This is a genomic window from Pyxidicoccus fallax (genome assembly GCF_012933655.1).
GTDB classification, from domain to species: Bacteria; Myxococcota; Myxococcia; order Myxococcales; family Myxococcaceae; genus Myxococcus; species Myxococcus fallax.
Genome location: NZ_JABBJJ010000047.1, coordinates 1 through 51,762 on the forward strand (window position 1 = coordinate 1; position 51,762 = coordinate 51,762).

The following is a 51,762-nucleotide window of genomic DNA, read 5'->3' on the forward strand; positions in this document are numbered from 1 at the left end:
CCAGCTCCCTCTCGAAGTCCCCCAGGCGATTCGGCGGATGTCGCCCTCGGCCTCCTGGCGCACCTGCTGGGCGCAGCCCGCCTTGCTGTCATGGCGCCGGAAGCAGCTGCCCACCGACATCCTCCCCTCCCTCGCCTGTGCCTCGGCGCGCACATACCCATGGCCGCGCACGGACCGCTTCGCCGCCGACTCGCGCAGCGTCATCTCGTACAGGTCCTCCGAGGACCCTATCCCCTCCCAGCCCCCCGGCGCCGTCTTGCTGGAGGAATCATTCCTCCACGACGGCCCGTCTCGGGCGCCCCCCCTTGCTGGAGGAATCATTCCTCCACGACGGCGCGCCTCGGATGCGGCCTCGCCGGAGGAATCATTCCTCCACGACGACCCGCCTCGGGCGCCCCCTTGCTGGAGGAATCATTCCTCCACGACGGCCCGCCTCGGATGCGGCCTCGCTGGAGGAATCATTCCTCCACGACGACCCGCCTCGGATGCGGCCGCGCCGGAGGAATCCTTCCTCCACGACGGCCCTCCCTCCGGAGAGGGCTGACCTGCCAGGAAGGATGCGTCTCGCGCCAGGGAATGCCCTCTGGCAGCTCATCCGGTTGCGTGTCCTTCGGTCCATCCCTGGGGCCGAGGCGGGGGCTGACACGCGCGCGGACTCGGGAGTCACGCGGTGCCGCGGGACGACGCCTTGACCGCCATGGAGGCTGCGATGGGGCAGCTGGCACCACGCTCACGATGAGGGAGGGCGCCTCCGAGGACAGGAAGCTTCCCGCCTCGAACGAATCCGAGGCGCGGAAGATGCGCCCTGGAAACAGAAGGGGCGGCGCTGGAATGGCGAAGGGAGCCGCAGGCAATCCTCGCCGGCCTTACCGGACTTCCCTGAAGCAGGTTGGCGCCGGTACGCGGCTGGCGCGGGCTCACCCGGAGCTGGCGGCGGGAGAGTCACCGAACGGGGTTTGCTGGCCCTGGGACTCTGGTGGTGTCTCCTCCCGCAGGAAGCCGAGCCGCTCGTTGGACTTGCGCACCTGCTCGGGGTCGATCTCGAAGCCGAGATAGGAGCACCCGAGCTTGCGCGCGGCGATGCCCGTGGTGCCGGAGCCGGAGAAGGGGTCGAGCACGACGACGTCCGGCCCGGCCAGCCCGTAGGCGTCGATGCACCGGGACGGGAGCTCCTCGGGGAAGCGGGAGAAGTGCGTCGCGCCTCCGAGCCTCCCGCCGCCGAACTCCCAGACGCTCTTCACGGGAGGCAGGGTCCGGAACGCGTGGTCCTCCTGCTTCGCGAGCAGGTAGATGCTCTCGTGCCCGCGGTGGGGCCGGCGGCACCGTCCCTCCGGCATCGGATTGCGCTTCTTCCAGATGACCTCGCCGCGGAAGAGGTACCCGGCATCACAGAGGTCGAGCACCAGCCGATACGGGAGCGCGAGCAGGTTCCCATAGGAGAGCCACGGCGTCCCCTTGTCGAGGAACGCCTTCCGCTGCGCGCGGGGCTTCGTGTACGCGGAGTTCTCCGCCTTCAGCCCGCTCCTGCTCGGACCGAGCGTGCTGTAGCCGCGGTCATCCTGACGCCAATTGACGGGCGTGTTGTAGGCGTCGCCGATGTTGAGCCACAGCAGGCCCTGGGGCTTCAGCTTGTCGAGCAGGACGGTGAAGACGCGCGTCAGCGCGCGGAGGTACTCACGCGGGTCCGCCTCGACGCCCGTCCCCAGCGAGGTGCGCTGCCCCCAGTACGGAGGGCTGGTGACAATCACGTCGATGCTGCTGGCCGGCAGGTCCGCCGCGAGCTGAAGGCAGTCACCCTCGGCCACGTGATTCAAAGCGTAGGGACCAATCGTCCGGGTCATTGAGGAATTCTCCAGTGCCCCCGTCATCCCGTCCAGCGCCTCCCATTTGTGGAAAGTTTCAGTGACTGAACCCTCCGCAACCGCGCGGCGCGGGACGCGATAACCCAGCCTGCAACACGCTTTCCCATTTTCCCCCCGAAATGGAGTTGTCGTGCGATTGAGCAACTGGCTGTGGCCGCGCCGTCTGGCGCTGCTTCTCGTTCCCGGTGTCCTCGCCGCGTGTGGCGTCCCCGAGTCCTCCGACGGTGATTCCCCCCACACCGTCACGGAGCAGCAGCAGGGCGCGCTGGCCTCGGATGTGACGGTGTCCTTCCAGCAGGGTGTGTCTCCGAGTGCGAGCTATGCGGGTGTCACCGACACCTGGCTCCAGGAGAACCTGCCGTCCACCAACGTGGGCGCGGACGCCCTGCTGCGCATGGACCTCGACTACCCGGCGGGCAGCGGGCAGGCGGCCAACGCCCTGCTGCGCTTCGACCTGCGCGAGATTCCCGCGGGCGCGACGGTGCGCTCGGTGCAGCTCACCTTCCACGTGACGAACCGGACGGGCGGAGAGGGTTACTTCCTCTATACCGCCGGCCGTGCGTGGAACGAGGCCGAGGCCACCTGGGCCCGGGCGAGCGCGGCCAGCACGTGGAGCGCTCCCGGCGCGCGCGGCGCGACGGACCGGGGCTCGACGGTGCTGGGCACGCTGCTTCCCACCGTCACGGGCACCCATACGGTGACGCTCGGCGCGCAGGGCCTCGCCGCCGTCCAGCAGTGGGTGAACAACCCCACGAGCAACCACGGCTTCGTGCTGGACGCCCTCACGAACATGGACGGACTGGACCTTGCGTCCTCCGAGGCCGCCACGCTCGCGCAGCGGCCGCGGCTGACCGTCACGTACACGCCCGTCTTCGTCCACCCGGGCCTGCACGTCTCCCAGGCGCAGCTCGACTTCGTGAAGGCGAAGATCGCCGTGGGCGCGGAGCCGTGGGCCAGCCAGTTCGCCAACAAGCTGGTGAAGAGCAGCCACGCGAACACGGCCTGGGTCCCCAGGCCCGTGGAGACCATGCAGTGCGGTAACGCCGGCAGCACGGTGGACATCGGCTGCTACGACTCCCGGCAGGACGCGCTGAAGGCCTACACGCTCGCGCTGCTCTGGTACCACACGCGGGAGCAGCGCTACGCGGACGCGGCCATCCGGATTCTCGACGCGTACGCGGACACGCTGCAGACCATCCTCTACGTCGGCTCCGACAACAACACGCACAACGGTCCGCTCCAGGCGGCGTGGCTCGCGGAGCTGTTCCCCCGCTCGGCGGAAATCCTCCGCTACAGCGGCTCGGGCTGGCCCCGGGAGCGCGCCATCAAGTTCGGCGAGATGCTCAAGCGGGCGGTGCTGCCCCGCATCATCAACGGCTGGGCGGGCGGCGGCTCCAACTGGAACAACTCCATGACGAACGGCGTGATGAACATCGCCATCTACACGGATGACCGGGCGCTCTTCGAGAGGGCGCTCGGCATGTGGCGCGTGCACGTGAAGGAGACCGTCTACCTGACGACCGACGGCGCGGTGCCCATTCCCGCTCCGGACCAGCGCAACGCGGATGGGAGCTGGAAGTCCGGGGTGCTCCTGTCGACCTGGCGCGGGCAGACCGAGTTCGGCACCACGCGCGTGAATGGCATCAGCCTGGAGGCGTGCCGCGACTTCGGCCATGCGACGATGTCCATCGCCTCCCTGTCCCAGGCGGCGGAGACGGCGCTCATCCAGGGCGTGGACCTCTACTCCGGCCAGGAGGCGCGGCTCATCGCGGGCGCCGAGTTCATGGCGCGGTACATCGTGCCGCATGCCCCGGCCAACGGTGACGCGACCACCATCCCCGTCGAGTCGTGGCTATGCGCGCGTAGGAGCGAGTTCGTGAAGAAGAACGGCGTGCCGGTGCCGAACAACACCCTGGAGGTGCAGATCCTCCCGACGTGGGAAATCCTCTACAACCACTTCGTGACGCGGAAGGGCCGCTCCATGCCCTCGACGGCCGCGCTCCTCCCTCGCGTGCGCGGGGTCCGGCCGGCGACGGACCTGCAGATGTCGTGGGAGACGCTCACCCACGCGGGCGTGGGCTCGGTGGGACTGGAGCCGTAGAGCGGCGTGAGCCCCGGAGGGTCGTGTACCCTCCGGGGCGCGGTATCTGTCCCTGGTGAACGGAATGACTCTTTCTCGCGTGTGGATGTGTGTCGTGATGCTCGCGGCAGGCGGCTGTCGCTCCGAGGGAGGAGAGGGAAAGCGTCCCGAGCCCGCCCTGCCACCGGCCGAGGCCGCCGCGAAGGCGCCGCCCTCCGAGCTGCATGGCGTTGGCGGGGTCGAGGGCGAGCGGGCCGCGTATGACGAATCCCGCCAGCCCGCGAAGGTCATCGCCGCGCTCGGGCTCGCGCCGGGACAGCGGGTGGCGGATGTCGGGGCGGGGCTCGGGTACTTCATTCCGCGTCTGTCGGACGCGGTCGGCCCGGCGGGACAGGTGGTCGCGACCGACATCAATGACGAAGCCCTCGCGCGGCTCCGCGCGCGGATGGCCGAGCGGAAGAACGTCGTGGTGCGGAAGGTGGGGCCGGACGAGCCGGGCCTCGAACCCGGTGCGTACGACCTCATCCTCCTCTCCGAGGTGGACCACTTCCTCTCGGACCGCGTGGCCTACCTGACGAAGCTGCGCTCCGCCCTCACCCCGAATGGCCGCATCGCGGTGACGCACCTGCGGGCGCTCCGTCCGCCGCTGGTCGCCGCCGCCGAGGACGCCGGCTACTCCGTCGTGTCCGAGTACGAAGGACTGCCGAATCACTACCTGCTCTTGCTGCAACCCTCGTCCAGCCGCTGACCTTCGGGCTCGCGGCCCTCAGGCGGGCAGCTTCTTCAGGAAGGCCAGCAGCGCCGCGTTGACCTCCGCGGCGCGCTCCTGCTGGACCCAGTGTCCCGCGCCGGGGATGACCCGCACCTCCTCCAGGTTGGGCACCAGCGGCTTCATTGCGTCCACCGGCGCCATCGCTCTGGCCGGGTCCTTCTCTCCGATGAGGAAGAGCGCGGGCTGCTCGATTCGGGCCGTCGCCAGCTCGGGAAGCTCTTCCCAGTCCCGGTCCATGTTGCGGTAGCGGTTGAGCCCGCCCCGGAATCCACTGCCCTGGAGCTCCTTCACGAAGTACGCGACGTCCTCTTCCGTCAGCCAGTCCGGGAGCGTGCCCGGTGTTTCGAGGCCGGTGAGGAACCCGTCGCCCTTCTTCCGGGCCCTGATGACTTCGGCTGTCGTATCGAACCCGGGAACGCCGGCGAGAGTCGTGCGCACCGTCCTGGAGACGTCCGCTTCGAGCTCCGCCTCCGCGACGCCCGGTTCCTGGAAGTACAGGATGTAGAACCAGTGGTCGCCGAACATCCGCGCGAAGAGCTGCGTCGGCGGCATGGGCGGGCGGCCGAGATGCGGGACACTCATGCCCACGACGGCGCGGAAACGGTCCGGGTGGAGCGCGGCGCAGTTCCACGCCATCGCCGCTCCCCAGTCGTGGCCGACCACGACGGCCGTCTTCTCCCCGAGCGCATCGAGCAGGCCGGTCCAGTCGGCCAGGAGGTTCTTCATGCTGTACGCCTCGACGGGCCATGGCTTGTCGCTGCGGCCGTAGCCACGAACGTCCGGCGCGACCGCGTGGTAGCCGGCCTCCGCGAGCGCCCGGAGCTGATGGCGCCACGAGTACCAGGACTCCGGCCAGCCATGGAGGAGCAGCACGAGGGGGCCCTGGCCGGCCTCGGCGATGTGGAGGTGGATGCCGTTCGTCTGGACGGTGCGGTGCGTGATGTCAGCCATGGGGATGGGAGCCTTTCTTCGTGGAGCGAGCGTGGCTGCGTTGAACCTGCTTCCCGAGGTCCGCCACCGAGAGGCCCCGAAGCTGCTTCATGAAGAGCGCCTCGGCCTCGCCAAGCGCCTTGCCGAGGGCGCCATTCACGGCCTGCTCGACGAGACAGCCGGGACTCTCATGCCGGGGGCCGATGCTGAACACGGCGGGCGTTCCCAGGGCTTCGTACACATCCGCGAGCGTCACGGCGTCGAGCTTGCGCGCGAGCGACCACCCGCCGCCGTGGCCCTTCTCCGAACGCATGATGCCGGCCTTGCGCAGCCCGGCCATGGTCCGTCGCACCACCACGGGATTCGCCTCCATCAACCGCCCGATGGCTTCCGACGTCACCACGGGCCCCAGCTCCTCCATGTGGAGGAGCACGTGCAGTGCCACGGAGAGCCGGCTGTCGCGTCTCATGCCACTTTATATGTTACGTGAATGGCCGGACGTCAACGTGAAGTCGCGGGCGTGGGGCGGTTCGGCGCCTGACCGGAAGCTCCGCGCTCGGGAGTGGCGTGGGTGGAACGAGGATGTGCGTACTATCGGAGTCGTGCGCCGGTCCCGGACCGGGCGAAGACCTTGGAGGCACCATGAGCGAGTGGTCACACATCCCCATCCTGGAGGGCCGCCACGTGCGGCTGGAGCCCTTGCGCGTCGAGCACGTGGAGGCCCTGAGCCTCGCCGTCACCGACGGGAAGCTGTGGGACTGCTGGTACACCAGCGTGCCGCGCCCGGAGGGCATGGCGGGCTACGTGGAGACGGCGCTCGCCATGAAGGAGCGCGGTCAGGCGCTCCCCTTCGTCGTGCGCGACGCGGGCGGAGAGGTGGTCGGCAGCACGCGCCTGTACCAGCTCGACCCCCAGACGCCCCGCCTGAGCATCGGCTACACCTGGTATGCGAAGCGCGTGCAGCGCACGGGGCTGAACACCGAGGCCAAGCTGCTGCTGCTCACCCACGCCTTCGAGAAGCTGAAGTGCGCGGCGGTGGGTTTCGAGACGAGCTGGTTCAACCACGCCTCGCGCACGGCCATTGCCCGGCTTGGCGCCAAACAGGACGGCGTCCTCCGCAACCACCTGCGCCACTCGGACGGCAGCCTGCGGGACACCGTGGTGTTCTCCATCCTGGAGGCGGAGTGGCCGGCCGTGAGGCGGCACCTGCGCGCGAAGCTGGAGGTTGGCTAGCCCCTTCAGGAAGGTCGGGTAGGGCCCTGACGTGTCTGCCTCGGGGAGGGAGGGCTGCAACCGCGTGGTGCACGATGCGGCGGATGTCGCCCTCCACCCACTGGCGCACCTGCTGGGCGAAGCCCGCCTTGCTGCCGTATTGCCGGTAGAAGCTGCCCACCGACATTCCCCCCGCCCTCGCCAGCTCCTCGGCGCGCACGTGGCCGTAGCCGCGCTGGGCCAGCACCACCGCCGACTCGCGCAGCGTCATCTCGTCCGGATTCTCCGAGTGCCAGAAAATCATCGTCCCCCTCTCCCCTCTCCCTGCCCCCTGGGCCGACCTGCCGCTGGAGGAATCATTCCTCCACGACGACTCTTCTACCGGAGGGGGCTGACATGCCAGGGAGGATGGGTCCGCGTACGGTGAGGACCTGGCAGGTCCTCTCGAAGGGCACCAGCCTCCATGCTCACGACGGGCGAGGAAGCCTCCGGCGCAAGAGCCCATCCGTGGCCTGGGCTGCTCACGGACACTCGATGGGCCGGTGGGCTTCGCTTTCGGCCACCGGAATCCGCACCTCCACCTCCGGCGCCCTTTCGGGAGTTTCCGCGGGGACGACAGGGTGGGCTTCACGTCCGTGTTCTTCTTCGTACGGTTCACTCCGACGCATCCGGGGCGAGGAAGTGCGCCTTGCGGAGAGAACGGGGCGCTGGGATGGCGAAGATAGGGGGCGCACACGCCCCTCGAAGCAGTCTGGCACCGTCGGCTTGACTGTTATTAGTGCATGGTAATAACAACGCCCCATGGATGCGGATGAGGGGCTCGTGGCCCTTGGCTTCACCGAGGTGGAGGCGCGGGTCTACTGCGAGCTGCTCAAGGGGGCGGTGCCCGCCACCGGGTACCGGCTCGCGCAGGCGCTGGGGAAGGCGCCGCCGAGCATCTACCAGGCGCTCGCCTCGCTGGAGCACAAGGGGGCGGTGCTGGTGGAGGAAGGCGAGCCTCGCTCGTTCCGGGCGGTGCCTCCGGAGGAGGTGCTCACCGCGCTCCAGCGGGGGTTCGAGCAGCGCAAGCGCTCGGCCGCGGACGCGCTGCGCAAGCTCCACGCGCCCGCCCAGGATGACCGCATCTACCACCTGAAGAGCGCCGCCCAGGTGATGGAGCGCGCGCGGACGATGGTCTCCGGCGCGAAGGAGCTGGTGCTCTTCGACCTCTTCCCTCCTCCGCTCACGTCCCTTGCTCCCGTGCTCACGGAGGCCAGTGCCCGGGACGTCGCCGTCGCGGGAATCGTCTACGCGGAGCCTCCGCGGGTGCCCTTCACATGCGTGCGCTCGCAGGACGCGGACTTCGTGCGGGAGCGGTGGCCGGGCGCGCAGCTCACGCTCGTCGTCGATGCGCGCGAGTTCCTGGTGGCGCTGCTCACTCCGGACGGCACCGGCGTCAAGCAGGCCATCTGGAGCGACAGCGTCTATCTGTCCTGCCTGCAGCACAGCGGGCTGTCCGCGGAGATTCGGCTGCACGCGCCACAGGCGGCGCGCACGCGGATGGGGCGCGCCTTCTCCCTCATCGGCGCGAGCCCGCCGGGGCTGCGCCAGCTCGTGGGAACGCCCTCCTCTTCCAAGCGCGGAGACACCGAATGAGGGGGCCCATCCCGAGGCTGCCAGGCCTGTCCCTCGTGCTCGCTCCCACATGCAAGCCAGGCGCGGAGACACCGAATGAGCGTCTTCATCCCGATGCCGCCGAGCCCGTCGCTCGTGCTCGCTCCCACGTCCAGGCGCGGAGACACCAAATGAGGCTGCTCACCCGGATTGTGTTGGGACCGCCCTTCATGCTCGCTCGCACGTTTACCCGCGGAGACACCGAATGAGATTGCTCACCTCGATTGTGCTGGGACTCGCCCTCGTGCTCGCTCCCGCCTCCGCCCGCGCGGACGCGCTGAAGCCGCTCATCGAGCGTCACCTCGCGTGGCGCGGCGGAGATGCCTATGCGCGCCTGGAGAGCGCCCACGCCCGGGGCACGACGGCGACGGGCGGGCTTCGGGGTACGTGGGAGTCGTGGCGCCACCGGGACGGGCGTCTCCGCGTTGACACCGACCTCGGCGTGCTGAAGAGCGCGCTGGCTGTCGTCCCCCAGGGGAGCTGGAAGCTCAACGCGAGCGGCCAGGTCGAGGACGCCGCGCCCACCGACGTGCGGGATGCGCGGCACCGGGTGGCGCTCGACTTCGGCACGGCGCTGCGCGGGCGTGACGGAGCGAAGCTCGCGCTCCTGCCCGACGAGGCGCGCGACGGCCGCACCTGGAAGGTGGTGCGCGTCACCTTCGGCGACGAGGACCTCTATGACCTGTTCCTCGACGGCACCGAGGGCGCCCTGCATGGCCTCCGCATCCGCGAGGACAACGAGACGCGCTTCGTGCGGCTGGGCGACTGGCGGCGGGTACAGGACGTGCGCATGCCCTTCCTGGAGGAGGTGCTCACCGACAACCCGGACAGCGACGAGCGCACGGTGGTGGAGACGCTGGAGCTGAACGTGCCGCTGCCTCCCTCGCTCTTCGCTCGGCCCGAGGTGGCGCGCCGGGCCAGCTTCGCGGAGGGCCGGAAGAGCACCGGCTTCATCCCCTTCGAGTTCTTCAACGAGAACCGCGTCTTCATCCCGGCCCGGGTGAATGGCCGGGAGACGCAGGTGCTGCTGGACAGCGGGGCCGAGATGACCGTGGTCGACCCCGCCTACGCCCGTGAGCTGGGGCTGAAGGCCGAGGGGCAGCTGGCGGCGGTGGGCAGCGGTGGGCAGGCGCAGGCGCAGCTCGCCGGCGGAGTGGACATCACCATCGGCCACCTGAAGCTGAGCGGGCTGACGGTCGCCATCATCGACCTGGCCGAGGTGGCGAAGCGCATCGGCCATCCGCTGCCGGTCATCCTGGGCAAGGAGGCCTTCAATCAGCTCGTCGTGGACGTGGACTTCCCCAACAGGAAGGTCGCCTTCCACGAGGCCTCGGCCTTCAAGGCCCCGCCGGGCGCGGTGCGCCTCCCGGTGGTGGAGTCGGCGGGCGGGCAGCGCACCGTGCAGCTCTCCATCGAGGGGCGGCCGCCCATCCCGGTGCTCTTCGACGTGGGCAATGGCGGGGCGCTGTCGCTCTTCCCCTCGTACTGGCAGAAGGCGGGGCTGCTGGAGAAGCGGCGCAGCTCCAAGACGCTGTCCGGCGCGGTGGGCGGGCTGAAGGAGCGCGACGTGGCGACGCTCAAGCGCATCCAGCTGGCGGGCTTCACGCTGCGGGACGTGCCCACCGTGTTCGACGAGGTGGGCAACTCCGTCTCCGCCTCGGACCGCATCCTCGGCAACCTCGGCCTCGCGGTGCTCGGCCGCTTCCGGATGGTGACGGACTATGCGAACGACACGCTGCTGCTGGTGCCGGATGCGCGCGCCCTGCGCCAGCCCTTCCGCAAGGACCGCTCCGGGCTCATCACCTTCTCCGGCGAGGGACGGCTCGAGGTGAAGCTCGTGGCGCCCGGGAGCCCGGCGGCCACCGCGGGCTGGCGGGTGGGCGAGGAAATCGTCGCCATCGACGGCCAGAAGATTGGCCCGGACTACGAGGGCACCGAACTCGCGCGCTGGCGTTCCCGGCCCGCCGGGCAGACGGTGGTGCTCACAATGAAGGACGGCAGCGAGCGCCGGCTCACCTTGCGGGACTATTACTAAGGGTGGGCTTCATTCCACACCCCAGGAGTTCAGTGAAGCAATCCGGGGCCGGCTCCCTCGAGTGGGGGGCAGTGTGGGGCGGGCCCCGACCGGGCACTGGAATGGCCGTGTTTTTGGACGGTCTGTCGTCATTCGGCGAGACTCCCGAGGCGAGGAGCCGTAGTAGTTCAGGGAGCCATGGCCGAGATCCCGCATCCGATTCCCTATCAGGGCAGCAAGCGACGACTGGCCCCCATCATCCTGGAGTACCTGCCCGACGACCTCGAAACGCTCTACGAGCCCTTCTGCGGCTCGGCGGCGGTCAGCCTCGCGGTGGCGCGTGCGAAGAAGGCACGGCGCATCGAGCTCAACGACAGCCTGGAGCCGCTCACGAAGCTCTGGAGCAACATCATCGCGTCGCCCGAGGCGGTCGCCGATGAGTACGAGAAGATCTGGCACGCCCAGCACGACGACCCGAGGGCCTACTTCGACCACGTGCGTGATGACTTCAACCGGGACCGGGACCCCACGAAGCTGTTGTTCCTCCTCGCCCGTTGCGTGAAGAACTCCGTGCGCTTCAACGCCGCCGGAGAGTTCAACCAGTCGCCGGACAAGCGTCGCGTCGGTACCCGCCCGGAGCGGATGCGCCAGAACATCCTCGGCGCGTCCCAGCTCCTCAAGGGGCGTTCGGTGGTCACGTGCGGTGACTACGTGAAGGCACTCGAGCGGGCCACACGCAAAGACGTCGTCTACATGGACCCGCCCTACCAGGGCACCAGTGGTGCTCGCGACCAGCGCTACCACCAGCAACTCGATCGCGAGCGCTTCATCAGCGACCTCGACCGCCATATCCGCCGTGGCGTGAGGGTCATCATCAGCTTCGACGGCCGCAGCGGTGACCGAACGTACGGCCCGGAGCTTCCGTCCAGCCTCGGCCTGACGAAAATCGAGGTTCACGCGGGGCGTTCGTCGCAGGCCACCCTGAATGGCGAGGAGGCGAACACCTTCGAGTCGCTGTACGTGTCTCCCAAGCTCCTACGGGGTGAGCAGCGTCATCGGAACATGCGCTCCATCAAGGAGACATCCCAACAGCAGCTCCCCGGGCTCACGGGATAGGTCCGTGGCTCTAGCCTGATTGCGAGAGCCAGGCCTTGATGGCCGCCGCGATGTCCACGCCTTGCTCCGCGGCGTGCCTGGCAAGCTCGTCGAAACGACGGATTTCCTCTGGACCTTCGAAGACCAGCGAGACCCTCCGCTCCGCCCGGGTCGCGACATGCTGATAGTTCGAAGGGGACGCCCAGAAGCATCCCCGGCAGGTCTCTTCCACGCGTGCCGTCCAGTTGGGACAGTGCTCGCAGGCCCACGACTTCGAGCGCTGACAGGAACGACAGAGCAGCATGTACCCTTCCGTGGAACCAGGCTCGCCTCCGACGCGGAACGGCACGCGATGGTCGACTTGAAGCTCGCTTGCTGGATAGGGGTGAAGACAGGCAGCGCAGCGCTCTCCATCGCGCTCCACCAGCAGACTCCGCACCTTCTTCGGAATCGTGGAACGTCCACCGATTCTTCCGTCGACGATTTGGGATGGATCCCCGAAGGAGTACACCGCCATCGGGCGATGGGTCTTCGGGCTCTTCACCATCGTCGTGACCAGCGGAATTCCCGCGTCACGAACGTCAGCGGCTGCTCGGGCTGCGTGTGCATATCCCTCGGCCGTGAGCTCCTCCATTGTCACGCTCCCGCGAGCAATGATGAGTTCCACGAGCAGGCGGGCGCGTTTCGTCAGATGCTTCGCGCTCTCAAGAATGCGCGGATCAATGGATGTGGGTGACACGACATCGTGTACCCTACAGCGCACGCGAACCGCGGCACAACGGCGACTCCCACCATGAGCATGATTGTCCGCGGCTTCGAGCAGCTCCCCCCGAGAATCCAGGACGTCTTGAGGGTGCGGGGCGTGGGGCCCGGGGAGTTCGTGCTCGGGCTGAAGAGCAGCTACAAGCCCAACGCGACGATTCCCATCCTCTGGTTCATCGTGACGGCCGAGCACCTGCTCCTGTGCAACACACACAAGACGCGGGGGCTGTGGAAGGAGATGTCGGGACAGGAGCTGACGGCCTTCGAGCTGCGGCGCTCGTCGCTCGGCAAGCCCTACTTCGTGCTCCCCGACAGCGAGGGAACCGTGTACCTCACGCTCCCAGATGAGACTCCCCCGGAAGACCTGGATGCCCTGACGCGCGAGTTCGCGCGCCTGCACCAGCGCTGAGGTCCCCCAGGTGACGGGCGGCCCCCGAAGCTGGGAGACTCAGCGCGCTCGGCACGTAGCTGGGCATGGTGGGTGGAGTTCTCGTGGGTCCGTCTCGTCTGTGGTTGCTGGTGCTTCTCGTCACCCTCGCGGGCTGCAAGTCCGAGCAGGAGCGCCATCTCGAAGCGCTGGAAGCCGACTGGCGGCGGACGAGCGGGAATGTTCCCGCCGGGGACGCCGAGCGGGTCGCGCACTTCGAGGCGTTCCTCCAGCGCTTCCCCGCGCAGCACCCGCATGGCAACCCCCACGCGGCGCAGGCGCGGCAACAGCTCGAGGAGGCCCGGACGCAGCTTCGGGAGCGGCTGGCGGCGGAGGAGCAGCGCAGGCGGCTCGCCGAGAGTGTCCGGCCCGTCATCGAGGAGGCCCTCTTCCTCCTGGCCGGGCGAATCGAGGACATCTGGCGCGATACCCACGTGGCGCGGCTGGAGCACGCGGGCGTGCACCTCGTCACCCGCGGCACCTTCATGGAGCGGGCGTGGATGCGGCTCAAGGGCCCGCCGCTCACGGCGCTGCGCAAGACCCTGGGCGCCAGCATCTACGACACCACGAAGAAGCGGTATGACCCGGACGCGCTCGCGAAGTTCCTCGACGTGGCCTGGCTGCCGCCGGACACCCCCCTGCTGGGGACGCTCACGCAGAAGCTCTACCCCGTCTTCCGCCGCCGGCTGCGCTACGAGCTGCTCCTATACACCTCGCTCGCGAAGAACTATGCGCCGCGGCGCGAGGAGCTCGAGAAGGACTTCGGTCTGCTCCAGCTCCTTCAGCGCAACCACCGCCTGGGCGACCCCGTGTCCTACTGGGCGGAGGTGCGGCACCGGGGCGAGAAGGACCGCCGGCTCTTCTACGGGTACCTGTACTACCGCCAGAACGTCGACGGACTGATGGGCATCGCCCCCGGCGAGGTGGACCACCTGGACGTGGGCTTCTGGGTGCGGCGCTTCGAGGATGGCACGGCCCGGATGCTCGGCGACTTCCTGCGCAAGGTGGCCCAGGCCTACGACGCCGCGTGGCTCGCGTCCGTGGATGCCGGGGCCTTCAAGCCCTTCATGGCGGAGAAGGCGTGGATCCACTCCGAGTACAGCCCGTGGCGCGACGCGTCCCAGATCCGGTACCACAAGACCTGGCCCAAGGGTGACGGCATCGAGCACATGCTTGGGGAGGACCCCGAGCCCACGTTCATCACCCACCACAAGCTCGTGCGCTTCGACCCACCGGAGCCGCCCGAGGAGTTCCACGACACCACGACGGGAGACCGGCTGCTGCGCCTTCCGACGGAGCTTCGCTCCATCTTCCAGGGCCCCGAGCCGCGACAGCTCGTGGGATTGATGAAGGACTCCAAGGTCTTCGAGCTGGACCCCACCAGCCTGGAGCAGCGCTCCAAGCTCTCCAACCACTATGAGCTGGAGATAACGGGGGTGTTGGCCATGTCACCCGACGGAGGCTTCCTCGTCGCGGGCGCGCGACGCTGGAACAATGGGGACTCGTCTCCCCGGGTCGTCATCGAGAACATGAGGAACGGGGCGCGCGAGGAGGAGATGTACCAATCCCTGACGGCCACCACGCTGGCGACGAGCGAGAAGGCCGCCATCGTCGCCGGGCAGGCCGGTGACGAGACGGAGGTCCGCTTCCGCATCCAGCCTGAGCGCGAGCGGCTCCTCTTGAAGACGCGAGGCCCGCTCGCGCTCCACCCCACCCTCCCCCTGCTCGTCTCCGGTGAGCAGGCCACCGAGCTGTGGGACCTGGACACGGGCACCCTGGTGCAGACGTTCCGCGAGGAGACGCCCGTGAAGCAGCGGGCCTTCGACGCGTCCGGAAGGTACCTCTCGTCGTTCGGAGCCAAGGCGGTGTACCTGGACACGTTCGACGCGGAGGCACGGAAGCTCGTCGCCGGGAAGAAGCTCGCGGCGGGCACGCCGACCGGGCAGTGGCTGCCCGGAGCGCAGGGGCACCTGTTGGTGCACGACGGGAGCGTGGCCCGGGTCGTGGACGCGGGTTCCGGTGAGACGGTGGGCCGGTCCGTGCGGGCCCTCGGCGTCCTGGGCACCTTCCATGACGGCAAGGCGCTGCTCCGCGGCCTCAACGGCTCGGACGCCTTCGTGTGGTCCTTCGAGTTGCCGCCGCCTCCCGAGGCCGAGGTCGCGGACTCGGAGGAGTGAGGCACGGCCCTCAGTCCGTCCCCTTGCCGCCGGAGACGGACTTGATGAGCACGGCCACGAGGACGATGCCGCCCACCACGGTGCAGACGCCGACCAGGCCGAAGGCCTCGAAGGTCCTGGCGATGAGTTCGATGGTCCGGCCCATGGGCACCTCGCAGGCGGGAGAAGCGCGGGCACATTCTGCCATGGCCCGCCGTGATGGAAGGAAGGGCCCCGCTGGTCGCGTGCGAGGGGAGCCGGTAGTGTCCGCGCCGTGCTGTGAAGGTCAGGAGACACGCCGTGCTGACGCACCGACAGGGCCTGCTGCTCGTCCTCGGAGCCATCCTCGCGCCGGGCTGCATCCCCGACGCCGTCGACGTCACGGGCAAGCGCTGCGGGCCGGAGCAGTCCTGCGGGCCGGGCCTCCAATGCGTGGAGGGCCGCTGTACGTCGGATGACGTGCAGCCACCTCCCACCAACCTCGTTCGCAACCCCGGCTTCGAGAACGGTGTCGAGGGCTGGGAGACGACGGGCGAGCTGTCCACCGAAGCGCCGGGCTTCGCGGGTGCCCTCGCGGCCCGGCTCGTGCCCACGGGGAACGGCGAGCCGGTGACGCTCACACCGCGCTCGCCACCGCTCCTCGACGCCGAGGACAGCTACTACTGCGCCTCGGCCTGGGTGCGTGGAGGCGCCGGTCACACCGCCGTGCTCGAAATCCTCGAAGGGACCGAGGTCTCCAGCTCCGAGGAGCTCCCGCTGGATGGCACCTGGCGGCAGGTGAAGGTCTCCACGCTGTTGTTCGAGAACGAGGTGGGCACCCTGCGCCTCGTCATCCCCGCGGAGGTGGACACTCCCGTGTGGGTGGACGAGGTCGCGCTCTGGCGCTCGGACAGCGTCCTCTGCGAGAACGGCCCGTGAGCCCGCCCCGCACCTCGCCACTCACGGAGAAGACGGACCCCGACAGTCCTCCCCGCGTGCGGCTGTTCGTCATGGAGGGGCCGGACCGGGGGCGGTCCATCCTCTTCGAGGGCGGCACCCTGGTGGTGGGGACGCTGCCGTCCTGCCAGCTCGTGCTCACCGACGACACGGTGTCCCGCCAGCACCTGAGCCTCGAGCTGCTCGGGCCGCGTGCGCGGGTGAGGGACCTCGGCAGCCGCAACGGGACGCGCTACCTGGGTGCCCGGGTGGAGGTGGTGGAGGTGCCCTTGGGCGCCATCGTCTCGCTCGGGAGGACGCAGCTCGCGCTGCTCCCCGCGGATGTCGAGCCCGAGCGGTTCAGCGAGCGGACGGAGCTGGCCGGACTGCTCGGGCGCTCGCTGGCGATGCGGCGGCTGTTCGCCGAAATCGAGCGGGTGGCTCCCGTGGACGTGCCCGTCCTCATCCAGGGAGAGACGGGGTCCGGCAAGGAGGGCATCGCGAGGGCGCTGCATGCGCTGTCCGGGAGGACGGGGGCGCTGCGCGCGTTCGACTGCGGTTCCGTCCCGCCGGGCCTCCTGCCGGGCATGCTGTTCGGCCATGCGCGCGGGGCCTTCACGGGCGCGGTGGCGGACACACCCGGCGCCGTCGAGGCCGCGCACGAGGGGACGCTCTTCCTCGACGAGGTGGCGGAGCTGCCGCTGGAGCTGCAGCCCGCCTTCCTGCGCGTGCTGGAGACGGGGCGCTTCTCCCGGCTCGGCGAGACGCGGGAGCGGCAGGTGCGCTTCCGGCTCGTGGCCGCCACGCACCGGGACCTCGCGGCCGCGATGAAGAAGGGCACCTTCCGGCCCGACCTCTACCACCGGCTGGCGAGCATCGTGCTGCGCGCGCCGCCCCTGCGGGAGCGGCTGGACGACATCCCGCTGCTGGCCGAGCACTTCGCGCGGAGCCTCGGGGCGTCGCTGCCGCTGTCACCCGCGAGCCTCGCCACGCTGAGCGCCTATCACTGGCCCGGCAACGTGCGGGAGCTGCGCAACGCGGTGGAGCGGACGCTGACGCTGGGCGCGGAGGCCGCGCTGCCGGAGCTGGCGCCCCCCGGTGGCGCGAAGGAGGACTTCCACGCGACGCGCGAGCGGGTCCTCCTGGCCTTCGAGCGCAGCTACCTGGAGGCGCTGCTCGCCCGGCACCGCGGCTCCGCCTCGGCGGCGGCGCGGGAGGCCGGGCTCGCGCGCTCCTACTTCTATCGCCTGCTCAAGACGCACGGGCTCGTCCCCGGACGCGGCAAGGGCTGAGCTAGGATGCGTGCGCCATGTGGCTTGCCGTGACACTGCTGGTGGTCCTGGGACAGGTCGCGCCGGCGAATCCCTATCTGGAGCAGGCGCGGACGCGGTACGAGGCGCTGGACTTCGCCCAGACGCTGGAGTTGCTCCAGCTCGCCGAGCAGGTCCCCTCCAACACGCGCGCCCAGCTGCTCGACATCCTGGAGCTGAAGGCCCGCTGCGAGCTGGCGGAGGGCCGGCGCGCGGAGGCGGAGGCGAGCTACACGCGGATGCTCGCGCTGGACCCGCGCGCGGAGCTTCCGTCGGACCTCTCGCCCAAGATTCTGGAGGCCTTCCATGCGGTGAAGGCCCGGCTCTTCCCGGCCGACTATGTAGCCCTCAAGCAGCTCCCCTCGGCGGAGGGGCTGGTGCGGGTGGAGGTGGTGGACCCGTGGCGGCGCGTGGAGGCGGTGGTGCTGCACTCGCGCGGTCCGCGTGATGCGGACTGGCGGCAGCTGCGCGCCGTTCCCGAGGCGGGGCTGTGTGTCTTCCAGCTTCCGGGCGATGGAGCGGGCCCGGTGCGCTGGTATGTCGAGGCCCGGGGCCAGGAGGGCCAGGGCGTGACACGACTGGGGGCCCCGGATGCGCCTCGGGTGTGGGACCGGGGAGGCGTCGTCGCGGAGCCGCTCGTGTCCTCCGCGCCTCCGCCGGGGGCGGTGCCCTCCGAGCCGCCGCGTGTCCGCGGGACGCTGGGCTGGGTGGCGCTGGGAGTGGCGGTCGCCGCGGGCGTGGGGGGCACGTGGCTCCAGGTTCGTTCGAGTGAGTCCCATGACGCCGCGGAGCGCGCGGAGTGGGCGGGGGATGCACGGCGGCACTCCGAGCGGGCGCGCTCGCAGGCCGGATGGGCCAGGGCCCTCTTCGTCGGAGGCGGAGCGGCGGCGCTGGGCGGAGGCTATCTCCTCACATGGTGACGGGCGGGCCCGCGATGCGGGGGCTGCACGTGGGCCCCTACGAGCTGCTCTCGCGCCTCGCGGCGGGAGGCATGGGCGAGGTGTTCATCGCCCGGCGCACGGGCCTGGGGAGCTTCGAGAAGCGCGTCGCGCTCAAGCTGTTGCTGCCGCACCTGTCCGAGGAGCCGGCGCTGGTGGAGCGCTTCCTGGAAGAGGCGCGCATCGCCGCGAGGATGGAGCATCCCCACGTCGTGCAGCTCTTCGACGCGGGCGAGGCGGAGGGGCGCTACTACCTGGCGATGGCGCTCGTGGAGGGCGTGAGCCTGTCGCAGTTGCTCCGCGCGTGCCGTCGCGAGGGCCGGCAGCTTCCGCTCCCCGTGGTGCGGGCGGTGGCGGCGGGACTCTGCGAGGCGCTCGACTACGCGCACCAGCTCCGCGGGCCGGCGGGCGAGGACTTCCGCGTCGTCCACCGGGACGTCAGTCCGTCCAACGTCATGGTGTCCGCGCGGGGGGCCGTGCTGCTCGGGGACTTCGGCATCGCGCGGGTGCTCGCCAATGCGACGACGCGCAGCAGCCGTCCCTGGGGGAAGTACGCGTACATGCCGCCGGAGCAGCTGGACGCGACGGGGCCCGTGGATGCGCGGGCGGATGTCTTCGCGGCGGCCGTGACGCTCTATCAGGCGCTCACCCTGGATTCGCCGTTCCAGCGCGCCACGGACGCGGCCACCATGGAGGCCATCCGCCGCGAGTCGCTGCCGGACGTCACGCGCGTGCGGCCGGACGTCAGCGCGCGCATCCGTGACACGCTCGCGCAGGGGACGGCGCGGGAGCGGGAGTCTCGGCTGCCGTCCGCGCGGGCGTTGCTCGAAGGGTTGATGGATGGGCCGGTGGCGCGCCCGTCCGAGGTGGGCGCGCTCGTCGAGTCGCTGTGTGCCGCCGAGCTGGCGGTGTTCCGTCAGGCTCCGCCCGCGTTCGACACGGGGCCGACGCGGACGGTGCCTCCTGCTCCGGAGTCCGGGGAAGCGGGTGGGCTTCGCCCGCGCTTGCCGGGGCAGGTGCTCCCCTCCCAGGACACCACGAAGGTGGTGGGGCACGGCGACACTCGTCGGGGGACGAAAGGGGCTGTGCTTGCCCTGGCGGGCGGCGTGGCCGTGGTGGCTGTGGCTCTCGGGTTCTGGCAGCGCACCTCACGCGAGGCGGCCGATGCTGCCCTTGCTTCGCCTGGAGTCCAGGCGCGGGAAAACCCTCCTCCGCGGTCCGGTCTCGCCGCTTCGCCTGTCGCACAGGCAGGGGAAGCACCTCCCGAGGAGCCCTCCCCCATCGCGCCGGTACGGGAAGCTTCATCGGCCGCACCCTCCTCCACTCCGTCTCCCTCGAAGACGCAGCCTGCGTCCGGGGACGCTCGCGAGCGGTCCGCGTCGTCTCGCCCTTCCGGAACGCGCGGCCCCACGCGCGCCGAAGCCCCCAGGCCCGTGACGGGCACCGGCTTCCTCACGGTGGACGCGCGTCCCTGGGCGGTCATCTCGGTGGACGGGCGCGAGGTGGACCGGACGCCGCTCGCCCGTTACCCGTTGCCGGCGGGCCCGCACACCATCGTCTTCCACAACCCCGTCCTGGGACGCACCGAGCAGCGCACCGTCCACATCGAGCCGGGAGGGGTCGCCACCCTCCGGGTGGACTTCGAGACGCCGCGCTGAGCGCCGGGCCGGAACTGTCGTGAGCCGGGACAGTTGTCCCCTGGCAGGAGACAGCCCTCCCGCGCGACTCCCGAGTCCTCCGCGCCAAGTCCGCGAAACGAGGCCCCTGTGTCCCGAAAAGGCCTCCGTCCGCCGCCGGGGCACGGGGACTGCACTGTCTCTCCGCGCGCACGCACTGAAGCCGCGTGCCTCACCCCAACGATTCACCCACTCTACGGAGAGACCCTTTCATGAAGACCACGCTCTTTGTGCTGTTCGCCTCGATGTCCCTCGCGATGGCCGTCACCGCCTGTGGCGATGACGCCTGCTCCGCCGAGGAGTCGAAGACGTGCTCGGACAAGCAGGCCACGTGCGTGACCTCCTGCGGCACCGGCGTCGAGGCGAACTACGCCTCCTGCGTCGCGACCTGCAACACGCGGCTCTGTGACTGCCTGGATTCCTGCGGCAGCACCTGCCAGGACTGACCACCGTTCCAAATCATCGGGCGGGCCCTCTCGCGGGACGGGAGGGGGCCCGCCGCCCCTGCCTGGGCTACGCTGGAGATCTGCCCGAGCAGGTCCCATGAACAAGCACGAGAGAAAAGCCCTGCTGCGCGAGCGCCAGGAGGCCGCGGAGAAGGCCTCCGAGATGTCCCGTGAGCGGCGCATCGGAGAGACTCCGAGTTGGCGAGGTGCAGGCCACCTCCGGTTGCAGCTCAGGGAACGGCCGTCCTTCGAGTCGGGCTCCATCTGGGACATCCGAGAAATCGAGGACACCCTGACGCTGTACGTGAGCCGGACGAACCCGGACAAGGCGGGCTATCTCCTACCGGGTTACACCGAACTCGTCGTCGAGCAGAAGGAGCTCGCCTCCCGCGTCGAGCAACTGGAGGGCATCCCCGTGGTGACGCCTCTTCGCTTCCGGGGCCATGCCGGCTTCGACGGAACCTCCTACACGCTCACGCGCTCCGACGGCTTCGACTCCGTCTCGTTCAGCTGGTGGGAAGAGGGTCCCTCGGAGTGGACGCCGCTGACGGAGGCGGTGGCGCGCTTCATCGACTACCTCAAGCAGCAGAAGCCCGTGCAGTGAGCCTGACAACCCTGGCCGCCTGCCTGCCTGGGAAAATCCCGGGAAAATGCCGTGTCGATCTCCCGGAGCGTCGTTCGTCGTCCTCGTGAAGGCAGGGAATACCCCCATGCCGACAACGAGGAGACCTCCATGCAGACCGTCACGAAGGCGCAGCTGTGGACCGGCCGTATCCTGAGCGGCATCGCGGTGCTGTTTCTCACGATGGACGGCGTCATGAAGTTCGTGGCGCCCCCGGAGGTCCTCCAGGGCAGCGAGGCGCTCGGCTATGCCGCGGACCGGCTGCCCATCATGGGCACGCTGGTGCTGACGGGCGTGGCCCTGTACCTCATCCCCCGCACCTCGGTGCTCGGCGCCATCTTCCTCACGGGCTTCCTGGGCGGTGCGGTGGCCACCCATGTGCGCGTCGACAACCCGCTCTTCAGCCACGTGCTCTTCCCCACCTACGTGGCGGCCTTCATCTGGGGCGGGCTGCTGCTGCGTGACGCCCGGCTGCGCGTCTTCCTGCCCTTTGCCAAGGCCCGCTCCACCCCGGTAGAGAGCGAGCGCGGAATCACCACCCCGCACCTGCGGGAAAGGACTGCGCAGTGAGCCTGGCGAAGAAGCTGAATCTCAAGGAGGGAATGAAGGTTCGCGTCATCGGCAAGCCCTCGGGCGTGGACCTCGACGACGTGGTGACGACGACCTCCGCCAAGGCGGAGGCCCTCCTCATCTTCGTGAAGACGCTGGCGGACGTGGACGCGAAGTGCGCCCCCCTCATCGAGGCCGCCAAGGCGGACCGCATCGCCTGGGCCGCCTACCCCAAGGCCGGCCAGCTCGGCACCGACCTCAACCGGGACATCCTCTGGAAGCACCTGCTCCAGCAGGACATCCAGGGCATCCGGCAGATCGCCATCGACGACGTCTGGAGCGCCATGCGCTTCCGCCCGGGGAAGTGAGCGCGCCGTCAGGAGAACTCCCGGCGTAGCGCCGGGTCGAGCGTGGCGCCCGCGAGGAACACCTCCGCGTGACCCGAGAGACCGTGGGCCGCGGCTTCGCGCCGGTGGAAGGTCTCCAGCGTGGGGCCCACGTCCCGAGCCCCTCCGAACTGGAAGCCCAGCTGACTCCGGTAGCAGCCGCACCCGGCCACCTTGCGCGGCAGTACCTCCGTCACGTTCATGGCCAGCGGCCGGAGGTCTCCCGGCAGCACCGGGTCCGGCCGGGCTCCGGGCTGTCGCACCGCGTACGGCGTGTCCCGGTACCACAGGGTGCGCGCGGCCCATCCGTCCATCGAGGCCATCAGCCGGACCACCTGGACATGGTCCACGTGGCCGCCCAGGGCCTGCGGTGCCAGCACCAGCTCCGGCCGCAGCTCGGTCAACAGCGGCATGAGCCGCCGCCTCGCTGTCCCGACAATCGCGTCGTCCTCCTGCGGAGGTGCGAAGAGCTCCGCGGCGCTGCTGTACCCCCGGTGGGGCGCTTCGGGCAGCCCGGCCCAGGCCAGCCAGTCCACCTCCATGTGCACCGCGAAGTCCCGGTCCTCCTGTCGGCGCAGCGCCATGTAGTCCACCTCCGGGCCCAGCCCCTTGTCCGTCTGGCACGCCAGCGCGAAGCCCGTGGGCTCCGGCACCGAGCGCGTGAAGACTGTCACGAGGGCCACCTTCCACCCCCGGGCCTTCAGCCGGGCCAGCGTGCCTCCGCAGGAGAAGGCCACGTCGTCCAGGTGGGGAGACAGGAAGAGCGCGATGCTCATAACAGGTGGGGCGCTTTCCGGAAGCGGCAGGACAGGTCGGCCGTGGCCACGGTGGTGTCCGGGTCGTACACCCGGGTCCACCGCGTGTCGGGCGCGGTGCCCACGAGCTGCTCGTACACGCGCTGAATCTGCCCGCCCACCGTCCGCCACGAGTACCGCTCCCGCACCTCGGCCAGCGCGGTGCGCGCCAGCCGCTCGCGCAGCCCCGGGTCGTCCAGCAGCCGGGCAATGGCCCCGGCCAGCGAATGGGCGTCCTGGGGCGGCACCCGCAGCGCGTTGCGCCCGTCCTCCAGGCAGTCCACCTCGCCCACCGCGCGCGTGGAGACGATGAGCAGCCCCGTGGCCATGGCCTCCAGAATCGTGTGGGAGCAGCCCTCCGCGGACATGGGCGAGACGAGGATGTCGCCGCGCCGGTACACCTCTGGCGCCTCCTCGTACGAGGTGTGGCCGGTGAGCTCGACGACGTCCTCCAGCTCGTACCCGGCCACCCGGGCGCGCACCGCGTCCACGTCCGGACCGATGCCGGAGAGCACCAGCTTCAGCGCGCGTCCCTCCCGTCTCAGCAGCCGCACCGCGTCCAGCAGCTCCAGCACGCCTTTCCGCGCGTCCACGCGCCCGTGGTACAGCAGCACCGGCGGGCGCCCCAGCTGCCCCAGCCTCGACTCGTCGCGTGGATGGAAGCGGCGCGTGTCGGTGGCGCCGGGCACCACGGTGAAGCGCTCCAGCGGCGTGCCGTGGTGGCCCCGCACCTCCTCCGCGAAGGAGCGGCTGCCAATCAGCAGCGCCCCCGCGTGGCCGAGCACCGCCAGCATGGCCTGCTTGTGGGTGCCGCAGCACGTGCCCACCGGGTGCCCGTCTCCTCCCTGGAGGGACACCACGTTGGGCAGCCCCAGCCGCCGGCTCGCCTCCAGGGCCGCCAGTCCGCACGGGTAGCCGTACTGCGCATGGATGAGCGAGAAGGGCTCGCGGCGGTGCTCCCGCTCCACCGTGGCGACGAGGTCCTCGATGTCCTGCTCGAAGCTGGCGGGCAGGCCGTCGTTGACGCGCTGCTCGCCCAGCGACTCGCGGCCCACCACCGTGGCGCGGGAGATGCCCGGCGGCAGGCCGCCTCCGTACACGGCGGCGCCGGCCCTGTCGTTGCGGTACTGGCTGACCATCGTCACGTCGTGGCCGCGGTCCGCCAGCTCCCGCACCAGGTTGTACGCGTAGACGCTCATCCCGGACACGGCCGGGAAGTCGCGCCGGGAGATGAAGCAGATGCGCAGCGTGTTGGCGCTCATGCCGCCACTCCCGTGCCCGAGGGCAGGCGGGCCCGCAGCCACTCCAGCGCCGCGGGCACCAGCGTGTGCGCGCGGTGCGAGTCACGCGGAAGCTCGACACAGACGAGCCCGCCGTGGCGAATCTCCCCCAGCGCCTGGAGCACCGAGGGCACATCCAGCTCGCCCTCTCCGAAGGGCAGGTGCTCGTGCACGCCGCGCTTCATGTCCTCCAGCGCCACGGTGCCCAGCGACGGGGCGAACTCGCGGACCGCGTCCGCGGGCGCCCGCTCCTGCGTCACCATCAGGTGCCCCACGTCCAGCGCCAGTCGGATGGGAGCCGCGCCCCGCTTCGCCACCTCCTCCTGGAGCCGGCACCAGTCATCCACCGTCTCCACGCGCATGCCCGGCTCCGGCTCCACCGCGAGCACCACCCCGCGCGCGGCCGCGTAGTCCGACAGCCGCGCCACGCCGTCCACCAGCCAGCACCACGCGGCTTCCGCGTCCACTCCGGGCCGGGGCACGCCGGCCCAGAAGGACACCGCCTCGCCCCGGCAGATGGCGCAGATGTCCACGGCCCGCCGCAGGAAGTCGAGCCGCCGCAGGCGGCCCTCCGGCTCCGGGCTGATGAGCGTGGGCTCGTACTCGGCCCGGGACTCCAGCAGGAAGCGCGCGCCCGTCTTCACGACGAGCCCCAGCTCGAGCCGCTCCAACAGCCCCGCGAGCTCCCCCGCGCGGCGCGGCAGGTGGGGCGCGAAGGGGTCGAAGTGGTGAGCGTCCAGCGTGAGGGCCACGCCGTCGTAGCCGCTGTCGGCGATGAGCCGCAGCGCGTCCATGAAGCGGTGGTGGGCCACCCCGTTGGTGTTGTACGCGAAGCGCAGCGTCATGACAGACCTCCCCCGAAGCGGCGGCCGTGCAGCACCTGCTGGACGCTGTGCCGTCCCGGCTCGCGATAGAGCGGATACAGGCGCCCCACCCTCCTGGCGGCCAGGGGCGCGTCGAACCAGGCCGGCCCGCCCAGGCGCGCCTTGGCTTCCTGCGTGAGGCGCACCGGCAGGGCTCCGGCGGGCGGTGTGCCCAGCCCGGCCAGCGGCTCTCCCATCGACATCAGCCGCGCGACGTTCCGCTCGCCGATGCGGTCATGGGTCATCGTCTCCACCTCCAGCCCGGGGACGATGGCCTTCACGACATGGATGGAGTGGTCCGCCGGGGACAGGTCGGCGACGAGGACGTCGAAGCCGGCCGCGTGCAGCCAGGCCACCACCTGCTGGCAGCGGGTGGCGGGCTCCTCGGCGACCTGCGCGCGCGGCAGCTCAGAGAGGCGCACCTTGCGGCGGCACTGCACGGTGACGGCCGTCAGCGCGCGCAGCGCCTCCGCGGACATGCTGGCCCACTCGGCCATGCCGCGCAGGGCGCGCTCCTCTTCGCGCTCCGGGTGCACGTGGGGCAGGAAGCGCTCCAGGTAGCCCGGGGGCGCGACACGGGCCACCTCGTCCAGGGGGCCGTGCATGAAGGCCTTGCGAGCCCGGGAGCCCGCGTACTCCAGCAGGGCCTTGCGCAGGGCGCGGTCGCGGTCCGGGTCCGCCGCCTCGCCGCAGGCCGTCACCATCAGCGACTGGCGGCCCACGTCCGGGTCGTTGGCCACCACGTACAGGTTCACCAGGCCGAACTCGGTGGAGGCCAGCTTGGGGATGATGTCGATGCCCAGGCGGCGGTACTGCGCCAGCAGCGTCTTGAGGGTGAGCGACAGCTCCGCGCCCTCCAGGTCCAGCACCACGCCCTGGTCCATGGCGCGGAAGCGCACGCTGTTGCCGTCGCGCTGGAGCAGCTCCAGCAGCGCATGCGCCAGGGCCTGCGGCCGGCTCAGCCCCGCCCCCTGCCCGTTGGTGATGGGGAGGATGAGCGGCGAGCGGCCCTGTAGCTGGCCGGGATGGATGGCGACGTACTCCTCGGGCATCAGCACCCGCTCGCCCGTGGAGAGCCGCTCCACTTCCACCCAGGTGAGCGGCAGGTCCGGGTGGTAGGGGCTGCCCGCCGGCAGGCACAGCGTGAGCGGGTCCACCACGCCGGACGGACCCCGGCCGCGCACCAGCGCGCGGTAGCTGCCGTGGACGCGCGGCAGGGTGCGCAGGTTCGTCTCGGCGAAAACCTCCTCGGCCAGCCCGCCGATGGCGCTCACCATGGCTTCATCCTCGGTGGCGCCGTAGCCGTGGGAGGTCATCCACGGGCCGTCCTTCATGCGCAGGCTGGAGGCGACGATGGGGATGCCTACCCGGTCGATGGCATCGTCCCGGAACAGCAGCAGCTCTCCGGGGGGCATGGCCCGGGCATAGGCCTCTCGTGCTGTGCTCAAGCTCATGACAGCTCCTCCATGGGGACGGGACGGGTATGGGGCATGCCCGCGAGCAGCCGGTCGAACAGCGCCAGCGCGTGGGCGCGCGTGACGCCCCGGGCGAACTCGAAGGGGGGAAGACGTTCTCGAAAGCCGCGGTTGCCGCAGGCGTAGCGCGTCAGCGGCATGACGGAGCCTCCCGGGAGCGCGAATCACAGGCCCTGCTCAGCAAGGTGAGCAGGCGCACGTCCCGCTCCGGCGCGAAGGGCTGGGGGCGGCCCTCCAGCACGCAGGCGGAGAAGACCTCGGCTTGATGGAGGAAGGGGCTGCGCTCCTCCTGCTCGGAGAGAGGCACCGCCGTCATCGCGCCGGTGGCCGCGTCCGTGAGCGTCAGCGTGCCCCCGGGCGTCTGACCCATCGTCCTGTAGGCCATCGCGCGGGCCCGCGTGCCGATGAGCTCCAGCGTGCGCCGCGGGTACGTGTCCGGGCAGTTGTAGGCCACCTGGAGCACGCCCAGCGCCCCGCTCCGGAACTTCCCCATCAGGATGGCGCCGTCATCCACGGGGTAGTCGTGCACGCGCCGCTGCATCAGCGCGGTGAGCGAGGTCCACTCGTCGTCCAGCAGGACCTCCAGCAGGTCGAGCCCGTGAGGCGCCAGGTTGATCATCGCGCCGCCGCCCGCCTGACGCGGGTCGATGCGCCAGTTGCGCGGCGCCCCCTCGCGCGGCAGCCAGCAGGCGTAGTGGATGCGCGCCTGGGTGACGATGCCGAGCGCTCCTTCCCGCACGAGCGTGCGCAGCTTCCGGTGGGCGGCGTGGTGGCGCTGGTCGAAAGCGGTGGCGTAGTGGACGCCCGCGCGCCGGCAGGCCTCCACCATGCGGGCGCCCTCCTCGGGGTGGATGGCCATGGGCATCTCGCACAGCACGTGCTTGCCCGCGGCGGCGCACGCCACCGTCACCGGCGCGTGCAGGTGGTTGGGCGTGGCCACGTAGATGGCCTCCACCTCCGGGTGGGCCAGCAAGTCCTCCAGGCGCGTGAAGCGGGCCACGCCGTCACCGGGCGCGCGCGCGAGCGCCTCCGCGTCCGAGTCGCACAGCGCCACCAGCCGCGCGTTGCCCGCCTCCAGCAGCGCCGGCAGCACGTAGTCGCGCGCCACCCCGCCACAACCCACGAGGCCCCAGCCGAGTCGCCGCCGGGAGCCTTCCAACACTCGCATCATGGGTGCACCTCTTCCCGCAGGAGGTTCCGCCCCCGCCGGAGCGGGGGCTGCGTCCAGTCCTCATCCGCGCGGCGCCACGGCGGCGCTCAGGCGGCGTGGCACCTTCGCGTCGATGCCGCCCAGCCGCACCGCCACCAGCGCGAGCGCCGTCTCTCGCAGCGCCAGGGCCTCGGGCTCGACACCCGCGATGAGCGCCGCCCAGGCCCGTCGGAAGCCGTGTGCCGCCAGTCCGTCCGGCGGGTCGGGCGTGCGCACCCGCTCGAGGTCCATCCGCTCGCCCAGCAGCGGGCGCAGCCCGGACAGCCCGCTCGGGACTCCTTCCACCCCTCGCGTCGTCATGGCTCAGCCCCGGAACAGCTCGTTGCCGGCGACGGGCCGCACACCTCCGGCGCCCAGCCATCCCATCAGGCGGCGGTGCTGCTCCGGCAGCGAGTGCTCGGTGAGCAGCTCCATCCCCGCGATGGCGGTGGTCGCCACCGCGCCCCCCACGCCCACGATTGCAATGCCTACGCGATCGGTCCCCGTCATGGCCACGCCCGTCCTTCTGTCCTGGCACTGCGTTCGCGGGCGCGCGGCCCATACGGGCTCGAATCACGCCTGCCGTGTGGGTGTCTCGTGCGCGGATGCCTCGGCTCGGTGGCCTCTGCGCGCCCGGGCAATGAATCGTCACGGAGAGAAGTGCCATCAAGCCCGCGAGGCAGGAATGCCACCTCGGGGCAGCGTGGTGTCCGGGACCCGGTGCCGCGGCGTGTGCGGAATGACCCGTCGAATCACTCTCTCTGAGAATCACTCTCTCTGAGAAAGCTGTTCAGAGCCGCCGTGTCTTCCAGCGGCCACGCCGGAAGAACGCGGCGCTCAGCGTCCCGAGCACGCAGTCGCCGATGGCGATGAAGGCGCCCGCCACGCCGAGCCCCCAGCGGCACGCAGAGGACATATGCCAGGGGCACTTGCAGCATCCACGAGCAGACGAGGTTGAGGAGCGTGGGCGTGGTGGTGTCCCCGACGCCATTGAAGGCGTGCGGAAGGACGGTCCCAAAGGCGTAGAAGAGCATGCTGCAGTTGACGATTCGCAGGCAGCGCGCGCCGCGCAGGGGGTCAGTCGTTCTCCAGCGTGGCCCCGAGGGCGAGCGCTCGCTGCTCGACTGCCTCGCGCAGCCCGGTTCGCAGCTGGTGCGCCACCACGAGGCTCGCCGGCTGGAGCTTCGCGACGTGGTCGAGACCGCGCAGGACGTCGGCCTGCACGAGCTCCTCGTAGCGCTCGTGTATCTCCGTGGTGAAGACGCGGACCGAGAGCCTGCCCGCCGGGTCGCGCATGAAGCGGAAGCCGCTGCTCCAGTCCATGACGTGGTGGCGGACCATGCGGAGGGTGAGGTCGGGGACCTTCAGCGTGGGCACGAGCGCCAGGAGGGCCAGGGCCTCTTCCGCATGGGCGGGGTCATAGTCGGGAACGTCCACCCGGAGATGGAACCGCTCCAGGCGCGCGACGAGGGGGGACTCCAGCAGCTCTCGTGCATGCTGGAAGAAGCACGGCAGATCGAGCTCGCGGAGCTTCGGAAAAGCCGTCTTCGACCGGGCGAGCTGGAGCCTGTTCGCGCTCGTACCGCGCTCGACGAGCACCTCGAGTCGGGGCAGTCGGGCGAGCTCCTCCCAGCCGACGTTGCTGTGGGTGAGCGAGCGCAGTGACTTCATGACGGGATGCGTGGTGATGTCGTAATCGCCACCGCCTTCCAGGTGCTCGACCGTCGCCCAGAGTGGATGGCCGGCGACCTTCTCGATGGCGCTCTCCAGCGCGCGCGAGTTGCCCTGCTTCAGCGCCGCGCGCGAGAGGAAGCCTCGCGAGAAGACGCAGTCCGGCTTCAGCACCGCCTCCAGCGGGCCGAGCAGCTCCTTGCGCGCCGTCTTCAGAAGCTGTCGCTCCCGTTTGACCTCGGCCGGCGTGAGCGGGCGCCGGGTCGCCTCGAGCTGGAGCGTGATGAGCTCTCCTCGCGGGTGGCCCGCCTCCAGCAGCACGTCCGCGAGCACGGCGCGCGCCTCGTCATCCTCCGGCGTCTCGAGCACCCGCGCGAGGAGCGCCTCCGCGTCTTCCGCCCGCGCGGGCTTCTCGGCCTCGGACTGCGCGCGCAGCGCCTCGTCCACCGCGGCGAGCGCGTCCTGGTGCTCGGCGGACAGCTCCACGTCGATGGCGGCGTCGAGCTGGGACCGGATGCGGTCCACGTGCCCGGCGAGGAAGGCCTCGTAGGGAATGTCGGCGTCGTAGCCGCCGCGCGCCTTCACGAGCGTCTGGGCGGCCCGGGTGTCCCGGATGCGGCGGGCCAGTGGCGCCAGCCGGGTCCAGAACGGACGGGCGCCCGTGCTGGTGAAGGGCGGGTCCGCATAGCGGTCCGCGACCCAGCGGTCGATGCGGGGGTCCTCCGGCCATGCCTCCAGCGCCTCCAGCCGCGCGCGGGCCTTGACCGAGCCCTTGTCGGTGAGCGTGTCCAGCAGGGCCGACAGCACCGTGGGGTCTGGCGTCTTCGCGACGTCCTCCCACGCGCCGGGCAGCGGCCCGCCTCCCGCCAGCCGCGCGCCCACCGCGACCACACGGTCCGCCAGCTCGCGATTCGGGGCCGCGCGCCATGCCTCCAGCAGCGCGGTGAGCACGTGGGGCCACTCGCCGAGGGCCACGGCCTCGGCCAGGGACGGAGACTTCGACGTCTTGCCTCGAGGTGTCCGAGCGGAGGAGGTCATCCCCGCATCATGCCCGGGCCGTCCCGCCGGCGGCCAGGGAGCGCGCGAGCTCCCGCACGAGCTGGAGGGCCACGTCGGGCGCCGGCAGTCCCGCCTCGCGAGCGACGTGCTCCGGCAGCCGGCTCTCCGCGCTCTCCCGCTCCAGCGCGAGCCACGCCTCACGCTGGGCCTCCTCCACGCGCGCCCGCGCCTCGGGGGCGAGGCGGTCCAGCGCCCACGCGTGGATGGCCCATGACAGCTCCGCGTGCCGCAGCTCGTCCGGGGCGATGGTGGCCAGCGCCTCCCGCACGGCGACATCCCCCGCGCGGCGCGCCTGCCACCCAGCGAGCAGCGCGCCGAACGTCTCGCGCACGCAGCCCTCCACGGCGTTCTCCAGGGCGAGCGCCTCCAGCGAACGCGCGGTGAAGGGCGCCACCGACACCTCGGGCATCGGCGCTCCGTGGCGCGCGGCCAGGGACTGCATGGCCCGTGCGTGGCGCACCTCCTCCCGCGCCGCACGCCGTGCCGCCCGCACCAGCCGGTGGGGGGCGCCGTGCGCGGCCAGCTCCTCCGCGAGCCGCTCGAAGGCCGGCACGGACGCGGCCTCCAGGTGCGCCATCTTCGCGAAGAGCGCGCCCAGCATGGGCACCTGCCCCGCCACCGCGCCATCGCTGCACAGGCCCTCGGGGCGCCGTCCCTCGCAGAGGTAGCTCACCTCGCACTTCACCTGGTCGGCGGTGACGCCCCCATCGGACCGCACCAGCGAGCACGGGGCCGAGCCCCCCACCGTGGCACACAACTCCTCGCAGGAGGCCCCCGCCGGGGGCGTGCCTCCGTCACTCGAGCGGAGGTCCGCGATGACGAAGGTTTCCTGGTGGGTGTTCTTTCCATCGCACCCCGTGTAATCGCACCCGGCGCCCAGGGTGGTGACGGGCGCGAGGAGCAACAAACGGGAGAGCGTTCGGCGGAGCTGGCGGCGGCGGGACATGGTGACACCCCTCGACATCGAACCTGCCGGCCCCCAGGCGCGGACGAGCCTGCCACACCGCCGCCCGCGGCGTCACCCGTCAGTCCGGGAGTGTGTAGTCGAACTCGTACGAGTGCTTCCCGCCCGCGATGATGATGCGCATCGAGCCGGCGAGCCCCTCCAACTGCCCGGTGGCGGAGTCCGGGACGACGGTGAGGGCGAGCTGCTGCGCGCCCCGCGTCATCGTGCCCGAGTGCTGCAGGGCGAAGGTGCCGGAGCGGCCCCCCAGCGTCCCGGTGACGCGCTCCATGGCCACGTACCCCGCCGAGCCCTCGACGGGCGTCCGCACGGCGAGCATCTGCCCCAGGCTCGTTCCGTCCAGGTCTCCGTGGAAGCGCTTGTCGAGGCTCATCCGCCCGATGCCGCTGTCGGCAGCGCCCGGGTCCGGGGGCATGGGAGTCAGCTTGACGTCGAAAGGTCCGCTCGCTCGCTTCGTCATGGTCGCCGCTCGATACGCCCGGAGCCCGGGGTGGGGATTGGAAAAACGCGACACCTTCTCTACACGGGCCAGGGCGTGGAGCGCGCGCCCGCCATCCAGTTGTCGTGGCGCCCGTCCCAGTACTGGTAGGTGAGCTTCGACGGGTCGATGCCGTCCAGGGTGTTGATGTTGACGGAGGCGAAGGCGCCCCCGAGCTGCGGGACGTCACCCGCGCCGTAGCACTGGACGCCGCAGCGCTTGCAGAAGCTGCGGTAGTTGGGGCTGTCTCCCACCGCGTAGCGGCCGAGGTGCTCCTCGCCGGACACGAGGCGGAAGGCGCTCGGCTTGATGGTGAGACCCGCGCCCCCCATCTTGGTGCAGATGGTGCAGTTGCAGCGGTTCATCGGGCCGGTGAGGTCGAGCTCGGCCTCGAAGCGCACGGCGCCGCAGTGGCAGCTCCCCGCGTAGGTCTTCACGTTGCTGGGGCTCGGGGTCTGCTGGGTGTTCTCGCTCATGTCGGGTTCTCCGGAGTCGGTTTCGGTGGTTGAGACTCCGGGAGTTCTAGGCCTCGGTCGTGACAGCCTTATGTCAGGTTTGGTTGACCCCACCTGATACATGCGACTGTTCGACATAGAACATTGGGCGTGATACGAAGGGCGGACCACCTGCTCCGAGGGGGGGTGGGTGAATGAACCGACCTGCCGCAGCACTTCCGCGCCTCACCACCCCCGTCCTGGCCCAGGTTCTGGAACGCCGTGTGATGGGCCTGGTGATTGGAGCCGCGGCCCTCGTCCACCTGGTGCTGATGCGCTTCGACCTGCCCGCGTGGCCGTGCGTCGTGCGGAGCGCGGTGGGGATTCCGTGTCCGGGCTGTGGGCTGTCTCGGGCCCTCACGGCGCTGCTGCACGGTCAGTGGCGGGACGCGCTGCACCTCCACGCCTTCGCGCCGGTCATCCTGGGAGGGCTGGTGCTCATCTCGGGGATGGCGCTGCTGCCGGAGGCGGCGCGCCGCCGGGGCATCGAGGCGGTGGCCCGCTTCGAGCGGCGCACGGGGCTGACGGCCCTGCTGCTGGTGACCCTGGTGGGCTACTGGCTCACGCGATTGCTCTTCTTCCGTACCGCCTTCATCGACTCAACCCGCTGAACCCAACGTCAACACCCAGGAGAAACCACAATGGCAATGATCATCGGCCTGCTCAGCGTGCTCATCAGTCTGGCCAGCCTCATCTTCTTCATCATGGTGCTCATCAAGCTGTTCCAGGCGAAGGGCCCGCTGCACGGCATCCTGGGCATCTTCTGTGGCATCTACACGTTCATCTGGGGCTGGATGAACGTGGACGCGAACGACAACCGGCAGATCATGCTGGCGTGGACCGGCTGTATCGTCGGCAGCATCGTGCTCAACATCCTGGGCGCCGTCGCTGGCGGGTAGTTCCGACGCCGAATCCGGAGCCGCCTCGGTGTTCCGAGGCGGCCCGTGTCGCTGTGCCGCGGGCTCACGCACGGATGATGCGCGGCGACAGTTCATCGGCGTGGAGCGCGGAGAGCAGCGAGGGAAAGTCCCCCGCCAGGAAGTAGAGCCCGCGCTCTCCCTCCCGCGCATAGCCATCCCAGTAGAAGAGCATCCCCGCCTGTTCTCCGGTGACCGCCAGGCAGATGAGGTCAGCCCCCTCGGTCGTCGCGATGGGGAGGAGATGCGGCGAGAGGCGCTCCCTGAACACCTCGAGGTTCCAATCGAGGCGGCAGGACTCGATGGGGTCATTCAGCCCGAAGAACAAGTGGATCCGACAAGGCGAGGCTCCCGCGGGCCCCTCGAACTTCAGCAGGTCGCGCTCGGGGCGGCCGCCGTTCGTCGCGAGCAGGAACTCCCGGTAGGTCCGTGGAAGAACCAGCGCGTACTTCCGCTCGAAGGACCTGAGGGTTTCGTCGGTCAGTGGGGGGCCTCCTTCTGAGGTCCGCAGCAGGGTGGCCATCACTCACCTCCCGAGAAGCCGCCAGTGTGACCCGTCCTGGCATGAATGTGCGTGGGAACCAGTTGCATGGTCGCTCGATCCTGATGGTGGTGCCACGTCATCCCCTTGGGAGTCTCTCGCAAGCCCGCGGCCCTGTTCGCGGCGGCGAAGTCGCCTGCCCTTGAACCCGTGTAGGCAATCTGGACCTCGACCCTGACGACTCCGGCAGCTCTGAAGTCCGGGTAGCCCTCGGCGTCGAACGGAATCCCGGTCACCGGATGCTTCTTCCCCGCGAGGTGGACGTTTCGGATGGGCGTGCTCGCGAGGGAGCCACCCTCCCCAGGCTTCGAATGCACGGGGCTCGTCCTGGGCGGCTTCGCTTCCGCCATCCAGGCCTGGGCCCTGGCGGCATTGCCTCGGGCCTCGTACAGGGCCAGAGCGCCCGCTTCGCCTCCCTCGGACACGAGGATGGCTGCTTCTCGGCTGGCCTGGATGTACCGGGCCAGCTGACGCATGCCTTCCCCGCCCAGCCGCTCTCCCAGCCGCTCCGCCACCTCCGTCAGCCTGTCGAGCCTCAACTCGGGTAGTCGCAGTTGCCGTGCCCAGGTGCGGCTGGCGCTCGTGCCTGCCGTGCTGCCCGAGGCGTAACGCACGGCCTTGCTGCCGGCGTACAACACCACCAGCGTGGCCGCTGCCGACAGCTCGCGGGTGGCCTGTTCGTATTCCCCCTGGGAGAGCGAGTACACGCCGCGACAGGTGCCAGCCACCAGGTTGTAGAAGCCCAGGGGAACACCAAAGGTCAGCGCGTCGAAGCCCCCCTGAGTCACGCTCCCGGGCGAGAAGGCCACTGCCATCTCTTCTCGCGCCAGCACATCGAGGGCTCGTTGATAGGGAGGTGGAAGTTGGCCTCTCTGCGCATCGAACTTCAGGGCAACGGCCCCTCTGCGTAGCTCACTCGTCGCGAGGGCTTCCTCCGCGGCACCCCTCAGGCCTCGGATGACGTCGCTCGCACGCTCACCCCGGTCGACGTAACGCGCGAGGTCCACGCCTCTCCGCTGGAGCACTTCGCGCGCTGCACCCATCCGCCCCAGCGTCTGATGCAGGCGTTTGTCCCCGGCCAGCAGCACCAGGACCTCATGCAGGTCGTCGGTGAACGCCGCGTGGATGATGAAGAGAGCAAACACCTCTGCCCGAGCAAGGCCGTACTCCTGGGTGGCCGAGACAAGGAAGGCGGCGCGCTTGCGGTTGAGGGCATTGCTTCCGGATCTCAGCGGGCCCAGTGCGCCGAGTCGGACGGCGGACCAGTCGTCCAATCCGTCCACCAGTCGGGCCATGTCCACCCGGGACTGCAGTTCGATGAACTCCGCGGGGGATGCACATTCCAGGAAAGGGGCGAGCACCTCGTGGCTGGATTCCACATCAGGCCAACCCGGAGGAACCGCTCGGCCCCCGCACATGGGTGGGCCACTCTCGGCGGGCAGTGCTCCCAGGAATACCGAGCCATGCCACGAGGAAGGCCCTCCTCGTGTCACCGATTCGGAGCCAGCACAGGCGGTGAGGGCGAGTACCAGGACCGCGCCCAAGCTCCTGAAGAACATCGGAAGCACGACGTCTCCTCCTGCCCGAGAGTCAGCCGCGCTACGTGGCGGGCCGTGATTCACCGCTGCTTCTGGAGGACGACCTGCCGCGCCCGTGACACCTGTTCGAGCGCCGTCCCCGACGTGCCCACGGCCTGTGTGCAGCCCTCGCGAAGCTTCGAGTCCCACGTGGTCTCGAACAGGTTCCAGGTGAAGAGGTCCCCCTTCAGCACGGGATGCAGCACCCGCTGCAGGACGATGTACTGACGTACCTCCGCGCCGACCACGGACGTCGTCACCCACTCCCGGTCCACCTGGACCTCGGCGATGTCCGCCTCGGTCACCATCTCTCCCACGGCGAGGTCCCTTACGGCCACCATCACGGTGACCTTCGCCTGACGCGCGGGCTCTCCCGCTCCAGCCCCCGGCATGGTGGGCAGCAACAACGCCAGCATCAGCAGTACGTGTCGACGCATGTCAGCGGCCCTCCCGGGAGCCCGCGAAGAAGGCCTCGGCCCGCTGCCTCGGCACGTCCGCGCACCGTCGGGTCGCGGCCTGGCTGACCTGCACCAGGCAGGCGCCCAGGGAGCGGGGCTGGCTCGGGTCATCGAGGAACTGCCAGCGGAGCGCATCTCCCGCTTGCATCTGAACCACGGCCAGGGCCCCCACCACCTGCTCCAGCGCTCCCGCCGGCACCAGGCTTCGCGTCACCAGCGCCCGGGGCATCCGCCGCACCTCCAGCACGTCCTTCGTCAGCCGGCTCCCCTCCCCCACGTCTCGCGCCAGCACCACCACGGCGGCCTTTCCATCCGCGTCGAACTGGAAGGAAGGCACCGGTGACGGCGCGGATGCGCCCGCGTCCTCCGGTGGCGTGAAGCCGCGCAGGGCCTCCTCCCTGGCGAGCGCGTAGGCCTCGCTGTAGGCGGCGCGCACGCTGGCGACGCAGGCCTGGATGCGTTCAGGCGCGGCCCGGTCGGCGAAGGCCACCCAGCCCAGGAGGTCCCCCTTCCGTAGCAACTGGCTCACGGGCCGGCCCAGCACGGCCTTGCGCTCGGAGGGCGGGACGAACGATTCCAGGACGAACTGCTCCGGATAGGAAACCTCCGCGAGGTCTTCCTCCCGAAGCACCTCGCCCACGGCCACGTCCCGCTGGAGGACCAGCGCGGGCTTCGGCTCCCAGCCATATCGCGCGTCCCGCACCTTCTTCGGGAGAAAGAGCGCCATCGCGCCACCCACCACCAGGGCGCTCAGCAGCAGCCCCAGCAGGGTTCCAGGAATGAAGGGCCTCATCGCGAGCCCCCGCTCAGCAGCCGCTCACGAATCTCCTCCACGGTGCGTTCCGGCTTCGGGGCGTTCGGCAGCAGGTCGAACGCGCGCTGGCACTCCTCGGTGATGGCGCGCATCTCGAGCCTGGCCCCCTGCTCGCCCTCGGCCAGGAAGCTCCAGCGCAACGGCTCGCCGGCCTTCACGGGGACGACGAGCTGCTGGTTCATGGCCCGGCCCGCGTCATCCGGGCGAATCAGGGACGGAGTGAGCAGTGCGGCCGGAATGGAGCGCCGCGCGATGTCCTCGAACGTCACCACCTCACGGGCGAGCAGCTCGCGGTCGGCGACCGCGACGGGAACGAGCTCCCAGTCCCGGCGCGCCTCCCGCTCCGCGTTCTTCACGATGAAGTAGGACACCACGCCGCCCACCAGACCGAAGAAGGGCAGGCCCATCACCACTCCGAAGAAGATACCCCCGAAGAACGGGAGCCTCCCCGCGGATTTCGGCGGAGCCCCGCCTTTCGAATCGACGTGCATGGCTTCACGGTAGTCCACCGCGAATGCCAGACACCATCCACGCCCAGGCCGGCTACGAAGAGGACGTCCGCGAGACATCCTCCCCGGGAGCCGGCTCCACCGTCCTCGGGTCGAGCACCACCGTGAGCACCGGCCGTGCATTCGTCAGGAGCGGCGCGAAGAGGGACGGCTGTCCCGGGTCGTCGAACACCGTCGCGAAGTCCTCCGGCTTCAGCGCGCGCACCAGCCGGGCCGCGAAGGTGTCCTTCAGCAGCCGCACGTAGTACTCGACGTCGTAGTCGCGCGCGTCACTGCCAGGCACGCCCTCGGCGTCGTCCTCCGGGTCGGGCAGCAGGCCCGCGCGCCCGCCCACCGCTCGGTAGACTCGCACGCGCTCACCCAGCGCCCAGTCCTTCCGCCCGCCGGCCAGCATCGCCTCGTATGGCAGCTCGCGCCGCCGCTCGCGGATGGCTAGGTACTGCGACGGCGTCTTGGTCAACCGGACCCGCGACGACACGTCGAAGGTGGGCACCTGCCGCCTGCGCAGCGCCATCACCGTCGACACATACGCGTCGCGCACGCCCGGGATGTCCCCCGCCAGCAGGCACGTCAGCGCCCGGCGCAGGAAGTCCTCGCCGAAGGGCTCCGCCCGGCTGGAGCGGAACGCCACCCCGCGCAGGATGAGCGGCCCCTGGTAGGGCAGCAGCGCGTAGTTCTTCGGCTCGTGCGACAGCATCGCCGCATAGCGCCCGTCGAACTCCAGCTTCACGCGTGGGGGCAGCAGCGCGGCGACCTCGGAGACGACGCGCCGCTCGTCCAGCTCGCGCCAGTCCTCCGGCACCGCGAAGTACACGCCGTCCGTGTCCGCCTCCAGCAGGGTGACGCCCCGCCGCGCCAGCTCGCGGCACAGGAGCGCCAGCACCTCGCGCCCCCGCCGCGTCACCTCGTTGGCCGCGTGCACGTCCGAGAAGCGCGTGAGCCCCACCGCCCCCAGGTAGCCATAGGCGGAGTTGACGACAATCTTCATCGCCGCGGAGAGCGCCTCGTGCGTGTGCCGCTCGGGCGAGCCCGCGGGCGCGGCCTTCGCCTTCGCCTTCGCCGCCAGCCGCTGGTCCACCAGCCGGTCCACCAGCGCCAGCAGCACGCCCAGCCTGTCCCGCTTCGGACCGATGCGGTACTGCCGCATCAGCGAGGGATACAGGCTCGCCACGTCCGCCTTCACCACGTGCCGCGCCACCCCGGTGGCGAACAGGTGCAGCGCCGCGCCGCTGTGCGACGTGCCGTCCCCTTCCTCGTGCGCCGGCAGCGCCGCCCCCGCCCGGAGGTACGCGCGCACCAGCAGCGGGTCCAGCACCCCCGTGGCCGGCCCCGCGTCCGCGAGCCGCTCGTACCGGCGAGGCGCCATGCGCGCGAGCGCGAAGGCGGCCCCTCCCAGCAGGTGCGCGAGGCCCGCGGCCTCCTTCACGTCGTCGCTCGCGTAGCGCCGCACGCGCTCGGGGTCCTTCTGGAAGACCTCGTACACCTTCGCGCCCGGGATGTACTCGCGCTCCGGCCCCGCGATGCCCAGGTGCCGCGCCACCACCTTGAGCCCGTGGCCGGGTAGGTCCCTCGCCGAGAAGTCGTGCCGCAGCACTGCGTCCATCGTGTCGATGAGCTCGCGCCCCGGCACCGTGTAGCGCGCGCGGCGCATCGCCTCGGAGCGCCCCGGCGTCCGTCCCACCGCGGCGCCTCGCGAGGCTGGGCGCTGCCGCAGGCCCGGCGCGCCGGCACGGCCCATCCCGAGCGGCACGTCGAGCAGCTTCGCCCTGCGCGCGAGGAATGGCAGGTCGAAGCCATGCAGGTTGTGGTTCTCGATGACGTCCGGGTCGTGGAAGCGGATGCGCTCCACCAGCCGCCGGAGGAGGTCCGCCTCGTCCGCGTCGCCACCACCGCGCGCGTCCAGCACCTCCGTCCCACCGTCCGGGTCCCGGAGCGCCACCAGGAAGATGCGATCCCTCTCCGGGTCCAGCCCCGTGGTCTCCAGGTCGAACTGCAGGCGGCGCAGTTCGTCGAAGCGCAGGTCCCTGAAGTATGTGCGCCCGGAGGCGATGAGGTACTGCTCCTCGGGTGGCATCGACAGCGCCGTGTTCGGGTCCAGGTCCCTCACGTGCCCGAGGGCCCGCCCCAGGCGCCGCGAGGCCCCGTGCAGCACGGCCGCCGCCAGCGCGCGCCCGTCATCCGCACGGACGAGGTAGCGAAGCGCTCCGGGACCTTCCAATTCCTCCCAGGTGACACGCCGTGGGGCGGGGCCTTCCCGCTCGGGACGGAGTTGGGGCCCCAGGTGCGTCAGGTCGTCCAGCGAGGACAGGAGCAGCCACGGCCGGAAGCGCACGTCCTCCCGGACCAGCCCGCCGCCCTCGCGCGTCCGCCGCCAGACGAAGGCGCGGCCGTCGGGCTCCGCCCACACCGAGACGATGCCCGGTGCCGGGTCCCATCCCCACAGCCACTCATCCTCCATCGGGTTGGCCATGGTGGTGGCTACGGGGTTGGCGCCCCTCCGCAAGGGACAGTCGAGAACGCTCACGATGCAAGCCGCTCCATGGACGCGATGCAAGCGCGCCACCGTGTCCTACTCCACGGGTCTGACGGACGGACCCTCCCCGGGCGCGCGCGGACGGGGGCAGATGCACATATTGAGGCCCCCTCCTGACAGTGGTATGTCAGGTTTCAGCCCACCATGCAGCGAACCGAGCGCCTCTTCGCCCTGGCCGAATACCTCCGGGGTCGCCGCACGGGAGTCACCGCGGAGACGCTCGCCGAGCGCTTCGGCGTCACCGTGCGGACCATCTACCGGGACCTGGATGCCCTGAGGGCCGCGTCGATGCCGCTCGCCGCCGAGCGCGGACGCGGAGGTGGCTACGCGCTGGACCGGAGCTACAGCCTGCCGCCGGTGAACTTCACCGCGCGCGAGGCGGCGCTCATCGTGGCGCTGGGGCGCTTCGCCATCGACATGCGCCTTCTGCCCTTCAGCGACACGCTGGAGTCCGCGCTCGACAAGGTGCGCGCCGCGCTGTCCACGTCCGCGCAGCGCGAGCTGCTCACGCGCCTCAAGGAGCTGACGTTCCTCGGCGTGCCAGCGCTCCCCTGCAAGAAGCCCGTGCGCGAGGCCATCGAGCGCGCGTGGTTCGAGCAGCAGCCGGTGCGCATCACCTACGTGGACTCGAACTTCCTGGAGACGACGCGCGACGTGCGCATCATGTCCGTCATCATGGACCGGCACGAGACGCGCATCGACGCCGTCGAGCTGGGCGGCACCGAGCGCCGCCCCTTCCGGTTGGACCGCATCACCCAGGCCGAGGTGCTGCGGAGCACGCCCTGACAGACGGCCGGCTCAGGCGCGCGAGAGGCGGCGCAGGAAGCCGCGCACGTGGGCGGCGATGACGTCGCCGTGGTCCTCCAGGGCGAAGTGCCCGCTGTCGAGCAGGTGCACCTCCGCGCCGGGCACGTCCTGCTTGAAGGCCAGCGCACCCTCCGGTGCGAAGGCCAGGTCGTTGCGCCCCCATACCGCGAGCACCGGAGGCTGGTGCTCGCGCAGGTACGCCTGCCACGCGGGGTAGGCCGCGACGTTGGTGCGGTAGTCGTAGAACAGGTCGAGCTGCACGTCGACGACGCCCGGCCGCTCCAGCAGCAACTGGCTCAAGAGCGCGTCATCGGGGCTGACGCGGCCGGCGTCGCGGATGCCCGTCGAGTGCTCCATCTTCCGGAACTCGCGGGTGAAGACGCCGCGCACGGCCTTCTCCGCCTCCGCGTCGTTCCGGTCCGCCCACAGCGCGCGGATGGGCGCCCACAGCGGCGTCAGTCCCTGCTCATACGCGTTGCCGTTCTGCGTGATGAGGCCGGTGATGCGCTCGGGGTGCCGCGTCGCCAGCCGGAAGCCCACCGGCGAACCGTAGTCCTGGACGTACAGCGCATACCGCTTCAGGCCGAGCCGCTCCGTCACCGCCTCCACCACGTCCGCGATGGCGTCGAAGGTGTAGGGCCACTCGCCCCGCTTCGGCGCCGAGCTGTGCCCGAAGCCGGGGTAGTCCGGAGCGACGACGTGGAACTCGTCGCGCAGCGACTCCATCAGCTCGCGGTACATGAAGGACGAGCTGGGAAAGCCATGCAGCAAGAGGAGCGTGGGTGCGGTCGGGTCGCCGGCCTCTCGCACGAAGATGGAGAGGCCACGGATGTCCAGGGTGCGGTAGCGGAACGCCTTCGTGTCGGCGGCCGGCACGGAGGGCGAGGGCCCGCCGGCCCGTGCCCCGGTGGTGCCGCATGCCGAGAGCGCGGCTCCGAGCACGGCGCCGCCAGTCGCGAGGGCCTGGCGCCGGGACACCGCATCGGGAGGAGAGGAGGGGTTTCGTGTCGTCATGCCTCATGACTACGGGCGTGGCGTGGCGTCCGGTAGACCGGCTCGCGGCATGACACCTTGGACATCCATGTCATAAATCCCCATTCCATGGAGACCCTCACGACGATGTCCACGTTCGTCCGCGTGGCGGAGACGCGGAACTTCACGCGGGCGGCGCGCCAGCTGCGCACCACCGCATCGGCGGTGAGCAAGAGCGTGGCGCGACTGGAGCAGCGGCTCGGTGTGCGGCTGCTGGACCGGACCACGCGCCGTGTGTCGCTCACCCAGGAGGGCGCCCTCTACTACGAGCGCTGCGTGCGCATCCTCGGCGAGGTGAACGACGCCGAAGCCGAAATCTCCCAGAGCCTCACCCGCCCCCGGGGCCGGCTGCGCGTGACGACGACCACCATCCTCGGCCTGCGCGTGCTCGTCCCCCAGTTGCGCCGCTTCCGCGAGCGGTTCCCCGAGGTGCAATTGGAGCTGGAACTGGAGGACGCTGTCGTCGACCTCATCGCCGGCTCCTACGACGTCGCCATCCGCATGGGCGAGCCCGGAGACCCACGGCTCAAGGCCCGGCGGCTCGCGCCCATCCGCCACGTGCTCTGCGCCTCGCCGGACTACCTCCGAAAGCGAGGCGTCCCCCGTACGCCCTCGCAGCTCGCGGAGCACGACTGCATCCACTGCCGGCTGCCCTCCGGGCGCATCGAGCCCTGGGCCTTCGCGACGGCGCAGGAGGCCGCACCGGTGCGCGTCCCGCAGTCACTCGTCTTCAATCACCTCGAGGCGGTGATGATGGTGGCCATGGACGGAATGGGCATCGCCCGCGTCCCCGAGGTCGCGGCGACGCCCGCGCTCGCGTCCGGAAAGCTCGTGCCCGTGCTGCGCGAGCACATGGTGGAGCAGGGCTCCGTCTGGCTGCTGTGGCAGCCCGGGCGGGAGCGGCTGCCCAGGCTGCGAGCCTTCATCGACTTCGTGAGCCCGCTGTTCCGCTGAAGGGAAGAGCGGGCCCTTCGTGCCGCTACCTCACGGCAGGGGCGCCAGGTCGGGCAGCATGGGGACGCGCCGCTCGCCGGGGCCGTTGGGGGTGCTCGGGCTGTTGTTCGTCACCCGCCGCAGCAGCGAGCGCAGCTTGGGCGCGTCGCGGCGGAGGTTGCTCACGAACGAGGAGGGCGCGGTCGGCTCCACGTAGAAGGCCCACGTGGCCCCGGTGGCGTCCGTGACGTACGCGCCGAAGTCCTGGAGCGCCTGCGCCACCATCCTCCCCTCCGCGGTGAGGCCCTGCGCGTTGATGTCCACGGACGGGGGAATCGCGAAGTAGGCGCCCATGGGCACCTGTCCCTTGTAGGTCGACTCGCTGCCCCAGTCCTGCTCCGTGGCGGGCCAGACGTAGCCCTTCGCGGTGCCGTAGCCGTTGGCGTCGTAGCCGCTCCACCCGGAGCTGTAATAGAGCTGCACGCGGTCGATGGCGACGGCCAGCGCGTGCTGGATCTTCCCCGTGTAGTTGGGATGCGTGGGGGTGGTCTCCCAGGCGCGGATGAGCCCGCCCACCGCGGAGCCGCCATAGGCGCGCACGCCGTTCTGCGGCCCCAGGCCGGAGCCGTACAGGTCGATGCGGTGGTGGCGCCCCACCCGGTAGGACGTGGACGACAGGCGCGTGGTGTCCCACGCCTCGTCGATGTACCGGCGCGTGGGGTGGATGATGTGCATGTGCTTGTCGCTGCCCGTGGCGATGGTGGCGCTGGCCGGGATGTTGTAGGCGCCGCTGCGCGACGAGTCGTTGTAGTCCGTCACCGTGGCCCACGGGTCGCTGGAGGACGCGAGGGTGATGGGATGCGAGTACTGGTCCCAGTTCGCCCAGGCGTTGATGGTCATCCCGCCGATGCTGGTGGCGATGAAGTCCCGCGTGGCCGGGTCCGTGGTATCCGCGTAGAGGGCGCCCTTGCCGATGGGCAGGTTCCACACGGAGTCCGAGCGGAACGGCTGCAGCGTGGCGTCGCGCGTACCCACCTGCGTGTAGACCTTGAACTCGTCGAAGCGCGCGAGGTTGTCCTGGCTCGACAGCAGGCCCACGCGGGTGGCCGTCTGGTGCGTGGCGTCGTTGACGCCGCCCTTCAGCACGCCGTTGATGTAGACGTCGATGCGGGTGCCGGACGTGCGCACCTCGAGGACGTCACCGGCGACGGGCGCCTGGTTGATTTGCAGCGGGAAGGTCTGCGTGCCGCCGAGGAAGCGCGTGAGGAAGTACCTCCCCAGGCCCGTGTCGGTCGCGAGCTTCCAGCAGTTGCCACGGTCGATGAAGCGGAAGGTGAGGCCGGAGTACTGGCCGAGCGACGCCAGGGTGACGAGCACGCGCGCGTTGGCGGTGGCGTTCACCGTGGCGTAGTGGTCGTCCCAGGTGGCGTCATCCGTGGCGAGGTATGCCCTGCCGGAGTTGATGCCCCACGCCGTACCGGCGGGCGTGTAGCTCCACGTCTGGCTCCCCTGCTCCAGTCCCCCCAGGCCCGTGGTGCTGTTGGCCCGGGTGAACGAGTCATAGAGGTTCGCGTCCGAGGCGCCCTGCTCCTGGGCGGCCACTGGCGCCTCCCGCGTGTCCCCCTGGGACGGCTCGCCACACGCCGTCCCCAACCACAGCACGGGGAACAACACCGGGAGGAGGGCGGCGCGGGCCGCCCGTTGGAAGTATCCAGAGGGGCTCTTCATCTCTTCTCCTTGATGTCGCGCTTCAGGGATTAAGCGCGATTTTCAAGGATACAGGAGAAGAGCGGAAGCCCGGAGACCTCAGTACTCCAGCGGCGGCTGGGGCCCGGGGACGATGTCGGCGATGTCGGGGTCGACGTCGCCGGGCTGGCGCGTCGGACGCTCGGCCTTGACGCGCTTGCGCTCCTCGCGCTTCGCGTCCTTCTCCTGCTGGTGCTGCTTGCGCGCCTGCTCTTTCTGGCGCTTGGTGGACTTTCCTTGCATTGAGCCTCCCTAACTGAAAACAAAAGCCCGGCCTCGCTGAGCGGAGACCGGGCTGACGGGTGTTGGAGCTGTCGCTCTATCCAACGACGCGGACGTTCTCGGCCTGGAGGCCCTTGGGGCCCTTCCGGGTCTCGAACTCCACCTTCTGACCCTCGGCGAGGGTCCTGAAGCCGTCCGACTGGATGGCGGTGTGATGGCAGAACACGTCAGGGCCGCCATTGTCCTGGGCAATGAAGCCGAAGCCCTTCGCGTCGTTGAACCACTTCACGGTGCCGGTCGCCATGTCGCTTCTTCTTTCTACGTGCGGCTGTGAGGCCGCCTCCTGTCCCAACGTGGGACCGGGCAGGCTCTAGCCTGTCAGGGGGCCAAAGTCGAATGTGGAAGGCCCCGAATATCCACAGGCTGTCAGCCGTGAGGTGGAACTGGCGCCAGAAACGAAGAATTCCGCCCCCTTGCCTTCCAGGGAGCCGGTACACGCTGTATCCGGAGACCCACACACGGAGGGCACGTACGGCCCCCGTCCCTGCCTGGGAGGAGACATGCACCGCAGCCGGCTCAGCACGTTCGTCATCGACTGCAAGGTGGACGACCTGGATGCCGCCACGGAGTTCTGGAGCCGCGCCTTCGGGCGGGCGGTGCTCCCGCCCGACCCGGACAGCCCCACCTACCGCGAATTGAAGACGCGGGAGGGGGAGACGCTGCTGCTGGTGCAGAAGGTGGACCACCCCAGCCGCGTGCACCTGGACATCGAGGCGGATGACATCGAGGCCGAGGTGAAGCGGCTGGAGGCGCTGGGCGCGAAGCGGGTGGAGTTCATCCGGCGCTGGTGGGTCATGGAAGCGCCCACCGGTCACCGCTTCTGCGTCGTGCGTCCCCAGCGGGGGCCGCTCGAGGGACGCGCGAACGAGTGGGACGGCGAGGGCCGCTGACGCGCCCGCGGCCGCCCTGCTTCCACTTCAGCAACGCGCGCAGCGCGGCGGTGGGGCCGCGCTGCTCACGCACCAGGGCCTCCACCAGCCCCTGCTTGCCGCCGAAGTGGTAGCGCAGGGTGCCACGGCTCACATGTGCGCGCCGCGCGACGGCCTCGAGCGTCAGCGCGCCGGGGCCCTGCTCCCGCAGGAGCCCGCTGGCGGCCTGGAGCAACCTGTCGCGTGTGCCCCCCTCGTCACGGATGCGCCACACCGGCGCCACGATGAGGTCGAACCACGGCAGCCCGAACATGCTTTCCTCCCCCGTCTCTTCCCCCGGGCGATGCGGCCCGGACCCTGATTCCCGGCGGGAAAGGCCCGCCGGGCCCCCAGACACCCGACCCAGACGGGTGTTCCTGGACTCATGCCTACGACACAGAGCTATCCCGATTGGGTCGTTAATCTGAGTGATGGTTGGTGATTCCGGTCATCACCGAGGTGAATCTGAAGTGACTTCGAAGCGCACACGCCGGAAGCGGCCCGTGGTGATGGCGGCGCCCACGCTCGTGCTGGACGCGTCCACCGGGGCGCCGCTGCAGGCGCAGGTGGTGGAGGCGCTGCGCTCGGCCATCCTCGCGGGCCGGCTGGCGCCGGGCACGCGCCTGGCGTCGACGCGGGCGTTGGCGGAGCAGCTCGACGTGTCCCGCAACACGGTGCTCAACGCGTACGCGCGGCTCCTGTCGGAGGGCTACCTCGTCGGACAGACGGGCTCGGGCACGTACGTGGCCCGCGAGCCGCCGGAGCGGCTGACGGCCGCGCGGCGCGCTCCGGTCCGGGAGCGCGAGCCCGCGCGCGTGGCGCCCCCGGTGCTGTCGAGGCGCGGCGCGGCGCTGGCGGCCGTGCCCGCGCTGCCCGCGCCCGGGCACGGCATTCCCCCGGGCCGCATGGCCTTCCGGGTGGGGCTGCCGGCGCTGGACGCCTTCCCGAGCGAGCTGTGGGGGCGGCTCCTGCACGCGCGCTGGCGGCGCTCGTGGCGGGACATGATGTCGCCGGTGCCGGTGGAGGGCTACCCGCCCCTGCGCCGCGCCGTCGCGGACTACCTCGCCACCGCGCGCGGCGTGCGCTGTGTCCCGGAGCAGGTGTTCATCGTCAACGGCACGCAGCAGGCCCTGAGCCTGGCGGCGCAGATGCTGCTGGACCCTGGCGACGCGGCGTGGGTGGAGGACCCGGGCTACTTCCTCGCCCGGGGCGCGCTCACCGCGGCGGGCGCCACGCTCGTGGGCGTGCCGGTGGACGACGAGGGCCTGGACGTGGAGGCGGGGTTGCGCCTGCGCCCGGACGCGAAGCTCGCCGTCGTCACGCCGTCGCATCAGCTCCCGCTCGGGGTGGCCATGAGCGAGCGGCGCAAGCAGGCGCTCCTGGCGTGGGCGGCGCGCTCGAAGGCGTGGATTGTGGAGGACGACTACGACAGCGAGCTGCGCTACGTGGGCCGGCCCCTGCCCTCGCTCCAGGGATTCGCTGCGGACGCGCGCGTGCTGCACACCGGCACCTTCAGCAAGGTGGTGTCCCCCGCCCTGCGGCTGGGCTACCTCGTGGTGCCCGAGCCCCTGGTGGATGCCTTTCGCTCCGCCCGCAACTTCGCGGACCGGTACTCGCCCGTGCTGGAGCAGGCGGTGCTCGCGGACTTCATCAGCCAGGGCCACTTCAGCCGTCACGTGCGGCGCATGCGCGTGCTCTACGCGGCCCGGCAGGAGGCGCTCCTGGACGCGGGGCGGCGCGAGCTGCGGGGGCTGCTGGACCTCGCTCCCCTGCCCGCGGGAATGCACCTCATCGGCTGGCTTCCCGAGGGCCGCGACGAGCACGCCGCCACCGCGCGTGCCACCGACGCGGGCGTCGCCGTCATTCCCCTGTCCTCCTCCCGGCTGGAGCGGCGGGGACGCGGGGGGCTGATGCTCGGCTACGCGTGTGTCCCGGAAGAGGAAATCGCCGAGGCCGTCACGCGGCTGGCGCGCGCCCTGGGCTGAGCCGGGAGAAGTGGCTCCATCCCTTCGCGCACAAGTGGCTCTCGTGCGGTGCGGGGCCCCCCGTTAGAGCAAGCGTGCGCGCCGGGGCATCGAACTCCCCTGGCGCATCGGAGAATGCGACATGGAAAAGCAGCGGATGAACATCGCGAGGGTGGCTCCCGGCGTGTACTCGGCGATGATGGGGCTGGAGCGGTACCTGAACGAGTGCGGGCTGGAGGCGAACCTCCTCCACCTCATCAAGCTGCGCACGTCGCAGCTCAATCGATGCGCGTTCTGCATCGACATGCACTGGAAGGACCTGCGCGCGGCGGGCGAGTCGGAGCAGCGGCTGTACGGGCTCGACGCGTGGGAGGAGAGCCCCTACTACACGGACCGCGAGCGCGCGGCGCTGGCGTGGACGGAGGCGGTGACGCTGCTGACGGAGGGGTACGTGTCGGAGAGCGTGTACCGCGCCGTGCAGCCGCACTTCTCGGAGAAGGAGCTGGCCGACCTGACGGGCGCCGTGGCGGCCATCAACGCGTGGAACCGGCTGAACGTCGCGGCCCGGACGACGCCGGGCACGTACCGGGCTCCTTCCGCGAAGTAGGCCCGAGGACTGGGAGCCGCTCAGGTGCCCGGAGGCGTGCGAGGCAGCTCCGTGCCGAACAGGACCTGGAGCAAGTCCACCAGGCTGGGCCACGCCTCGGCTCCCAGCCACAGGCCCTCGGGGCAGTGCTCGACGGACACAGCCAGCGAGGCGTTGTCGAAGAGCTTCGCGGGCAGCATTCCTTCCGCGGGCAGCTTCCCCTCCACGTAGAGGACCTTGCCGTCCCAGCGGATGCCGGGGGGGAGCAGGCGCTCGGCCAGCGCGCGCAGCGCGGCCTGACCCGCCCCGGCGCGCAGCACGCCCATCATCAGCGAGGAGGCCGTGCGGGACTCCTCCAGCTCCACCACGCCCGGCGTGCGCAGCCACAGCTTGTAGCGCCCGGAGGCCAGCTCCACGCGCTCCAGCGTCACCTGCACGCGCAGCTTCCAGCCCTTCACGGCGAAGCGCACGTCGTAGACCTCGGGCAGCGCCGTCCACTCGCGCAGCTCGAAGTGCTTCACCTTCTGCAGCAACTGGCGGACGACCAGCTCCACGCGCGCGTGGGACAGGCGCAGCCGCTTGCGGCCCATGTCCACCGCCACGTCACCGGCGAGCGCCGAGGGCAGCCGCTTCGCCCACTCGCGCGCGCCCTCCAGCATCTTCGCCGCCAGAGACTGACCCGACATCCGTGTCCTCCCGAGAAGCCGTGGCGGGGTGCCGCTGCTCGCGGCCCCTCAAGCAACGTGCCGGGCGCAGCATGCACCGGATTGCGGATGCGCGCCGGCCTGGCCGCCTGCTGGGGGGAGGACGCGGGGAGCCCCTGGCCGCGCCTCCTCGGTGTCGGCGGCCGTCAGGGTGCGAGGGAGGGGAAGCGCCCGGCCTCCCAGTCCGCGAAGCGCGCGCGGCCCTCGGCGACGCTGTCCACGACGAAGTTCCACCAGATGACCAGCGGGTCCGGCAGCGGCAGGCCCCCGAGCACCAGCAGGCGCGCGCCCTGCTGGGACTGGAGCGGCAGCGAAGGGGTGCCCTCGTCGAGGTGCGCGAGCACGCCGCGGTCCACGGACTTGCCGCCCACGGACACCTGGCCCTGGGCCACGTACAGCGCGAGCGCGTGCGAGGGGTCCACGGGCAGCGACACGTCCGCGCCCGCGGAGAGCTCCACGTCGAGGTACGTGAGCGGGTGGAAGGTGGACACGGGCGACTCCGCGTCTCCCAGTCTTCCGGCGATGACGCGTACCCGCGCGCCCGGGCGTTCCCAGAGTGGCAGCTCGCTTGCGGGGGTGTGCGTGAAGGCGGGCTCGGTGTTCCGGTGCTCGCGGGGCAGGGCCACCCACGTCTGCACGCCGTGCAGCGGCGGGGCATCCGGGCCGGTGTGGACCTCCTCCGCGTGGACGATGCCTCGGCCGGCGGTCATCCAGTTCACGTCGCCGGGGTGGATGTCCTGCACGGAGCCCACCGAGTCGCGGTGCCGGATGGAGCCGGAGAAGAGGTACGTCACCGTCTGGAGGCCCACGTGGGGGTGCGCGGGGACGTCCATGACCTCGCGCACGGAGGGCGCCGGGCCGAAGTGGTCGCAGAAGACGAAGGGGCCCACCCGGCGCAGCTCCACCCGGGGCAGCGCGCGCAGCACGCGCGACTCGCCGACCAGCTCCGTGGACTTCGCGGGCCACAGGGCCGCGACTCCGCGCTCACCCGGGAGTGCGTGGGCTCCGCCCTGCGATGAATGCATCCGCATCTCGTGTCTCCTCAAAGGGCGCGCGCCGCCGCCGTGGCCTTCCGCGTGCGCGGGTACGGGTGAGTGTACCGCCTTGGGCTCCCGTTCCGGTATGCCGGCCGCACGGCGTCGAATCGTGCGGCCCGACCATGATTCGGGACTCAGCCTCCGCGAGGCGGGGGCAGGACGAGCGTCGGGGTGCCGCAGCCGTCGGCGGTGGGGAAGAACGTCAGGTCCGCCCCCACGCCCCGGAGCGCGCGGAACGTCTCCAGCAATGGCAGGTCCAGCTCCATGGGAGCGATGCGGCGCACCCGCTGCCCGTCACGGACCTCCCATCCTCCCGCGATGAGGGACACCGTGCCGGGGCGGGGCATCGTCGTGAAGGTCTCCACACGGGTGGTCAGCTCCGTGTAGTTCGCGGGGAGCGCGTCGCCCCGCGGGACGATGAAGAGGTTGATGGCCGCGGGTGATGGTGGCGAGGTGCCCTCGCGCAGGCCCCGGCCATTGGGCTCCGCGCCCAGCCGCGCCGCCGTCTCGCCCGAGTGGAGGAAGCCCATCAGCCGGCCCTCGTCGACGAGTCGCGCGCCTCGGGCCGGGCGGCCCTCGTCGTCCACTTCTCGTCGGCGCGTGCCCAGGGGATGCAGCGGGTCGTCCTCCACGGAGAGCACGGAGGGGAACGGCTTGCGCCCCACGGCGCGCGCCAGGGCCGGAGTCGCGGAGGCCACGTCGCCTCGCAGCAGCCACGACAGGCCGGCGACGAGCGGGGCCGCCACCGCCGGGCGGAGCACGAGCGGCAGGGCCGGGTCCGCGGGCTCCGTGGGACCTTCCAGTGCGGAGACGGCCTCTGTCAGCCGCTCGCGCAGGGGGACGAGGCTCGCTTCGTCGTCATCTGGCGGCAGCGCCACGGCGTCGACCACGGCACCTCGTGAGGTCTCACAGCGGAGGAAGGCTTCCTCCGTGGACTCCACGTGAGCGCCCTCGGCGCCGCCGCCTCGCAGCAGCGCGGACCAGACCGTGCGCCGCGTGAGCACCAGGGCCTGCACGACGACACCGTGCGGAACCACCGTGCGCGCGATGTGCTCGGCTTGTTGTCTCGCGCGCTCCATGGACGGTTCCGGAGGCCAGGGAGGAAGCGGTCCAGCCGACACCGGAGCAGGCGGAATGGGGACCCGCGCGCCCGTGCCCAGCCGGCGAGTCGCGGACTCCAGCACGGCCCGGACCTCTCGCGCGGACCCCACGGGCCCCGCCGCGAAGCCGTGCTGCTCTCCTTCCCACACCCGCGCCGCGGCGGAGATTTCGAGTCCGTGGCTCAGCGCGAAGGTGCCCGCGCTGACCTCGTACTCCAGCGTCAATCGCAGCCGCGCGGAGAGGAAGAGCTCGGCGATGGCGGATGGCTGGACGCGGCCGAACTCCTCCAGCGCGACCCGCGCCGCTCCGGCCAGTTCGTGCGGGGCCGACGGGTCGACGCCGCTCGGTTTCTCACCCGCCTCGCTGTCACGCACCTCGCTCATGCGGCACCATCATGCACCGCGCGCCCGCCATCTCCATCACTCGGCTGCCTCGTCGCGGAGAGCCAGGTTCCTCACGAACCCAAGCGGGCCCACCGCCCCCTGGCCTGAACGCTGCAAGCCCGTCCCTGCATGCGAGGGAAACCCTCTCGAAGCTGGACTCGGCGCCTGTTGCGATGGCTGGGGCTCACCGCCGCACTGTGGGTGCTGGGGCCCCTTGCCGCGGTAGAGGGCCTCTATCGCTACGGCCTGTCGCAAGTGGGAGCGCTGCCCCCCGCTCCTCCATCCAGCGCACTGACGGAGACGACACGCGCGGTCCTGTGGATGGGCCTCGGAGAGGAGCTGCCGCCCACCGTCGAGGCAATCTGGCCCTGGCATACCCTCGCGGCCTTCCACGAGCGGCGCTGGAGACACCCTGGCTCACAGGCCGCAAGGCGGGTCGCCCGGCTGTGGCTCTCGCGAGAGGAGCAGCCCCGCAAGGGGATGGCACTGTGGCATCTGACGTCCTGGGCCACCACCGTGAGGCTCACACGCCACTGGAGCGCGGCCGAGCTGACACAGGTGCTCGCCCGGGACCTGTACTTCGGCCCAGGCACGAGGGGACTCGAGTCCGCGGCTCAGACCTGCTTCGGCATGGACGCCGCGAGCCTCTCCACCGAGCAGGTGGCGTTCCTCATGGCGGTCGCGGACTCACCACCCCATGGGCGGCTGGCGCCGTCCCGCGGCACCGCGTGACCCCCTCCTCCCTGCCATGTCGGCCCCTCCGGAAGAAGGGGCGTCGTGGAGGAATGATTCCTCCAGCGAGAAGGGTCGTCGTGGAGGAATGATTCCTCCAGCGAGGCGGCGGCTCAGGGGGGGCGG

57 protein-coding genes and 1 pseudogene are annotated in these 51,762 nt (G+C 70.8%); 24 read left to right on the top strand and 34 right to left on the bottom strand.

The features are described 5' to 3' along the window. Positions 1-204: hypothetical protein (locus HG543_RS54460; protein ID WP_211193897.1), on the bottom strand; the 204-nt coding region annotated here is incomplete at its 3' end. A gap of 713 nt (positions 205-917) precedes the next feature. Continuing rightward, a complete protein-coding gene (locus HG543_RS12855; RefSeq protein ID WP_169345030.1) occupies positions 918-1,841 on the bottom strand; it encodes a DNA-methyltransferase in 924 nt (307 codons plus the stop codon). A gap of 151 nt (positions 1,842-1,992) precedes the next feature. Here HG543_RS12855 and HG543_RS12860 point away from each other — a divergent pair, with 151 nt between their 5' ends. Then, positions 1,993-3,963 (top strand): DNRLRE domain-containing protein, encoded by a 1,971-nt coding sequence (locus HG543_RS12860; RefSeq protein WP_169345031.1) that lies wholly within the window; start codon positions 1,993-1,995, stop codon positions 3,961-3,963. 97 nt (positions 3,964-4,060) lie between these two features. After that, positions 4,061-4,690 (top strand): class I SAM-dependent methyltransferase, encoded by a 630-nt coding sequence (locus HG543_RS12865; protein WP_246356983.1) that lies wholly within the window; start codon positions 4,061-4,063, stop codon positions 4,688-4,690. An 18-nt stretch (positions 4,691-4,708) separates the two neighbouring features. On the opposite strand, the gene HG543_RS12870 is transcribed toward HG543_RS12865, so the two are convergent. Then, positions 4,709-5,665, bottom strand: coding sequence for an alpha/beta fold hydrolase (locus HG543_RS12870; protein ID WP_169345033.1), 957 nt, complete (start codon positions 5,663-5,665; stop codon positions 4,709-4,711). Then, complete coding sequence (locus HG543_RS12875; protein WP_169345034.1) at positions 5,658-6,113, bottom strand: Rrf2 family transcriptional regulator; 456 nt, start codon at positions 6,111-6,113, stop codon at positions 5,658-5,660. The genes HG543_RS12870 and HG543_RS12875 overlap by 8 nt, the downstream gene beginning before the upstream one ends. Positions 6,114-6,286: 173 nt before the next feature. Here HG543_RS12875 and HG543_RS55225 point away from each other — a divergent pair, with 173 nt between their 5' ends. After that, positions 6,287-6,877: a GNAT family N-acetyltransferase gene (locus HG543_RS55225; RefSeq protein ID WP_169345035.1), complete on the top strand. Its 591-nt coding sequence runs from the start codon at positions 6,287-6,289 to the stop codon at positions 6,875-6,877. A 124-nt stretch (positions 6,878-7,001) separates the two neighbouring features. On the opposite strand, the pseudogene HG543_RS56775 reads toward HG543_RS55225, so the two are convergent. Then, positions 7,002-7,361, bottom strand: a pseudogene (locus HG543_RS56775) (helix-turn-helix domain-containing protein); the annotation flags it as partial. A 296-nt stretch (positions 7,362-7,657) separates the two neighbouring features. Here HG543_RS56775 and HG543_RS12890 point away from each other — a divergent pair. The 3 genes from HG543_RS12890 (at position 7,658) to HG543_RS12900 (ending at position 11,639) form a co-directional block, all read left to right on the top strand. Continuing rightward, positions 7,658-8,491 carry a TrmB family transcriptional regulator gene (locus tag HG543_RS12890; protein ID WP_169345036.1) on the top strand — a complete coding sequence of 278 codons (834 nt, stop codon included), beginning with the start codon at positions 7,658-7,660 and terminating at the stop codon, positions 8,489-8,491. 223 nt (positions 8,492-8,714) lie between these two features. Continuing rightward, positions 8,715-10,544 (top strand): aspartyl protease family protein, encoded by a 1,830-nt coding sequence (locus HG543_RS12895; protein ID WP_169345037.1) that lies wholly within the window; start codon positions 8,715-8,717, stop codon positions 10,542-10,544. Between the two features lie 177 nt (positions 10,545-10,721). Next, the gene (locus tag HG543_RS12900) at positions 10,722-11,639 is read left to right on the top strand and encodes a Dam family site-specific DNA-(adenine-N6)-methyltransferase (protein ID WP_169345038.1); all 918 of its coding nucleotides are present in this window, start codon (positions 10,722-10,724) and stop codon (positions 11,637-11,639) included. A 10-nt stretch (positions 11,640-11,649) separates the two neighbouring features. Here the strand turns inward: HG543_RS12900 and HG543_RS12905 are convergent, their stop codons facing one another. Then, positions 11,650-12,357, bottom strand: coding sequence for an HNH endonuclease (locus HG543_RS12905; protein ID WP_169345039.1), 708 nt, complete (start codon positions 12,355-12,357; stop codon positions 11,650-11,652). 54 nt (positions 12,358-12,411) lie between these two features. Here HG543_RS12905 and HG543_RS12910 point away from each other — a divergent pair, with 54 nt between their 5' ends. After that, a complete protein-coding gene (locus HG543_RS12910) occupies positions 12,412-12,789 on the top strand; it encodes a hypothetical protein (RefSeq protein WP_169345040.1) in 378 nt (125 codons plus the stop codon). 83 nt (positions 12,790-12,872) lie between these two features. Further along, positions 12,873-14,984 (top strand): WD40 repeat domain-containing protein, encoded by a 2,112-nt coding sequence (locus tag HG543_RS12915; protein WP_169345041.1) that lies wholly within the window; start codon positions 12,873-12,875, stop codon positions 14,982-14,984. 10 nt (positions 14,985-14,994) lie between these two features. Here the strand turns inward: HG543_RS12915 and HG543_RS56265 are convergent, their stop codons facing one another. Further along, entirely contained in the window at positions 14,995-15,129 is a 135-nt protein-coding gene (locus HG543_RS56265) for a hypothetical protein (protein WP_281404396.1), read from the bottom strand. 134 nt (positions 15,130-15,263) lie between these two features. Between HG543_RS56265 and HG543_RS12920 the strand changes: the two genes are divergently transcribed. From HG543_RS12920 to HG543_RS12955, 8 genes are all read left to right on the top strand, one after another. Then, on the top strand, positions 15,264-15,881 hold the full coding sequence (locus HG543_RS12920) for a hypothetical protein (RefSeq protein WP_169345042.1): 618 nt from the start codon (positions 15,264-15,266) through the stop codon (positions 15,879-15,881). Further along, on the top strand, positions 15,878-17,170 hold the full coding sequence (locus HG543_RS12925; RefSeq protein ID WP_169345043.1) for a sigma 54-interacting transcriptional regulator: 1,293 nt from the start codon (positions 15,878-15,880) through the stop codon (positions 17,168-17,170). The genes HG543_RS12920 and HG543_RS12925 overlap by 4 nt, the downstream gene beginning before the upstream one ends. Positions 17,171-17,187: 17 nt before the next feature. Beyond that, positions 17,188-18,108: a hypothetical protein gene (locus HG543_RS12930; protein ID WP_169345044.1), complete on the top strand. Its 921-nt coding sequence runs from the start codon at positions 17,188-17,190 to the stop codon at positions 18,106-18,108. Beyond that, on the top strand, positions 18,102-19,784 hold the full coding sequence (locus HG543_RS12935; protein ID WP_169345045.1) for a serine/threonine-protein kinase: 1,683 nt from the start codon (positions 18,102-18,104) through the stop codon (positions 19,782-19,784). The genes HG543_RS12930 and HG543_RS12935 overlap by 7 nt, the downstream gene beginning before the upstream one ends. A gap of 230 nt (positions 19,785-20,014) precedes the next feature. Further along, positions 20,015-20,248: a hypothetical protein gene (locus tag HG543_RS12940; RefSeq protein WP_169345046.1), complete on the top strand. Its 234-nt coding sequence runs from the start codon at positions 20,015-20,017 to the stop codon at positions 20,246-20,248. A gap of 97 nt (positions 20,249-20,345) precedes the next feature. Beyond that, positions 20,346-20,852 carry a hypothetical protein gene (locus HG543_RS12945; RefSeq protein WP_169345047.1) on the top strand — a complete coding sequence of 169 codons (507 nt, stop codon included), beginning with the start codon at positions 20,346-20,348 and terminating at the stop codon, positions 20,850-20,852. A 129-nt stretch (positions 20,853-20,981) separates the two neighbouring features. Then, a complete protein-coding gene (locus tag HG543_RS12950) occupies positions 20,982-21,440 on the top strand; it encodes a DoxX family protein (protein ID WP_169345048.1) in 459 nt (152 codons plus the stop codon). Continuing rightward, the gene (locus HG543_RS12955; protein WP_343073341.1) at positions 21,437-21,787 is read left to right on the top strand and encodes a hypothetical protein; all 351 of its coding nucleotides are present in this window, start codon (positions 21,437-21,439) and stop codon (positions 21,785-21,787) included. The genes HG543_RS12950 and HG543_RS12955 overlap by 4 nt, the downstream gene beginning before the upstream one ends. Before the next feature lie 8 nt (positions 21,788-21,795). Here the strand turns inward: HG543_RS12955 and HG543_RS12960 are convergent, their stop codons facing one another. The 13 genes from HG543_RS12960 to HG543_RS13015 form a co-directional block, all read right to left on the bottom strand. After that, the gene (locus tag HG543_RS12960; RefSeq protein ID WP_169345049.1) at positions 21,796-22,581 is read right to left on the bottom strand and encodes a PIG-L deacetylase family protein; all 786 of its coding nucleotides are present in this window, start codon (positions 22,579-22,581) and stop codon (positions 21,796-21,798) included. After that, complete coding sequence (locus tag HG543_RS12965; protein WP_169345050.1) at positions 22,578-23,861, bottom strand: glycosyltransferase family 4 protein; 1,284 nt, start codon at positions 23,859-23,861, stop codon at positions 22,578-22,580. The genes HG543_RS12960 and HG543_RS12965 overlap by 4 nt, the downstream gene beginning before the upstream one ends. After that, complete coding sequence (locus tag HG543_RS12970) at positions 23,858-24,724, bottom strand: sugar phosphate isomerase/epimerase family protein (protein ID WP_169345051.1); 867 nt, start codon at positions 24,722-24,724, stop codon at positions 23,858-23,860. The genes HG543_RS12965 and HG543_RS12970 overlap by 4 nt, the downstream gene beginning before the upstream one ends. Beyond that, positions 24,721-26,196 carry a YcaO-like family protein gene (locus HG543_RS12975; protein WP_169345052.1) on the bottom strand — a complete coding sequence of 492 codons (1,476 nt, stop codon included), beginning with the start codon at positions 26,194-26,196 and terminating at the stop codon, positions 24,721-24,723. The genes HG543_RS12970 and HG543_RS12975 overlap by 4 nt, the downstream gene beginning before the upstream one ends. Next, complete coding sequence (locus HG543_RS12980) at positions 26,193-26,357, bottom strand: hypothetical protein (RefSeq protein WP_169345027.1); 165 nt, start codon at positions 26,355-26,357, stop codon at positions 26,193-26,195. The genes HG543_RS12975 and HG543_RS12980 overlap by 4 nt, the downstream gene beginning before the upstream one ends. Further along, complete coding sequence (locus tag HG543_RS12985) at positions 26,348-27,388, bottom strand: Gfo/Idh/MocA family protein (protein ID WP_246356980.1); 1,041 nt, start codon at positions 27,386-27,388, stop codon at positions 26,348-26,350. Before HG543_RS12985 ends, HG543_RS12980 begins: the two co-directional genes overlap by 10 nt. A 60-nt stretch (positions 27,389-27,448) precedes the next feature. After that, complete coding sequence (locus HG543_RS12990) at positions 27,449-27,727, bottom strand: hypothetical protein (protein ID WP_246356981.1); 279 nt, start codon at positions 27,725-27,727, stop codon at positions 27,449-27,451. A gap of 3 nt (positions 27,728-27,730) precedes the next feature. Beyond that, the gene (locus HG543_RS12995) at positions 27,731-27,916 is read right to left on the bottom strand and encodes a hypothetical protein (RefSeq protein ID WP_169345028.1); all 186 of its coding nucleotides are present in this window, start codon (positions 27,914-27,916) and stop codon (positions 27,731-27,733) included. Positions 27,917-28,196: 280 nt separating this feature from the next. Continuing rightward, the gene (locus tag HG543_RS56270; RefSeq protein ID WP_281404397.1) at positions 28,197-28,322 is read right to left on the bottom strand and encodes a hypothetical protein; all 126 of its coding nucleotides are present in this window, start codon (positions 28,320-28,322) and stop codon (positions 28,197-28,199) included. Positions 28,323-28,483: 161 nt separating this feature from the next. Next, complete coding sequence (locus HG543_RS13000) at positions 28,484-30,115, bottom strand: TIGR02996 domain-containing protein (protein WP_169345053.1); 1,632 nt, start codon at positions 30,113-30,115, stop codon at positions 28,484-28,486. 7 nt (positions 30,116-30,122) lie between these two features. Beyond that, positions 30,123-31,082 (bottom strand): hypothetical protein, encoded by a 960-nt coding sequence (locus HG543_RS13005; RefSeq protein ID WP_169345054.1) that lies wholly within the window; start codon positions 31,080-31,082, stop codon positions 30,123-30,125. Positions 31,083-31,161: 79 nt separating this feature from the next. After that, positions 31,162-31,560: a DUF3224 domain-containing protein gene (locus HG543_RS13010; RefSeq protein WP_169345055.1), complete on the bottom strand. Its 399-nt coding sequence runs from the start codon at positions 31,558-31,560 to the stop codon at positions 31,162-31,164. Positions 31,561-31,619: 59 nt separating this feature from the next. Beyond that, positions 31,620-32,054, bottom strand: a complete 435-nt coding sequence (locus tag HG543_RS13015) for a GFA family protein (protein ID WP_169345056.1) — start codon at positions 32,052-32,054, stop codon at positions 31,620-31,622. Positions 32,055-32,227: 173 nt separating this feature from the next. On the opposite strand from HG543_RS13015, the gene HG543_RS13020 reads away from it, so the two are divergent. Next, positions 32,228-32,683 carry a DUF2752 domain-containing protein gene (locus tag HG543_RS13020; RefSeq protein WP_169345057.1) on the top strand — a complete coding sequence of 152 codons (456 nt, stop codon included), beginning with the start codon at positions 32,228-32,230 and terminating at the stop codon, positions 32,681-32,683. A gap of 30 nt (positions 32,684-32,713) precedes the next feature. Beyond that, positions 32,714-32,971, top strand: a complete 258-nt coding sequence (locus tag HG543_RS13025; RefSeq protein ID WP_169345058.1) for a hypothetical protein — start codon at positions 32,714-32,716, stop codon at positions 32,969-32,971. A gap of 64 nt (positions 32,972-33,035) precedes the next feature. Here the strand turns inward: HG543_RS13025 and HG543_RS13030 are convergent, their stop codons facing one another. From HG543_RS13030 to HG543_RS13055, 6 genes are all read right to left on the bottom strand, one after another. Then, positions 33,036-33,512: an SMI1/KNR4 family protein gene (locus HG543_RS13030; protein ID WP_169345059.1), complete on the bottom strand. Its 477-nt coding sequence runs from the start codon at positions 33,510-33,512 to the stop codon at positions 33,036-33,038. Continuing rightward, positions 33,512-34,909, bottom strand: coding sequence for an HNH endonuclease (locus HG543_RS56780; RefSeq protein WP_211193898.1), 1,398 nt, complete (start codon positions 34,907-34,909; stop codon positions 33,512-33,514). The genes HG543_RS13030 and HG543_RS56780 overlap by 1 nt, the downstream gene beginning before the upstream one ends. A gap of 239 nt (positions 34,910-35,148) precedes the next feature. Then, entirely contained in the window at positions 35,149-35,544 is a 396-nt protein-coding gene (locus tag HG543_RS13040) for a CpaB family protein (protein ID WP_169345060.1), read from the bottom strand. A 1-nt stretch (position 35,545) separates the two neighbouring features. Continuing rightward, positions 35,546-36,358 (bottom strand): SAF domain-containing protein, encoded by an 813-nt coding sequence (locus HG543_RS13045; protein WP_169345061.1) that lies wholly within the window; start codon positions 36,356-36,358, stop codon positions 35,546-35,548. Then, the gene (locus HG543_RS13050; protein ID WP_169345062.1) at positions 36,355-36,786 is read right to left on the bottom strand and encodes a CpaB family protein; all 432 of its coding nucleotides are present in this window, start codon (positions 36,784-36,786) and stop codon (positions 36,355-36,357) included. Before HG543_RS13050 ends, HG543_RS13045 begins: the two co-directional genes overlap by 4 nt. Before the next feature lie 136 nt (positions 36,787-36,922). After that, the gene (locus tag HG543_RS13055) at positions 36,923-39,346 is read right to left on the bottom strand and encodes a DNA polymerase domain-containing protein (RefSeq protein WP_171817773.1); all 2,424 of its coding nucleotides are present in this window, start codon (positions 39,344-39,346) and stop codon (positions 36,923-36,925) included. Positions 39,347-39,565: 219 nt separating this feature from the next. Between HG543_RS13055 and HG543_RS13060 the strand changes: the two genes are divergently transcribed. After that, positions 39,566-40,207, top strand: coding sequence for a helix-turn-helix transcriptional regulator (locus tag HG543_RS13060; protein ID WP_169345063.1), 642 nt, complete (start codon positions 39,566-39,568; stop codon positions 40,205-40,207). Between the two features lie 12 nt (positions 40,208-40,219). On the opposite strand, the gene HG543_RS13065 is transcribed toward HG543_RS13060, so the two are convergent. Then, a complete protein-coding gene (locus HG543_RS13065; protein ID WP_169345064.1) occupies positions 40,220-41,242 on the bottom strand; it encodes an alpha/beta fold hydrolase in 1,023 nt (340 codons plus the stop codon). Between the two features lie 105 nt (positions 41,243-41,347). Here HG543_RS13065 and HG543_RS13070 point away from each other — a divergent pair, with 105 nt between their 5' ends. After that, positions 41,348-42,214: a LysR family transcriptional regulator gene (locus tag HG543_RS13070; RefSeq protein ID WP_211193899.1), complete on the top strand. Its 867-nt coding sequence runs from the start codon at positions 41,348-41,350 to the stop codon at positions 42,212-42,214. Positions 42,215-42,244: 30 nt separating this feature from the next. Here HG543_RS13070 and HG543_RS13075 read toward each other — a convergent pair whose 3' ends face one another. From HG543_RS13075 to HG543_RS13085, 3 genes are all read right to left on the bottom strand, one after another. Further along, the gene (locus HG543_RS13075; RefSeq protein WP_169345029.1) at positions 42,245-43,921 is read right to left on the bottom strand and encodes a hypothetical protein; all 1,677 of its coding nucleotides are present in this window, start codon (positions 43,919-43,921) and stop codon (positions 42,245-42,247) included. Positions 43,922-43,999: 78 nt separating this feature from the next. Then, positions 44,000-44,182, bottom strand: coding sequence for a hypothetical protein (locus tag HG543_RS13080; RefSeq protein ID WP_169345066.1), 183 nt, complete (start codon positions 44,180-44,182; stop codon positions 44,000-44,002). A 76-nt stretch (positions 44,183-44,258) separates the two neighbouring features. Further along, positions 44,259-44,465: a cold-shock protein gene (locus HG543_RS13085; protein WP_169345067.1), complete on the bottom strand. Its 207-nt coding sequence runs from the start codon at positions 44,463-44,465 to the stop codon at positions 44,259-44,261. 256 nt (positions 44,466-44,721) lie between these two features. Here HG543_RS13085 and HG543_RS13090 point away from each other — a divergent pair, with 256 nt between their 5' ends. Beyond that, a complete protein-coding gene (locus HG543_RS13090) occupies positions 44,722-45,111 on the top strand; it encodes a VOC family protein (RefSeq protein WP_169345068.1) in 390 nt (129 codons plus the stop codon). On the opposite strand, the gene HG543_RS56995 is transcribed toward HG543_RS13090, so the two are convergent. Then, positions 45,014-45,403, bottom strand: a complete 390-nt coding sequence (locus tag HG543_RS56995; protein ID WP_169345069.1) for a TetR/AcrR family transcriptional regulator — start codon at positions 45,401-45,403, stop codon at positions 45,014-45,016. The genes HG543_RS13090 and HG543_RS56995 overlap by 98 nt on opposite strands. A gap of 196 nt (positions 45,404-45,599) precedes the next feature. On the opposite strand from HG543_RS56995, the gene pdxR reads away from it, so the two are divergent. Beyond that, positions 45,600-47,114: a MocR-like pyridoxine biosynthesis transcription factor PdxR gene (gene pdxR / locus HG543_RS13100; protein ID WP_343073342.1), complete on the top strand. Its 1,515-nt coding sequence runs from the start codon at positions 45,600-45,602 to the stop codon at positions 47,112-47,114. A 121-nt stretch (positions 47,115-47,235) separates the two neighbouring features. After that, a complete protein-coding gene (locus HG543_RS13105; RefSeq protein WP_169345071.1) occupies positions 47,236-47,700 on the top strand; it encodes a carboxymuconolactone decarboxylase family protein in 465 nt (154 codons plus the stop codon). Positions 47,701-47,720: 20 nt separating this feature from the next. Here the strand turns inward: HG543_RS13105 and HG543_RS13110 are convergent, their stop codons facing one another. The 3 genes from HG543_RS13110 to HG543_RS13120 all read right to left on the bottom strand — a co-directional run bounded on the left by HG543_RS13110 (position 47,721) and on the right by HG543_RS13120 (position 50,904). Beyond that, positions 47,721-48,365 carry a hypothetical protein gene (locus tag HG543_RS13110; RefSeq protein WP_169345072.1) on the bottom strand — a complete coding sequence of 215 codons (645 nt, stop codon included), beginning with the start codon at positions 48,363-48,365 and terminating at the stop codon, positions 47,721-47,723. 164 nt (positions 48,366-48,529) lie between these two features. Further along, positions 48,530-49,414, bottom strand: a complete 885-nt coding sequence (locus HG543_RS13115) for a pirin family protein (protein WP_169345073.1) — start codon at positions 49,412-49,414, stop codon at positions 48,530-48,532. A gap of 140 nt (positions 49,415-49,554) precedes the next feature. After that, positions 49,555-50,904 carry a metallopeptidase TldD-related protein gene (locus HG543_RS13120; protein WP_169345074.1) on the bottom strand — a complete coding sequence of 450 codons (1,350 nt, stop codon included), beginning with the start codon at positions 50,902-50,904 and terminating at the stop codon, positions 49,555-49,557. A gap of 168 nt (positions 50,905-51,072) precedes the next feature. On the opposite strand from HG543_RS13120, the gene HG543_RS13125 reads away from it, so the two are divergent. Next, on the top strand, positions 51,073-51,636 hold the full coding sequence (locus HG543_RS13125; protein ID WP_169345075.1) for a transglycosylase domain-containing protein: 564 nt from the start codon (positions 51,073-51,075) through the stop codon (positions 51,634-51,636). Positions 51,637-51,762: the final 126 nt, after the last annotated feature.

What these genes read in the sequence shown, in the direction of transcription:
- HG543_RS12855 (WP_169345030.1), bottom strand. Translation starts at nt 1,841, where the DNA reads ATGACCCGGACGATTGGTCCCTACGCTTTGAATCACGTGGCCGAGGGT.
- HG543_RS12865 (WP_246356983.1), top strand. Translation starts at nt 4,061, where the DNA reads ATGCTCGCGGCAGGCGGCTGTCGCTCCGAGGGAGGAGAGGGAAAGCGT.
- HG543_RS12870 (WP_169345033.1), bottom strand. Translation starts at nt 5,665, where the DNA reads ATGGCTGACATCACGCACCGCACCGTCCAGACGAACGGCATCCACCTC.
- HG543_RS12875 (WP_169345034.1), bottom strand. Translation starts at nt 6,113, where the DNA reads ATGAGACGCGACAGCCGGCTCTCCGTGGCACTGCACGTGCTCCTCCAC.
- HG543_RS55225 (WP_169345035.1), top strand. Translation starts at nt 6,287, where the DNA reads ATGAGCGAGTGGTCACACATCCCCATCCTGGAGGGCCGCCACGTGCGG.
- HG543_RS12890 (WP_169345036.1), top strand. Translation starts at nt 7,658, where the DNA reads ATGGATGCGGATGAGGGGCTCGTGGCCCTTGGCTTCACCGAGGTGGAG.
- HG543_RS12895 (WP_169345037.1), top strand. Translation starts at nt 8,715, where the DNA reads ATGAGATTGCTCACCTCGATTGTGCTGGGACTCGCCCTCGTGCTCGCT.
- HG543_RS12900 (WP_169345038.1), top strand. Translation starts at nt 10,722, where the DNA reads ATGGCCGAGATCCCGCATCCGATTCCCTATCAGGGCAGCAAGCGACGA.
- HG543_RS12910 (WP_169345040.1), top strand. Translation starts at nt 12,412, where the DNA reads ATGAGCATGATTGTCCGCGGCTTCGAGCAGCTCCCCCCGAGAATCCAG.
- HG543_RS56265 (WP_281404396.1), bottom strand. Translation starts at nt 15,129, where the DNA reads ATGGGCCGGACCATCGAACTCATCGCCAGGACCTTCGAGGCCTTCGGC.
- HG543_RS12930 (WP_169345044.1), top strand. Translation starts at nt 17,188, where the DNA reads ATGTGGCTTGCCGTGACACTGCTGGTGGTCCTGGGACAGGTCGCGCCG.
- HG543_RS12935 (WP_169345045.1), top strand. Translation starts at nt 18,102, where the DNA reads ATGGTGACGGGCGGGCCCGCGATGCGGGGGCTGCACGTGGGCCCCTAC.
- HG543_RS12940 (WP_169345046.1), top strand. Translation starts at nt 20,015, where the DNA reads ATGAAGACCACGCTCTTTGTGCTGTTCGCCTCGATGTCCCTCGCGATG.
- HG543_RS12945 (WP_169345047.1), top strand. Translation starts at nt 20,346, where the DNA reads ATGAACAAGCACGAGAGAAAAGCCCTGCTGCGCGAGCGCCAGGAGGCC.
- HG543_RS12950 (WP_169345048.1), top strand. Translation starts at nt 20,982, where the DNA reads ATGCAGACCGTCACGAAGGCGCAGCTGTGGACCGGCCGTATCCTGAGC.
- HG543_RS12960 (WP_169345049.1), bottom strand. Translation starts at nt 22,581, where the DNA reads ATGAGCATCGCGCTCTTCCTGTCTCCCCACCTGGACGACGTGGCCTTC.
- HG543_RS12965 (WP_169345050.1), bottom strand. Translation starts at nt 23,861, where the DNA reads ATGAGCGCCAACACGCTGCGCATCTGCTTCATCTCCCGGCGCGACTTC.
- HG543_RS12970 (WP_169345051.1), bottom strand. Translation starts at nt 24,724, where the DNA reads ATGACGCTGCGCTTCGCGTACAACACCAACGGGGTGGCCCACCACCGC.
- HG543_RS12975 (WP_169345052.1), bottom strand. Translation starts at nt 26,196, where the DNA reads ATGAGCTTGAGCACAGCACGAGAGGCCTATGCCCGGGCCATGCCCCCC.
- HG543_RS12980 (WP_169345027.1), bottom strand. Translation starts at nt 26,357, where the DNA reads ATGCCGCTGACGCGCTACGCCTGCGGCAACCGCGGCTTTCGAGAACGT.
- HG543_RS12985 (WP_246356980.1), bottom strand. Translation starts at nt 27,388, where the DNA reads ATGATGCGAGTGTTGGAAGGCTCCCGGCGGCGACTCGGCTGGGGCCTC.
- HG543_RS12990 (WP_246356981.1), bottom strand. Translation starts at nt 27,727, where the DNA reads ATGACGACGCGAGGGGTGGAAGGAGTCCCGAGCGGGCTGTCCGGGCTG.
- HG543_RS12995 (WP_169345028.1), bottom strand. Translation starts at nt 27,916, where the DNA reads ATGACGGGGACCGATCGCGTAGGCATTGCAATCGTGGGCGTGGGGGGC.
- HG543_RS56270 (WP_281404397.1), bottom strand. Translation starts at nt 28,322, where the DNA reads ATGTCCTCTGCGTGCCGCTGGGGGCTCGGCGTGGCGGGCGCCTTCATC.
- HG543_RS13000 (WP_169345053.1), bottom strand. Translation starts at nt 30,115, where the DNA reads ATGACCTCCTCCGCTCGGACACCTCGAGGCAAGACGTCGAAGTCTCCG.
- HG543_RS13005 (WP_169345054.1), bottom strand. Translation starts at nt 31,082, where the DNA reads ATGTCCCGCCGCCGCCAGCTCCGCCGAACGCTCTCCCGTTTGTTGCTC.
- HG543_RS13010 (WP_169345055.1), bottom strand. Translation starts at nt 31,560, where the DNA reads ATGACGAAGCGAGCGAGCGGACCTTTCGACGTCAAGCTGACTCCCATG.
- HG543_RS13015 (WP_169345056.1), bottom strand. Translation starts at nt 32,054, where the DNA reads ATGAGCGAGAACACCCAGCAGACCCCGAGCCCCAGCAACGTGAAGACC.
- HG543_RS13020 (WP_169345057.1), top strand. Translation starts at nt 32,228, where the DNA reads ATGAACCGACCTGCCGCAGCACTTCCGCGCCTCACCACCCCCGTCCTG.
- HG543_RS13025 (WP_169345058.1), top strand. Translation starts at nt 32,714, where the DNA reads ATGGCAATGATCATCGGCCTGCTCAGCGTGCTCATCAGTCTGGCCAGC.
- HG543_RS13030 (WP_169345059.1), bottom strand. Translation starts at nt 33,512, where the DNA reads ATGGCCACCCTGCTGCGGACCTCAGAAGGAGGCCCCCCACTGACCGAC.
- HG543_RS13040 (WP_169345060.1), bottom strand. Translation starts at nt 35,544, where the DNA reads ATGCGTCGACACGTACTGCTGATGCTGGCGTTGTTGCTGCCCACCATG.
- HG543_RS13045 (WP_169345061.1), bottom strand. Translation starts at nt 36,358, where the DNA reads ATGAGGCCCTTCATTCCTGGAACCCTGCTGGGGCTGCTGCTGAGCGCC.
- HG543_RS13050 (WP_169345062.1), bottom strand. Translation starts at nt 36,786, where the DNA reads ATGGGCCTGCCCTTCTTCGGTCTGGTGGGCGGCGTGGTGTCCTACTTC.
- HG543_RS13055 (WP_171817773.1), bottom strand. Translation starts at nt 39,346, where the DNA reads ATGGAGGATGAGTGGCTGTGGGGATGGGACCCGGCACCGGGCATCGTC.
- HG543_RS13060 (WP_169345063.1), top strand. Translation starts at nt 39,566, where the DNA reads ATGCAGCGAACCGAGCGCCTCTTCGCCCTGGCCGAATACCTCCGGGGT.
- HG543_RS13065 (WP_169345064.1), bottom strand. Translation starts at nt 41,242, where the DNA reads ATGACGACACGAAACCCCTCCTCTCCTCCCGATGCGGTGTCCCGGCGC.
- HG543_RS13070 (WP_211193899.1), top strand. Translation starts at nt 41,348, where the DNA reads ATGTCCACGTTCGTCCGCGTGGCGGAGACGCGGAACTTCACGCGGGCG.
- HG543_RS13075 (WP_169345029.1), bottom strand. Translation starts at nt 43,921, where the DNA reads ATGAAGAGCCCCTCTGGATACTTCCAACGGGCGGCCCGCGCCGCCCTC.
- HG543_RS13080 (WP_169345066.1), bottom strand. Translation starts at nt 44,182, where the DNA reads ATGCAAGGAAAGTCCACCAAGCGCCAGAAAGAGCAGGCGCGCAAGCAG.
- HG543_RS13085 (WP_169345067.1), bottom strand. Translation starts at nt 44,465, where the DNA reads ATGGCGACCGGCACCGTGAAGTGGTTCAACGACGCGAAGGGCTTCGGC.
- HG543_RS13090 (WP_169345068.1), top strand. Translation starts at nt 44,722, where the DNA reads ATGCACCGCAGCCGGCTCAGCACGTTCGTCATCGACTGCAAGGTGGAC.
- HG543_RS56995 (WP_169345069.1), bottom strand. Translation starts at nt 45,403, where the DNA reads ATGTTCGGGCTGCCGTGGTTCGACCTCATCGTGGCGCCGGTGTGGCGC.
- HG543_RS13105 (WP_169345071.1), top strand. Translation starts at nt 47,236, where the DNA reads ATGGAAAAGCAGCGGATGAACATCGCGAGGGTGGCTCCCGGCGTGTAC.
- HG543_RS13110 (WP_169345072.1), bottom strand. Translation starts at nt 48,365, where the DNA reads ATGTCGGGTCAGTCTCTGGCGGCGAAGATGCTGGAGGGCGCGCGCGAG.
- HG543_RS13115 (WP_169345073.1), bottom strand. Translation starts at nt 49,414, where the DNA reads ATGCGGATGCATTCATCGCAGGGCGGAGCCCACGCACTCCCGGGTGAG.
- HG543_RS13120 (WP_169345074.1), bottom strand. Translation starts at nt 50,904, where the DNA reads ATGAGCGAGGTGCGTGACAGCGAGGCGGGTGAGAAACCGAGCGGCGTC.